Raw genomic sequence first — 57,671 nt, forward strand, 5'->3', positions numbered from 1 at the left:
CCATGTAGGCGCACGGAAATAGCAACAGTCCCGACCACCCGATGAATACAAATCGATCTCTTTTTAGCCAGTCATCAACGACGTCGAACCATCCTCGACTCGTTGCCTGTCCTACTGCTATTGTCATAGCAAAAACTCCAGATCTTATAATTTCGTGTTAGAATCGCGTACCTTTATTCGGTAATTTTACAATTACCGCAAGCAAGATACGAGTTGATTTGTCAACTTACTTTACGATTCTTTACTTATTCTAATCATATTTGTACTACTAAACGTCATTTTGTGACAATATCCTTGACAGAATTTAATCTTTAGTTAAACTTGACAAAAAAAATGCATAATTAAGGAAATTTAGCAACTATCGTTTGATATAGACTAAATTTACCGCGCTGATACTAACCTGGTAGCTAAAATAAAAATGAGATTTACAGCTGCTAAATATATAAATAGTTACGATGTTTAACATTGATTTGACTCTCAAAAATACACCCTTTCCTCTTTCTGTACAACGTAAGGTTACTGAAGATGCAGAAGCTGTTTATCAGCAACTGTTACAAGCTATGCGCTCTAATAGCACCGAAGTTATAGAATTGCACTGTGAGGGTCAGACAGAAAAAAAAATCGCTGTACGAGCGAGTGACATTTCTAGTATTCAGATGTCTCAAAAAACAGGTGCAGCGGCTAGCGGTAGACCTCCTGGCTTCTTTGCACTAGCAGAATAAACTTAAAAGTTGGTGGTTATATGGCTAATTTTGCCATTCAGGTGCGCGACTTATGTTTTAGTTGGTCTAACGGCGCAGATGTCTTAAAATCATGCACCTTGGAAGTTCCACAGGGCGAATTTTGGATGCTGTTAGGCACTAACGGTAGTGGTAAATCAACGCTACTAAAACTTTTAGCGGGTTTATTAACGCCTACGTCTGGCGATCGCAAAATCTTAACACCTGTAGGTTTTGTCTTTCAAAATCCTGACCACCAACTTGTCATGCCAACTGTTGGCGCTGATGTAGCTTTTGGATTAGTAGAAGAAAAGTTATCGCCAACTCAAGTACGTCATCGCGTCGCCGAAGCACTAGCAGCAGTTAATCTTCTAGAGTTACAGCGCAGACCAATTTATGCATTGAGTGGAGGACAAAAACAACGAGTCGCGATCGCCGGTGCGATCGCGCGGCAAAGCGAAGTGCTATTGTTAGATGAACCCACTGCACTCCTCGATCCAGATAGTCAGCTTGATTTAGTTGCACAAGTAAGACGGTTAGTCAAAAGCCGTAATTTAACAGCTTTGTGGGTAACGCACCGTTTAGATGAACTCGATTATTGCGATGGGGCGTTTCTCCTAGAGAAAGGCTGCGTAGTAGACCGTGGCGATCCTCAGCAACTTAAACAGCGTTTGATGCAAGTAGAATTAGCATCCTAGTTGCACAAAGTAAAAGCTCAAAGAATTCTGTGTTGTCAATATTTTGTATTTACAGTCAACACAGTCCAAGCCTTGTACTAGGCTAAAAATTATTCAATTGCGGGATAGCTGAGCATTTCTCTAGCTTTCATAACTAGAAACACACAAGTCTGCAACGCGCTTTCTCTACGTATATCTATCAAAATGTTATAGCATATACCTCGATTACTATTAAGATATGAATAAATAATGTTAACTTTAGCAATACTTGCTGGTCATCATGCCCCGTTCCTTACCACAAGCCGTTCTCTTAGTTGACGGCTATAATATAATTGGCGCTTGGCCCTGTCTCAAAAAAATAAGAGACACCGATGGGCTAGAAGCATCGCGTTGGCAGTTAATCGAAGACTTAACAAATTACAGCGCATATCAAGGCTATATTACTCAAGTTGTCTTTGATGCCCATTATCAAGATACTTGTAGCAACTACGAAGCTGTTACAGAAAATTTGTCCGTCTACTACACGAGCTTTGGTGAAACTGCTGATACATACATTGAAAAAGTGTGTGCAGGGTTTCGACCATATTTACGTGGTGTTGTACCTAATGTAACTACAAGCAAAAATAGTAAACTACCACCAATCTACTCTCGCATTTCACGAATCATTGTCGCTACATCCGATAGAGCGCAGCAGTTGACAGTGGTAGGTTATGGGGCAGAATGCTTGTCAGCAGCACAACTTAAGTTTGAGGTACAAACAACAGCTTGTAGAGTGCGTCGGGGAAAAACATCAGCTAGAAAACCTGCTAGCCGTTTTTTAGCAAACTCAATAGACACTAAGGCACGACAGCGTTTAGCAGAAATGAGAATGGGATTAAAAAAGACCTAAATGCAGCTTAATAGCTCAGCTAGCAGGGAGCTGACGTCATCCAACAGCAGCGAAGATTTTTTTTGCTAAAACACTTGCCAAATACAATCGTTTGCTATTAATATAGTAATTCGCAATCCTCAGTAGCTCAGTGGTAGAGCGGTCGGCTGTTAACCGATTGGTCGTAGGTTCGAATCCTACCTGGGGAGTTGAAAAGAACAAGTTAATACTGAGCATTACAGCGATTCACAAGTATTGCAAGCTAGTCGCAAATACATTAGGTTGTAAGCAAAACCAACAGTTTAACTAGAAAGTCAGATTGGTGGGCGTGTTACCTAAACTTGTACATCCAGGTAAACCGCTGTATAGAACAATAACCTAGATGGCGATCGCATTCACCCAGCGCATGTAAAGCGCAGCAAGTAGAGCAATTAATATATATAGGCACTAGCAGAGCTGATAGTACAAGAAGCATAGCGGCATCTAAATCTACCTAAGGCTCGATACTTTCCTAATAGCGAATGCGTGATAAATATATAAATTTAGTTATTGAGCTAAAAACTGCAACTACAGCATAGACATATAGCCATTCTATAGGTCTTGTGAAGTTTATTTAATGGAAGAACTCCGTACGCAAACCGCGGTCTTGGAAACTCTCCAATGGTGGAGAACATCCTTGTAAAACGATTTCTGCTATCTCTTCTAGCTTTTAATCCCAAGCTCTGACCCCTTCCTGCTATGGTAGCCATAATACGCTCTAAATTAGAAGCTAATCTATTCTCAATGCTTTACTAGGAGTTAAATTTATGCCTCTTAAAAAGATTAAGGATTTTGCTCCAAACTATCTTGAATCTTTTGATGGTAAAAATATCATTGGTTTCAATGTTTATACAGAAACGGGGCAAGAAAAAGTTGGTTACATCAAAGATATTTTAGTAGATGAAAAAGGTTACTTTCGCTACTTTGTCGTCGATTTTGGCTTGTGGATATTTAATAAGCAAGTTATGCTTCCTGTGGGATATTCTCGCATAGATTATGAAGCCGAAAAAGTTTATGTTTTAGGTGTAGAGCGCAAACAAGTAGAAAGCCTTCCTACCTACAACGACCAAGTAGGAGTAGACGACGAATACGAAAAAAAACTGCGAGAAGCATATGCTCAGCTAGCAATCGATATCGAATCTGTAGTATCAGAAGAAGTTCCTCAAATTACGCTTACCGAACCAGAGCAAGCTAACCACGATTATATACAAGTAACAGATTTATACGAACTAAACGATCGCCAGCATCGAGTTATTAAAGAATATCAAGATAGACTGATTGCTAAAAAACAAACGCGGCAAGAAACAGCAATATCTCATCAACGTAATGCAGAAGAAAAAATTAGCGAACAATTCGTAATTGCTTCTACATCTAGTAATCAAATAATCAGTAATCAAAGACCAACTCGTTCAGCTTGCTTGATTTTTAATCCTGTTGCAGGTCAATCTGATGCCGAACAAGACTTAGCAATAATTAAAAGTATGCTAGAGCCAGAATTCGATCTTGATATTCGGATGACGACTCCTGAAAAAGATGCTGACGAAATAGCAAAAGAAGCTGTAGAACAAGGCGCACAAATTATTATTGCATCAGGAGGAGATGGCACGCTATCTGCAGCAGCAGAAGCTGTCGTTGGTACAGGAATTCCACTAGGTGTTATCTCGCGCGGAACAGCAAATGCTTTTGCAACAGCTTTAGGTATTCCAGCAACAATTCCCGCAGCTTGTCAAACAATACTAGATGGTAAAACCCGTGTTGTCGATGCTGCATATTGTAACGGAAGACCAATGGTGTTACTCGCAGGAGTAGGATTTGAAGCAGAAACTGTAGAACGCGCTGACCGCGAAGCAAAAAATCGCTTTGGTATGCTTGCGTATGTATTAGCCGGTTTTCAAGAGTTACGTAATTTAGAGTCTTTTGAAACTCGAATTGAAACCGAAGATAAAATCATTACCTTAAATGCTGCCGCGGTAACAGTGGCAAACGCGGCACCACCTACTTCTGTTTTAGCCCAAGGACCGGCAGAACTACTCATTGATGATGGCTTGCTGGATGTTACAATTGTTGCACCGACAAATACAATGGGGGCGATCGCGGCTGCGTATAACCTCTTGCAATCTGCTTATAGTGGTGAAGTTGCAAATAGACCTGATACTGGATTTTTGCGGGCGAGAAGCATTAAAATTTCTACCAACCCACCCCAGAAAGTCGTTGTCGATGGCGAATTAGTTGGCAGTACACCTATTGAAGTTGAGTGTGTACCTGGGGGTTTAACAATTATTGTTCCCACAGTTCCTGAAGACTGTGCCACAGAGAAATTAGAAGGATTACCTAATCTACGAGTAGAGTCCAAACAACCGCCAGCAACGATTTAAGAGTGAATCTTGGTAAAAACTCAATACGCGATCGCGCCTTTTGCGCATACTGCATACCCAAGTTTCTAAAATATTTGGCGCAAGTAGAAGTCTTGAGTTAGCATGTTTTTCTGTTGCATCAAGAATATGCAGCATGATAGAGACAATAAGCTGTTGTCTGAATGTAATCTATGCTTGGTTCAAATTTACTGAGCCATCAAGGTTGCGTTAACTTTAATTGCAGCTGAGCCAAGTAGAACCAAGCTGAACGCTTTCAAATAACTCGAAGTAATAACCGCGACGAACTAAACACGACAAGTGAGATACTGTTTATGGAATTTGTGTCCGATCCGCCGATATCCGTGAAAATTGAGCAAATGAAGCAACGGGTACGGTGGCAAGACCCACTAATAGTTGAACGACAAATTGACCAAACGCGCTTTGTCCTCGCATCAGAGGACGATAACCCAGAGTTTTCGTTTTTGGTGATTGGCGATAGCGGTTCAGGAAAACACCGCAAACACAATCCGCAACGTCAAATCGCGAAAAAAATGTTAGAGCATAGCGATCTCACCCGCTTTATCCTTCATACGGGTGATGTTGTTTATTTAGTCGGGTCAAGCGAATACTACCCAAAAAACTTTATCGAGCCTTACAAAGAATTTATTGTCGGTGGTGAAAAACCAAAAAAAATTGCCTACGACGAGATGGTGTTTAAGACACCAATTTTACCTGTATTAGGCAACCACGACTACTACGACCTGCCATTAATTTATGGTTTGATGGGAGGCGTAACGCTGCCTTTGCGCCGGATGTTGAAGTTACGCTTGGATTTAGACATTGGTTGGCATGGTTCTTATCAAGGCAAAGCTTACGCAAAAGCTTTTATCGACTACTTAAAGGCATTTGATACAGATGCAGAGTTGCAGCGCCACCTCGATCGGCATTACACAGCAACAACAAATACTGGTCGCTGTTTGATTTATAAACCAGGAGAATTTACCCGACTACCGTACCGATATTACACCTTTCGTAGTGGTGGTATTGATTTTTTCGCTTTAGATTCGAACACCTTCAACGCTCCCGCACCCCTCCCAAAGACAAGCGAAGGCGCAGCTTATCGGCAGACTTTAGAAGATCGTATCTATGAATTAGAGCAAGAAAAGCTGCAAATCATGGAGGAAGCAAGCAAACTGAATGCAAATTCACCCGAAGAAGCTGAAAGACTTGACGATCTAGAAGCAAAGTTAGAACAACTCGAAGAAGTCAAGCTAGACATTGATAAGCAATTAGCAGCAGATGAAACGACTGTCACGGATTTTGAGCAATTGACGTGGCTGCGACAAAGACTTGTTGAATCGTGGAACACGCCAGAAGTGCGGGGTAGAGTTGTCTATTTGCATCATCCACCTTATGTTACTGAGTCAACGAAGTGGTATCAAGCACAAACTTTAGCAGTACGTCGTAACCTTCGTTGGGTACTCGATGAGGTTGCCCAAGAACTAGGCTCAACTTCTTTACAGCGTCCACTTATCGATTTGGTTTTGACAGGTCACGCGCATTGCTTAGAGCATCTTTCTACAGGAGATACCGGACACGCAGATTCTTATATTAATTGGATTATTTGTGGTGGTAGTGGCTACAGCTTAAGACGACAGCGTCAAGAAGGCACGCAGCTATACGAAACCGTTGGTGATACTGAGCGCGAAGTCGCGCGATCGCATCTTTATCTTGGTCGCAGCGGTCGCGGTTCGCACAAACGGCGACCTTATTCTTTCTTACGCATCGATGTTAAAGCCGGTAATCCTGCCAAGTTTGTTGTCAAGCCTGTTGTTGCAGAAAGATATCAACGCGAGTGGGTGGATCGCGAAATTGAGTCATTTGTCATTTGAATACTTGGCTCTAATTTAAGGTTGGCGACAAATAGCAAATACCGAAGTATAACCATGCAAAAAAGTACTTCCACCGACAGGACCAATTTCCCCATTACAGAAAAAACCACCCACGGGAATGTTGGGCATATAGCTACTAAACAACTGAGAATCAAAATTAGGTCTGCCGTAAAGCATTTCACCACGCCCCAAGCAAGAAAACATCAGCGCTGCAGCTGGTGATACATAAGGATGCGTTTGTACATAGCGTTGCAGCAACCATTCTAAATCATCCGCTGAAGTTTCTGCATCTCGCAGGTGGAATTGAATGCGCTGTCCAGGGCGGACTAAATCTGCAACAGCGATCGCCCCTACTTTCGGATCGACGCCTAACAAATTGCGAATCAAAAAGTCTCCTTGCTCTAAATTCTGCTTGAACTCGTCGCGCACGACTCCAATAAATAAAGAGTGTTCAGCTAATTGCCGATCCGCATCGCTTAAACTTGAAATTAAATCGCGCAGCACTTCTAAAGGCGGTTGTTCATTTAGCGCAAGTAGAATGTTACGTTCAGCGGCACTGACGCGGTAAGGTTCGCCAATCGGTCGGCATCCTTGCGCCACAATGGTATCAAGAACGATATTGCCACTCAAGGCAACACCAACAGTTCCTGAACGGTATAGCTTCTCGTTGCAAAACAAACCAATTCGCCCAGGAGTTTGACTACCGCTTGCTAACCCGCCTACTGCGATCGAGCCAGGATAAGCATAATCTATGCCTTGCAATAAATCATTTACGCCTGACGAAAAAGGGTCGGATAGCAAGATAAACTGAGGTTGTGTTGCCGGTGAAACGCCGAATAAATCTACCCACGCTTTCGGCGGACTATCAGGGTCGGGAAGTTGCTCTGCTGCAACATGAAAAGATGTAACTGTAACGCCTGGTAGATACGCCAAACTCAGACTTAATGCTGGTACACCCTCAAATTCTTGTACTTGATTTTGGTTTGTCCCAATAATACCTCCACCGCCACAACCAATCAGAACTTTAACGCTGGGTAGCTGTTCCTGTAATAGTGGAAGCAGGCGGGAATACTCGCTTGTAAACGCAGCAGAAATAAAAACTAACCCAAGATCGGCAGGTGACTGTAACAAAGCAGAAGCTCTATCAACAACTTCTGCAACGGCTGCTTCGAGCGAAGCACGAGTTGAGACGGCGTTTGCCCACTGCATGAGTGCCATAAGTTATATCATCACTCCTCTTTTAGGCTGAGGTTTTTTCTATTTTCGGTGCTAACGGGGACGAAAAGCATCTAACTGAAGTTAATTTAGCGTTAGATTTACCGCAATTCGCAAATACAATGTGTCCCGACTAGCTTTTATCCCTAACTCTGTAAATTAGCTTTACTCTCTGGCATTCTCATTGCAGGTAGTCTGTTACAATTTGCAAGATTCGCTCTGCTGCGTGACCGTCGCCAAAAGGATTAATCGCGGTTGCCATGGCTTGATAAGCATCAGCGTTACTTAAGAGGAGGCTTGCCGCAGTTAAAATTTGTGCTGGATCAGTTCCTACTAATTTAGCAGTCCCTGCCGCAACTGCTTCAGGTCTTTCGGTAGTTTCGCGCAGTACCAGCACTGGTTTTCCTAATGACGGCGCTTCTTCTTGCAATCCTCCAGAGTCAGTAAGCAGCAAGTGCGATCGCCCAATTGCCCCAACTAACTCGGCATAATCTAATGGTTCGGTTAAAAACACGCGCGGATGGTTACCTAACGCGGCTTGCAACGGTTCGCGCACAATCGGGTTGCGATGCAATGGTAAAAGCAAAGCGGTATCGGGAAACTGCTCTAAAATTTGTAAAAATCCTGCAGCGATGTTTATCAGGGGTTTTCCCCAATTTTCGCGCCGATGCACCGTTGCTAATAAAACACGGTATTTTCCCCACTCTAAACCAGGAACATTGCACGCGGGCTGCCTTTGGGCGACTGATAGCAGCGCGTCAATGACTGTATTACCCGTTTGATAGATTTTTCCTAAGACGCCGGAGCGTTGCAAATTTTCCACTGCTAGCTTTGTCGGCGCAAAGTGTAATTGAGTAAGCTGCGATATTAACCGACGATTGGCTTCTTCGGGATAAGGATTAAAAACATCATCGGTACGTAAACCCGCTTCTACATGACCTACAGGAATTTTTTGATAAAACGCTGCCAAAGCGGCGGCAAAAGCTGTTGTCGTGTCGCCTTGGACTAAAACTAATTGTGGCTGAAGTTGCTCAAACAAAGTTTCTAATCCTTGTAAGCTGCGACAAGTAATATCAGTAAGCGATTGCTGCGGTTGCATGATTGCAAGATTTTGGTTGGCTTCGAGGTCAAATAGCTGCATGACTTGTGCAACCATCTCAATGTGTTGACCTGTTAAAATCACTTGCGTATCAAAGCTTGGCGATCGCTGAAAAACTTGAATGACCGGAGCCATTTTAATTGCTTCCGGTCGCGTACCTAAAATAATGCAGATTTTGTTTACCTTTGCCATGTGCTAGGAGTTGTGGAACATAATTTCCCTGATATATGTTCTCCTATCTTTTGTCGCTCTACACCATTTTCTTTCAATGAGGTTGGGTCATCGGTAATTTGTAAGGCGGGTACTGTGATATGTTTAGCATGAAAAAACCCGGCTGCAACCGGGCAGATACCACTGTTATTGCGGATTGTGACTTTACATGCCTTGTCAATATCCGCTTTTGTGATGCTCCTTATTGCTTCAGTTCGCACGTTAGTGGACAAGCTGCGTAAACCGAAGTATGTAGGGTGTCTGCCTCGCCGTGTAGCCAGTTGAGCCAACTCACTTCTTTTGGATGAACGCCTTTAAGAGTAAGTACACCAGCCCCAATTACTACGGCTAATACATTAATGGCAATAATGCTACCTACAACTAATAAAACGGCACTAACTGGTATCACCGATTGCAGCACAATTGATAGTAGCGAACCCACAGTTGCCATTAAAACGACCAGCGGAAATCCTACAACTAACAAGCAAACTGCCAGTGTAAAAGTCCAGATTAAAAAGCTTTTGAGCATGAAGAAATAATAGTTCTTTTTTAGACTGGAGCTTTGAGCTAGAGTCATATTCTTCTCCTCCACAGAGAATCAAAAATTGAATTAAGTAAAATGCCCGTTGGCTAGTTTTAGCTAGCGTTATCTATTGAAAATAAGTATATAAAAGCCAATTGGTAAAATGATCTTTTAGTTATTAAACTTTACACTTGCATAATTGTATTTATGACTACGCAATTTAAGTTATAGGATTTTGGCTATTTGTTTTTGACATCTACCAATAGGTACAAAAGCTATAAAGCTTGCCATTTCGCGATCCCAAGCCTCAGTCTTCAATATACGTCCGTGCAAATTGTGTTGTTTCAACAGTAGTTAGTCATAGCTCGTTGCCTGTTCTTAACATTTCTTATAAATAAATAGGTGTTCTCTCATAATTGCTGCTTTTCTTGTCTAAGCAAATAGGCAATCGAGCACGGCACTTAACTTTGGTTTTGAGTGCATATTTTTTCAATAGTGTTTTAACTCGATTTATTTTGATTAGCTTCTGGCGCTCGACTTAGGCGTTGAGGCGATCGCCAATTGATGTTAGGAAAACATTTGTAAAGGGTATAAATACTTAAATGCTAAAAACAAATAATTATTACGCTTTAATTTTTTAGCGAAACTGTAACAAATTCCATACAAATAGCTAGAGCAAACGACTCTTTTATAAAGAAAAGCAACAACACAGAAAACACTTCAAATACTTGCGACGCCACACCTGATACAAACTAGGGCAGTTAGGGAAAACTATAAACGAATGACACGACTTTATAGTGCAGTCTGCATTTGACGTTCAAATCGATAGCGACTCATTTACAGCCGACCTATGACAGAATCACAGCATCCAGCCATTCCTGTACCCGCAGTTCCTCGCGTACCACCGATGCCTTTGCCAAAAGCGAGAGTTCCCAACCATGCGGAGCGAGATATTACACAACTACAAATGCAAACTGTTGCCCAACGGAATACATCGCCTACTCAATCTGCGCCAAATTCAACAACGATAGCGCCAACTTTAGAGCAACTAGTGCGCGAAGCCTACGACAAAGGTATTTCTGATTTACACTTAGGTGTTGGTGAGGTGCCTCGTTTTCGCGAGCGTGGAGAAATTATTGTTACTGACTATCCCATAACCGACGAAGCAACATTTACTAGCTGGCTGAAAGAAATTCTCACAGAGCAACAAATTCAACAATTTTACGAGCATTTAGAGTATGACGGTGCAACGCAGTACGAAGGAGTAGCGCGCGTCCGGATTAATTTATTTGTGGCGCTAAATGGTCCTGCGATGGTGCTGCGGTTAATTCCATTAAAAATTCTCACTCTAGAACAACTCAATTTACCGCCTGTTTTTCGCGATTTGTGTCACTACCATAAGGGATTAATTCTAGTGACAGGACCAACGGGTTCGGGTAAGTCTACGACGCTAGCAGCGATGGTCGATTACATCAATCAAGAAATGCCCAAACACATTATCTCGATTGAAGATCCCGTAGAATTTGTACATAAAAGTAAAAAATCTTTGATTAAGCAGCGCGAAGTAGGAATTCATACGTTGAAATTTGATAACGCTTTAAAAGCATCGTTGCGCGAAGACCCAGATATTATTCTGATTGGCGAAATGCGCGATCGCGAAACGGTCAACACAGCTTTGAAAGCTGCGCAAACCGGACACCTTGTCTTTGGAACCTTACACACCAATAGTGCTGTAAAAACAATTGAAAGAATTCTCAACCTTTACAACCCTGACGAGCAAGGTCCAATGCGCATTCAGGTAGCAGAATCTCTTGTTGCAGTCATTGCGCAAAGCCTCGTGCGGACAACAGATAACAAACGTGCCGCGATTCACGAAATTATGATTAATACAGACGCGATTAAAGATTACATTATCCGCAATGAAGTTGAAGAAATTGAGGCAATCATTCCGCGCTGCAACTTTGAAGGAATGTGTACGATGAATCAATCGATTTATCGACTCTATGAAGAAGGACGGCTAACCGAAGAAACTGCTTTAGAAGCATCACCCAAGCCAAATGAGATGGCAATGATTCTACGCGGTAGAGTTTAAAGTAGAGGACTAAGGAAAGAGTGATTAGTAGCTAGTGGCTGGTGGCTAGTGATTAGCGTCAAGAGTGCATAATCATCTATTTACTAACTACTAGTAACTTCTTCCTCTCTTCTAGAAGACCTTTGATCCCTTAATCAAACAGTTGCATCAACCTAAATCGAGAGATACAGAAACATTTAAAGGTATTGCGCTATTTACGCCAGGGGGAGATCTCATTTACTGCATCGACCCTAGTAAACAAGGTCACTGGCATTTACATTTGTGTGCAGGTTTACAAGAAATACTCAACTTATCAGAATCACCACACTTTCTCGTGCCTTGCTACACAGCAACAATTGACCGCTGGATAGACCCACAGACACAGCAGATACAAACCTATGCGGAAGCATATCCGCTCGTACTGCGGTATCAAGCTTTATTAAATGCCGTGTTTCAAACTAATGTAGTTTGGCAGGCTGCACCTGTCGCGGAAGGATTGTGCGATCCTCTGCTGCTTGCTTCGTATCGTACTGCATTTCCACAGCTTTGGGAAGAAAACGATCTTGTTGTGCGTTTTGAGCGATCGCGACCTGAAGCATTCAGGGTTCAACACGCACAAGCACCCTACGTTTTACACCTGTTTGTTGCTGAGCATAGTGCAGCAACCGAGCGGATTTTACAAAGTTTACGGCAAGTGCTGGAGCAATTTCACTATCCATACACGCTCAAAATCATTGACGTTACCAAGCATCCTGAGCAAGCCGAAATCGCTCAAGTTGCTGCCACGCCAACACTTATAAAAGTTTCGCCAAAACCAATGCGGCGTTTAGTTGGCGATTTAGAGAACGTAGAAAAATTGTTACAACTGTTAACTGCTTCTGATGCTTAAAAAGGAAGTGACTAGGAGTTAGCTGCTTTTAAGAAGTTCCATCACTCCTAGCCTAAGTTTCTCGACCTCCTACACGAATTAACTAGACCACGCAGGTGTTTTTTGTCTAATTAGCTGCGACTTTAGTCGCTAAGCAACCACATTTCTAGTATTTCCTCTAAGCGTTAGTCGTTGCTGGATCTGCTTGTAATGGCTCTGGTGTTGATGTTTGTATAGACTCTTCATCAAATTTTGTCCATTCGGTATGGAAGACCCCTTCTTTATCCACTCGTTCGTAAGTATGCGCGCCGAAGTAGTCTCGCTGAGCTTGAGTGAGGTTTTGGGGTAGGCGATCGCGCCGATAACTGTCAAAGTAATCTAATGAAGCACTAAAAGCAGGAACTGCAATTCCTAATTTAGCGGCAGCGGCTACCACTTCGCGCCAAGCATGTTGCCGATCCAAAATGGTTTGCTTAAACTCTGGTGCTAGAAGTAAGTTAAGTAAATTTGGTTCTTCTTGATAAGCGTGTTGAATCTTACCTAAGAAACCAGCGCGGATAATACAACCACCCTTCCAAATGCGAGCCATCTCGCTTAGATTTAGGTTGTAGCAATATACTTTTGAGGCAGCTGCTAGCTGTGCCATACCTTGGGCATAAGAGCAGATTTTCGAGCAGTATAGCGCATCACGAATCATATCTATAAAAGCTTCGGTATCGCCTTCATACTTACCCGTAGGACCTGTAAGAACTTGCGAAGCCGCAACGCGTTCCTTTTTAAAGGAAGACATCACGCGAGCATTTACTGCAGCAGTAATTGTAGGAATAGCAATACCTAGTTCTAACGCACTCTGTACTGTCCAACGCCCTGTTCCTTTTTGTCCAGCAGCATCAAGGATTTGCTCCACGAGTGGCTGATTTGTATCGGGATCGATGTACCTAAAAATATCTGCAGTAATTTCAATAAGAAACGAATTCAGTTCTTCAGTGGTATTCCACTCGGCAAAAATCTCGTGTAGTCGATTGTGGTCGAGACCTAAAGCATTTTTGAGTAAATCATAGGCTTCAGCGATCAGTTGCATATCGCCGTACTCGATACCGTTGTGTACCATCTTGACGTAGTGTCCAGCGCCACCAGGACCAACATAGGTAACGCAAGGACCATCTTCTACCTGAGCCGCAATTTTCGTTAAAATTGGTTCTAAGTATTCGTAAGAACTTTTTGTACCGCCTGGCATCAAGCTCGGACCATTCAACGCCCCTTCTTCACCACCGCTAACACCCATACCAATAAATCTAAAACCTAGTGGTTCTAATTCGCGAGTGCGGCGTGCTGTATCTTCATACAAAGAGTTTCCACCATCGATGATGATGTCGCCTTCATCGAGTAATGGTTTAAGCTGTTCAATCACTGCATCCACAGGTGCTCCAGCTTTCACCATAATTAAAATCTTTCGAGGTCGCTCAAGTAAGCCAACGAATTCTTCAAGCGAGTACGCAGCTTTTATGTTCTTACCCTGGGCACGCGTGTGCATGAAAGCATCTGTTTTTTCTGGGGTGCGATTGTATACGGCGACCGGAAAACCGTTGCGTTCGACGTTAAGAGCTAGGTTTTCGCCCATAACGGCTAAGCCGATTACACCAAAGCTTTGCTGTGTCATAAGTGTGCTTTGTTAACTCCGCTATTGAGGTGATTTCCCTTCAGGGTAGCTCGAACTTCAAGATATCTTCTGTAAAAAAGAGATTAAAAGTGTTAAACAAGTAGAACAAAACTACAGCTAAAATACAGGTCTTCTGATGAAATCACGCAAAAGACAGATTTTTGACCTGTGTTTTTAGTCGAACAAAAGTAGATAATACATTGAGAATGCCTTGTCAGAATATTAAAAAAAGCAAAACATTTATCTGCTTAGAGGTTTAAGTTTTTATCTTCCAATAAGTAGATTTCAAGAATGATTTAGCTCATTTGCTTAAATTTGTATCTATTTGAACAATAAAAGCGCAAAATTGAAATATGTAGTCTGATGACACAGTAAGGAGTAACCCACAAATGCTGGCATACATCCTGGCGTTGGCGGTAGGTTTCTTTAGCCTCGCTATCTACATGGCAGCTTTCTTTTTTCCTGAGGTACACCGCAAGGGTGACTTTATTTGGAGCGGGGTAGGATTATTCTACGCCTTAGTTCTATGGGTGTGTTCTGGACGCATCACAGGGGGTGTACTACTCGGTCAAGTAGCTGGCGTTGCTTTATTGGGGTGGTCAGTCACCCAAACGCTCTTACTCCGACGACAGCTCACTCCACGTCTTTCGCAAACTGTAGCACCCACAGCGGAAGAAGTAAAAAGTACTGTTCAGGAGAAGGTTGCCAAGTCTTCGTTCCTATCTAAGCTGTTGCAATTCACTAAGCGTAAAGATAATAGTGCAGCTACTGCAAAAGAGCGGTTGCAACAATTGAGCCAACAAACACCAGTTCCAGAAACTGCGGTAAGCCCTACACCCACAACTAACAACAATACTGCAAACTCAGTTCAAATTATTGACAATCGTACGTCTTTACCAGAGCAAGTAGACGCTACTACGGCAACACAGCAAAATACTTCAGTAGAAGTGGTTCCAGAAGGTATTTCAGAGGAGGCTTTGCCTGAGTCTACCGCTGCGGATGAAGTTGTTCAAGCGGCTGGAGAATCAACACCAGATGTGTCTGAAGATACAAAAGATGCCTCCACTGCAGACGCAGCAGTAACTGAAACTGAAGTCGTACCTGAAGCACCCGAATTGATGCGCCCTAACCCACCTGATCCAGAATTGGTAGAAGCCGCGCTGAAAGATGCTGAGGAAAAACATCAAGAAGCTGCACCACCAGACCCAGAAACGCCTGAAAATCCATCACCGAGTTGATCGAAGTATCAGCCACTTGCTAATTGCCAAATTAAAGCGCGTTATTGAGGTTGAAGCGAAAGGGGATTGTCGTTGATAATAGTTGCAAAACGACTTGATCATCTCTCGGCATCAAACTGTGACAGAACCAGGAAGCTACAAAGATACTGTTAATCTGCCTAAAACCAATTTTGACATGCGAGCAAACGCAACAAAGCGCGAGCCAGAAATTCAAAAGTTTTGGGCAGAAAACCAAATATACGATCGCCTGTCGCAGAACAACCCTGGCGAGTTATTTGTTTTGCACGACGGTCCTCCCTACGCTAACGGTGCGTTGCATCTCGGTCACGCGCTTAACAAAATTCTCAAAGACATTATCAACCGATTTCAGTTATTGCAAGGACGTAAGGTTCGCTACGTTCCGGGTTGGGATTGTCACGGATTGCCGATTGAACTCAAAGTGTTACAAAACATGAAGGCAGCCGAGCGGCAAAACCTGACGCCTCTCGAGTTGCGGCGCAAAGCCAAAGCGTTTGCCTTGGCGACAGTTGAGGAACAAAGCAAAAGTTTCCAACGCTACGGAGTTTGGGGGGATTTTGACAATCCTTATCTAACACTAAATCCTGCATATGAGGCAGCGCAAATCGGTGTATTCGGGCAAATGGTGTTAAAAGGCTACATCTATCGCGGTCTGAAGCCTGTCCATTGGAGTCCTAGTTCAAAAACGGCACTGGCAGAAGCCGAACTAGAGTATCCTGAAGGTCACACCTCACGGAGCCTTTATGCAGCTTTTCCTGTGACGCGTCTTTCTGAAGCTGCTTCAGCATTAGGCGAATTTATGCCGCATCTCAGTGTAGCCATCTGGACAACCACGCCTTGGACAATTCCAGCTAACTTAGCGGTAGCTGTTAATCCAGAGTTAACTTATGCGGTTGTTGAAGTTGCTAACAACGAGCAACCTAAATACATAATCGTAGCCACTGACTTAGTAGAACGCTTGTCACAGATTCTCGCAAGCAATCTCACAATTAAAGCGAAAGTAAGTGGCAAGGATTTAGAACACACAATTTATCGCCATCCCCTCTTTGACCGCGAAAGTCCAGTAGTGATAGGTGGCGATTATGTAACCACCGAGTCAGGAACAGGCTTAGTCCACACCGCACCAGGTCACGGACAAGACGACTACATCGTCGGTCAGCGGTACGGTCTGCCAATTTTAGCACCCGTCGATGCTGATGGAAATTTTACCGCCGAAGCCGGACAATTTGCCGGCATGAATGTCCTCGGCGATGGCAACGCTGCCGTGATTGAGGCACTATCTGCAGCAGGGGCGTTACTCAAAGAAGAACCGTACGTTCACAAATACCCCTACGATTGGCGGACAAAAAAACCAACAATCTTCCGCGCCACTGAACAATGGTTCGCCTCCGTAGACGGATTTCGCGATGCCGCACTCAAGGCGATCGCTGAGGTAAAGTGGATTCCGGCGATTGGTGAAAACCGAATTACTGCGATGGTATCGGAGCGTTCTGATTGGTGCATTTCGCGACAACGCAGTTGGGGCGTCCCAATTCCTGTATTCTACGACGAAGAAACTGGCGAAGCACTACTCAACGCAGAAACGATCGCGCACGTGCAAGCCATCGTCGCCGAAAAGGGTACGGACGCCTGGTGGGAATTATCAACCGAAGAACTCTTACCAGAAAGCTACCGCAACAATGGTCGGTCGTACCGCAAAGGGACAGATACGATGGACGTGTGGTTCGATTCAGGTTCCTCGTGGGCAGCAGTATTGCAACAGCGTCCAGAGTTGCGCTACCCAGCAGATATGTATTTAGAAGGCTCAGATCAACATCGCGGTTGGTTTCAGTCGAGTTTACTCACCAGCGTCGCTGTCAATGGTTGTGCGCCATACAAAACCGTCTTAACGCACGGTTTTACCGTCGACGAGCAAGGTCGCAAAATGAGCAAATCGCTCGGCAATGGCATCGAACCAGAAGTCGTAATTAACGGCGGGAAAAATCAAAAAGAAGAACCTGCCTACGGCGCTGACGTGCTGCGGCTGTGGGTATCATCCGTTGATTACACCGCCGACGCGCCGCTGAGTAAAAATATCCTCAAGCAATTGTCCGAGGCGTATCGCAAGATTCGCAACACAGCAAGGTTCTTATTGGGTAATCTACATGATTTTGACCCGATTAAGCATTCTGTAGCTTACGAACAATTGCCCGAACTCGACCGCTACATGCTCCACAGGATAACAGAAGTCTTTCAAGAGATCGGCGAGGCGTTTGAAAATTACCAATTTTTCCGCTTCTTCCAAACAGTGCAGAATTTCTGCGTGGTGGATTTGTCAAACTTCTACTTAGATATTGCCAAAGACCGACTCTACATTAGCGCGCCCGATGCTTGGCGGCGGCGCAGCTGTCAAACCGTGTTGCACGTCGCGCTGGAAAACTTAGCAAAAGCGATCGCGCCAGTACTGTGTCACATGGCAGAAGATATTTGGCAGCACCTTCCCTATCCGACGCCGTACAAATCCGTCTTTGAAGCCGGTTGGGTGAAGTTAGAAAAACAGTGGTACCAACCACAACTCGCAGATTCCTGGCAAAAACTGCGACAACTGCGCGCCGAGGTGAATAAAGTCCTCGAACAAGCACGCGTCGAGAAAACGATCGGCTCTTCCCTCGAAGCCAAGGTGTTGCTGTACGTTCCTAATGCTGCTTTCAAGGCGCAGTTACAAACATTAAACCCCGGTACGGCGCAAAGCTTAGCGACGGCTCCACAGCCCATAACAGAAACAACAGCACTGGTAACGCAACCGTCCAAAACTTGGCAACAGTACTTAGCAGAACTTGTGCAGCCCTTTAAGCGATCGCCAGCATACTTACGCGACGTGTTAAAGGTATACCGCGAACTTTGGATAATCGCTGTTGTGCTAGCGGCGTTTCCTTTAGTTGTATTACCGCTTGGTTTGTTAAAAGCCGTACTCGTCGGTGTTAATGAGATTCCGCTGCTACCGCGCGTTTTCCAGCTCATCGGCATTTATGCAACGCTGCGCTACTTACTAGTAGCATTTATGCGTATTGCGTTATCGCAAAAATCAAAAGCGCCAACGACTCTAACAGAATCGCTTTCTCAAACGATATCAGTCCCTGAAGAACAGGCGACAACTCCATCGACACGTCAATCTAACGGTGTAGACGAGCTGCGCTATTTGTTCATTGCTTCGCAGGTAGAACTTGTCGATTCGCCAGCAGCAGTACAACAAGCAAAGTACAACTTACAAACCGACGAACTCGCTATTGGCGTAGTTAACGCCGATGGCAAGAAGTGCGATCGCTGTTGGAATTACTCAGTGCATGTCGGCGACTCTGTGGAACATCCGTTGATTTGCGAGCGCTGCGTTTCGGCGTTAGCAGGCAACTTTTAAAAGGTAACAGGTAATTGGTAACTGGTAAATATCTTTTTTCTCATTACCGATTACCCATTACCGATACCGATTGCGTTTGCTGTTGCTCGCTACCAGCAACTTGCAATTTCTGTAAAAACTCTTGCGTTATTTGAGTAAATGCTTTAGCCCCTGCTGATTGTGGATTTGTCATCACAACGGGCATAAAACTATCAACGGCTTTAGCAACATTGACATCAGTAGGTATTTGTGTCTTAAAAATTTGTGTTGCCTCAAAATCCTCGTTAATTCGTTGCATTACTTGTTTGTAGTATCTACCTGTAATTAAATTACCTGACATTGTAAAGACAATACCCAATAATTGAATATTTAGATTTACCTCGGATGCATGACTTTCTTTAAGTTGAGCAATGCGTCTTTCTAGTAACTGAATACCCACTATTGACAAAGGCTCAGATTTGGCAGGTAGGATATAGAAGTTACTTGCCGCAAGCGCACTGCGCGTCATCAAATTGTAACCAGGAGCGCAGTCAAGAATAATAAAATCATAATTTTCGAGAACAGGCTCTAAAATCTGTTTAACTAATCTTCTTTCAAAGCGGTTCCATACAGTTGCAAAATCAAGTCTATCGACCTCAAATGCTTCTTCATGCAGCATTTCAGAAACAACAAATTCATCGTAGAGCTCGATATCACCAGGTAATAAATCGAGATTAGGAAGCTTGCACGCATTGTAGTGAATTGCTTCTTTCACGCTAATCTTAGAGCGTGTTTCTGGTTGAATAGCTTGATTAATTAGATATTTCAAAGTTCGCTTTGTTTTGCGATACTTAGCGAAATCTGTCGGGGACATCATACTCAAGGTAGCACTAATTTGAGTATCTAAATCGAAAACAAGAACTTTTTTACCATGATCTTTGGCGAGTGAAGTCGCTAAATTGACACTTAGTGTCGTTTTTCCTACACCACCTTTCATGTTTGCTGTTGCAATGATATAAGCCATTAGTGAAATCCTGGAATGAAGTTAGTTCTTAATGACATCGATTTTGCGATTTAGCTGTCTTAAGGCAGACAGACATAAAAGTAGAATTAATGCTAAATTTACTCGGTTGATGCTGTTAAATTATATTCAGGAATGATTGTTTTATGGCACATATTCTGCATATTGATTCTAGTCCTCGTGGCGAACGCTCTTTTTCGCGTAAACTTTCTTATGAGTTTGTGACAGCTTGGAAAAATGCCCATCCAGAGGATACACTGACTTATCGCGACTTGGGGAAAAACCCAGTACCTCATGTTGATGAAGGATGGATCGCGGCTGCATTTACACCCCCAGAAGCGCGTACCCCCGAACTTAACGAAGCAATTAAGCTTTCAGATGAACTAGTAGATGAATTTCTCGCAGCCGATCGCTACGTGTTCGGTATCCCAATGTACAACTTTAGCGTACCTTCAACCTTTAAAGCCTATATTGACCAAATTGTTCGCGTCAATCGTACTTTTACGGTTACCGATCAAGGATACGCAGGTTTGGTTCACGGAAAAAAAATGCTGATTGTGGCTGCTAGCGGTGGTAGCTACAGATCGGGAACTCCCGCAGAACAGTATGATTACCTCAAGCCTTTCTTACAGGCTGTGTTTGGCTTAGTTGGTATTACCGACATTACGTTTGTGCAAGCCGATAATCTCAGCAGCGGTGATGACGCACGCCAGGCATCTTTAGACGAAGCTCGTACAATGATTGAAGAGTTAGTCGCTAATTGGTGATGACCAGGGCGATCGCACCAAGTAAGTTAAGTAAGGATAGTGTGCGATCGCGCTTGCTTATCCCAGTTGAATCGTTTTGGCAAATAAGCTTTGTAAGCGATGTAGTTGCGCGCCATTTTGGTAGAGTAAGTCACCTTTACCAAGTAAATAAGCTGCCGAAGTTTGTTTTCCTCCTAAGATAATTGCTGAATCAGCCTCACTAGCAGTTCGTAGCGCAATTCTCCCTGGTAAATTAGAGCGGATGATGGGAGTCACGACTTTGGCTTCAGGACGTTGCGTAGCAATAATCAGATGAATTCCGGCGGCTCTAGCCATAGCACCTAACCTCTTAATACTTTGTTCAAGTGCGTTGCGGCTCTCTTTTTCTGCCATAAAATCGGCATACTCATCAAAAATACAGACAATGCGGAAAAGTCGGGAGTGCGTTTTCTGATTGTAGCTAGTTAAGTCAGCACATCCTACTGCTTCAAACTGTTGATAGCGCTGTTCCATCTCTCCCACAAGTTGCTCCATCAATTCAATTGCCTGCTCGGTATCCTTAACTACAGGAGAATAGAGCGATCGCATCTGTTCAAATTCTGGAAACGTAACTCGCTTAGGATCGACAAGCGCCACTTTGAGGGAATCTGGCGAGTGGCGGACTACGAGACTGAGAAGAAGCGATCGCAAAAACTCGCTTTTACCGCTACCAGTTGTTCCACCAACTAAAAAGTGACAAGTATTCGGGTCGGATAAATCAGCTTCTACGAGTCTTCTCTCTAAATTTACTCCTAGAGCAACTTTTACGGGAGCATCAGCAGGTAAAACTTGCGATTGCACATAATCAGCAAAACTCGCAACTTGTCGATCTTGACGCGGTAAATCGACACTGATATACCCCGCTTGTGGTGTAATTAAAGGCGGATTAGTAATTCCTAACTGTACTTGTAAATCATTTGCTAAGCGTAAAATGGAAACAACTTTTATCCCTGCATGAGGCTTAATTTTTACGCGCACAAATGCAGGTCCAATTGCTGCACCTTGGTAGTCTACGCCAAGACCAAAAGATTGTAGTGTCTCGACTAACTTTTCTCCTGTTCGCTCGATGTTGAAAGTCGCCGCTTCGTGTTGTTCTAAATCTTGATTTAGGCTATCGAGTTGTTGATTGTCTTGAGTATGTGGCGACGGTGCTGGGGACTTAAAGCGTTCTGCTGCGATCGCTTCATCACTATCAAAAAAGATTTGGCATTTCTTCTGTTGCGGACAAATATGACACAAATAGGGCTGACTTGTCGGTGGTGGTGGGTTGAGTTGCGGTGGTTTCCACGCTAACCATTGCTGCATTTGCTGCAGTTTTTGGGGAACAAGTTGATGTATGGTTGTTTCAAGCTGTTCCCATGTAAAACTCAGTTCTTGCAGGTTGGGTAACACGCTATAAACTGCCGAATTAATCTTGACACCTACGGTTTTGCGTAGCATGTAGCTGTAGAGCGCAACTTGCGCAAGCTGGGCTGATTGATCTACTGACTGATACGATTTATACTCCACGACTCGCAATCGCTGAGTAGCAAAATCGTAAACAATGCTGTCGCATCTGCCTTTGACTAACTGCTGCGTGCCATTAGGTAAAGTAAAATAGTGCTGAACGTTGAGTTCTTGTGCTAGAAAAGTTTTAGAAATAACGTCTTTTGCCGTACAATAACGGCGATTACTAACTAATAATTCTGCCCAACGGCGAATCAGTTCAACTAATCCCAACCAAAGCTGGTGTAATGCAGGTGCTTTTCCGGGGTCTTTCTGAATTGATGCTTGCAAGTAAGGAAAGAATACACGCTCATATAATAGTTGTTGCAGTGCAGCAGCGATCGCGTCTACCTCTAACTGTTCAACCACAGGTTCAAACAAAGCAGAAAATCGCGAATCTTGCTTTGCTACATTAATAAATTGATTTGATAGATCGTGAAATGCTGTCCCAATCCCAATCGCTGTATCTACGGGTAAGAAAAGTGTCATTCCCCCAAAGCGATACCCCAAGTAAAATAATCGCGGACACTCAAAGGCTACTCTGACATTAGTTACACTTAAAGAAGAATTTTCAGTTATAGATCCTGACATATTATTCGTAAGCTCAGAGTTACTTCTTGCGATTTCGATTAAACGGCGATGGACATGAGCTAGATACACTGTGTCCATCTTGGCATACTGTAACTGCTTTGGCGTTAAAGGTCGCCGTCCCCAATTACTTCCCTGTTCTTCCCGATCTATATTGACAAAGTGACAAAGTTCTGATGCTAAAGTCTTTAATTTTAAATCGGTAACAGATAAAGATTTTTTAACTAATTTTTTAGCAAGCGTCCAAGTACAGCTAATATTTTTTGCCGATTCTTTTCCAAGAAACCTCAAATCATAATTAGCGTTGTGAAAAACTTTTTCGATTTTGGCATCGGTCACGATCTCATCAATAAAATAGCTAATTAATTCAGGCTTATCTAGTACATCTAAAATAATTGTAGAATTTCCTGTACAATCTTCAGAATTACTTAAAACCTGAATGAGAGATAACCGAGGATGAGCAGTCATATAATCAGCCACCTCGGTATCCAACCAAAGAATATTTTTAGTAGTTAATTCGTCAATGAATGCACGAATTTCATGTTCTTCGGTAAGATAAGATAATTGTCTTAAATTACTATAAGAAACTGAATTCATTTTGAGTTTGGCACTAAGCAAATAAGTTGGGCTTCGGGCTTAGCATTAGGATCGAGAATTTGTAGCTTGTTTTCTTGACAGAGTTTAGCAATCAAATCTGCAACTTGTATTTCATCTACTGGTAACGAAGAAAAGCGATCGAGTGTATTTTGTACTAATGTATTTCGTCCTAAAAAATGCTGTGTTGTAACCAAATTCATTATGAATTCTGTCACAGGTTCCAAGTTTACCTGTTTAGGATTGGGATTTGAAGGTTGTTCAGCAAGAACTCCTATAACCTGTAGTAAAGTACAATATTTTAGTACCTGGGATTTGCGTACGAAAGCTTGTAATTCGTTCAAATTAGGAATTTTATCCCGAATAACTAATTCTCTAGAACTTACTGCATTGACTAAACTGTGATAAGTTGCCAAGTAGTGCACTGACGTAAGGTCTGGTACAATGTGGCAGTGTGGAGCTCCAGCAAAAATTTGTTTATAAGTTTGATAACCTTGAGTCTTATTGCTACCTAACGCTTCTGCACGTATCAAAAACAAGGTTTGACAAAGGTTTTTCTCCACAGCTTTTTGACAGCCTTTCATCACGTGGAAAAAACTGGTCATATTTGGATCTTCCATCCAAACAATTCCACATTTTTTTTGCTGTGGTGACACGTAACTGAGTGAATAACTCGTGTATGTAGGGCTGGGTAAAAATCGCGGTTTAGTTTTTATGTTTAAAGCTTCCAGTGCTTCGCGTAACATTTGAATTAACTCAGGCGAAGATAATTGGCGAATCCGCGTAACTTTTTGTTCAATTTTCTGTAATTCTTTACTCCAAATAAGCTGAAAAGCAGCTAATAGCTCTTGGTTTTCATCTATTTCCTCAATTTTTTTATATTCTGGTTGCAAGATCGTAGAGGAATTGATGATTTTTTGCTTATTAGTTGTAGGATTTGATTTAGGAGTTGATGTCGGCTTTGTATTTTCAGAAATTAATAACTTTGACTTATAAAGCTGAAATAATTGCCTTCCTAGACTTAATACATCACGAGGTAATGTTTTACCACCTGGGTATTTATCTTCTAAAAATTGTCGATTTAAGGGATAAATTGGAGAAGAAGGTAGTTTGTCAGCTTGTTGATGTAGTAGAAAAAGCCGCGATCTCCAAAGTGCTTCTGCTTGCTCTAGATTAATTGATTTTAATTTAATATAAGTATCTATTCTAGCGACATCTGCTCCTTGAATGCCGTCTTTATTGCGTATCCAAGTATTAGTAATAATGCTAATAAGTATCAAAAAGTTAGGAATATACTGGTTATGAAGCATTGAATTAAAATCAAACAATGCTTGAAAGTTACGCAAACCATTTGACGAATAAGGAATATTATCTAAATTATCAAAACATAGGACAATTGGTTGAGTTTGAGATGATATTTTGCCAAGATTAAACAATATATTTTGTGCTGCTTCTTCTGAATCAATGGCTTGTTTAACTTTTAAGACTTTTAATGCATCTTCATCTAAGTTATCTCCGCGTAGCCAATCACAGGCAAGAAAATGCGTTTCTGGATTCAATAAATCATGAAGTACGCCAAAAAACTCGCGAGCATTATAAATATCTGTAGGAAAACTAGCTCTAAGTTTATTGATAAAAGCTTGGCGATCGCCTATTAATCTATCGATTAGACTGCGTTGTTTAAAAATTGATAAACTCTTGAGCCATAAGAGTAACTGTGATTCTTGTTGTCCTTCTGGAACTTTAAGTAAACTATCAACAGTTTGACGTAAAATGTGTCGCCAAATAAAATTACTATCAGCCCAAGGATCTATGTAAACAAAAAATGCTTTAGAGTTCAATGCTTGCTTTAGCCTACCTAAAAGATGGCTTTTACCTGAACCAGAATCACCAGCTAGTAAGACAGTACGCGTCCGGCGATCTTTTGCTACTTGAGCTAGAATGCTCTCGATTATAGTAATTGCTTCTTGGTGAATTGAGTTGACATTTAATGCTGGGTCTTGTTGTTCTTGCCAAAAGTTACCAGGTTTGAACGTTGCGGGATCGAAGGGATTAACCTCGCGTTGGATAACTCGATCTATAGATGCCATCCTGCTACCTTTATGAGAATAAACAGCAAAAAACATTTAATTGTGACTTAGTTCACAGTAATGAAAAATAATGGTCCACCGATATTTTGAGGAATTCCTGCATCAATTTGTTCTGGAGTATAAGCAGTAACTTCCTGTAAAGAACTCAATTCGATTTGATCGTTGCGTTGTAAACGATACAATATTTCATCAAGTTGCTGACGAGAAATTACAGAAGTAAGCTTCTGGCGTAAATGAAAAATTGGTAAGTAGTTTTCTGTACCTAATTCTCGATCTAATTTTTGAATGATTTCGAGAACTTCTAAATCGTTAAGCTGCTGATTTTGTGTTGTTGGTAGTTTAGCTGATAAAGCTTGAGTATCTATATTGGAGTTAAAGCTTCTACGTATAAAGCGTAAATAGTGACTCAGTAAATCTAAACTGATGACAGGTTGAACTCCTTTCTTAGGAATATATTCGTCTCTTAAATGCGCTTTACCTTGTTCAGATAGCCAGACTTCTTTAACTTTAGTCTCTACTTCGATCAAACCGCGTTCAGCTAATCCTTGAATCACTGCTTGGCGTTCGGAAGCGGGAACCCCTGTCTCTCCTGGCGAAATCTTTTTATTTTCACACGCTTTCAAGGCTTTGAGTTCATCTTGAGTAACTGGTACTTGTGTCTGAGTTAATTTCAATAAAGCTTTTCCAGGAGGCGCAATCTTAAGCTTTGTGACTTCGTAGGAACATTCTACTAAACCGCGATCGCATAGTTGACGACAAATTTTTTTTCTTTCTGAGGTCTTGGTTTTATTACCCAAATTTATTTCAGTCAAGGGTGCGCGGTAATTAGCAAAACTGAGTAATCTTAGCAGAAACTTTAGTTCAATTGTTTCCATGTGCCTTTACCTTTACTTTTTGATAAGACATTTCTGGTATATAACTGCTGCAATTAAAATTAGATGTTTGTCCTATATCTTTATAGGTAGCATTTGTAGGTTTGTAAGTTCTTGGTCTACTAGATGAAGTTTAGATAATTTACAAAAAATTTATGCTAAAGTTGATCGTCTATATAAAAACTTCATAAAATTGGTAAAAAGATACTTGCTAATTCTTAATTAAATTGAGTAGGTGAAGACTGGCAGAATGGTTTAACATAATTTTTACAAAGCCTAGTGATTTTACAGATATTTATTGATTAAATCAAATTACAAGCGCAAAAATACGGGATTTTAAACACTTGAATATACTCGTGCTTTACGAACAGTAAATTCAATTTTTAACTTTTATATTTATGCATAAAAACTTGTAATAACCAAGTATATTCGAGTATATTAGTAGCAAAAAGTATACAAGAGCATAGATAAACTTACTCCTAGTTAGCGATCTATGCCAGCTGCTCGATCGCAAATATGTCAAAGCGCAAACGTAAATTAACAACAAGCAACACACTCCACAACATATCTTTTCCCAAGTCAAACTTGAACTATCGGCAAAAAAAAGAGTGGATTGCAGCTCTATTGGTCATTACGTTGTTGTTGAGTGCTGGGGGTTTAGTTGTAAGCAGTACGTGGTTGATTTATGGATTATTTTTTGACCCAAATGCGATCGCATCCTTAAATCAATTCTTACCGCAGTGGGCGCAGCTACCAATAATTCAAGAACCAACGAAAACGCTAGCGCAAATTTCAGCAGAGTTAAGCCGACAAGGAAAAGTTGCTGGAAAACCTCTACCGTTAGAAATTAATTCTGCTAATTCGCAACCAACGTCTGTCATCTTACCCGTGCGATCGCAAAATCAGATTGTTGAGTTGCGCGTGTATCGCATCACAGACGCTAAAACCCTTCTCAATCAGCCAAGTCGTGAAATCCGCTATCAGTTGGTGACTCAAGTTGACGTGACAGGACCTGAAGAGTCATTTGTTGTCGCACCGCTTGTCGATCCAGAAACCGCAGATACAAGTTCAAATCGTCCTTTACCTGTAACCGAATTGCGAAGATTTGACAGTACCACCCCAACTCAAGGAATGTGGTTTTATCTTTGGGGACAACGCCAACGAGGACACGCGATCGCCTACGGTCAAATTGTCCACTACAACCCCGACCGCTCGTACCTTAGTTTGATGTTACCCTGGACAAGCCCGACTCAACCGCAATGGCAACAAGCGATCGCCGGAGGTTCTCCAGAATTAGTTATCGATCAAACTGTAGATTTAGAACCGCGATTACAAGTTTATCAAGTTAAACCCGCGAACTTTATCTTCGATCCACTGCAACTCGAACCTGTTTCCATCGCTGAACCAGCCTTAGACAGTCGCGACTATCAAAATGCGTTACTCATTGCGCGTAGTGGGTTGTGGACACCCGCCGAGAAATGGTTGCAGTTTATTAAACAACAACGCCAAAAACGTCAAGCCTGGTCAAGCGCAGCGCAGGCACAACTCGATTTTATTCGACTACACGCCCAAAAAAGCCAAAAGCAAGCAAATCAAACTTGGGCAAGCCCCAGTCAACAAGTACTCACTTTTATAATTGATGGGCGTTGGGGAGAGGCGCTAAAAGTTTTTCAAGCTTCACCGACGAATACGCAAGAAATTACAACTTTGTTGACAACAGATAATGGACGAATCAAAAATCGCGTCGAAGTTGCTTTACGTGTTAACCCCAAACGAACTGAAGTTAAAGCTTGGGGGGCGCTACTCAAAGGCGCACAAGAAGATCGAAGAAGTGCGATCGCTTGGCTAAAACAGCAACCACAAACAACTGCTGCGGATGTTGCTTATATTCAAAGATTCCTTAAACGTTTAGAAGGTGACTTTTCATCAAATAAAGTAACAACTTCTCACCTTAGTCGTTTTGTTGGTACAGCACAACAAATGACAAAAGTCAATCCAGCGCAATGGCTGCAAATCGATCGAACACCCTTACAAGTCACAGACGAGCAAACGTGGTATCAAATCGAACTCCACGCTTACCACGACGGTGACACTTGGCAACATGCACCATTTAAGTTAACACCATCAAAAACTGCAGCTCAATACTGGCAACAATTAGGTTTAAGCTCAGATGCTGAAGTTCAAATTGTTTCCTGGCTACCTGGCGGACATCAGCAAATCGATCTCGCCGTTGTCAAAGCTGTGCAGTTACAAGGTAATACGCTGAAGCTATTAGCTGTATCGGATACATTTCCATTAGTTGATTCCGCTGCACGACAACTCGCACTTACCAAAACAACTTTACAGTGGTTGCAACCAGAGACGATTGCATTATCCGATCTCACTCAACAACCGCAGCCTGTTGAAGTTGTAGAGATTTTGCCAAAACTCTGGCAGGAGTTGCAACGCCACAACCCAAATCTGCAAAACTCTGTCCCAAATGTCGAGAAAATGCTACAGCAACTCGGAGAATTACCTGTGCAGTTAATCGACCTAACTGGTGATGGAACAGCGGAAGTGATGATGACTATTTCCCCTCAGGAAATTGCGGCTGTTCATAATTTTGAGCCTAACCTACTGCAATCGCACAACCGTGACTCGCGATCGCGCACGATTATTTTTTCAGCTACCGGAAAGTTAATTTACAACGAGTTTAGCGGAGCTTCTGAGCAAACTGCGATCGCGATCGCCGATCTCGAAGACGAACTTCCTGCATTACTAGTTGCTACTGGCAAAAGCTATATTTTTAAGCGCTGGTCTAGTCAATACCAACGCTTTGATTAAAGTCAACAATGACAGTTAGTACTTAAAGCCTGTTTTAAACACACTATCTGCTAACCGAACTACCCTCTCGCCGCTCAAAGTTACTAGGAAAATAGCTTAAAGTTTCCTAATCTTGGGGGATATAGAGGGCATTTTTCTCACTGCTTTACTTCATTGATACTTCTTCAGCAGCAGTACGTTGCTTCTTAATCGCTTGCAACTGCTGCAACAGTGATTCTACTTCAGCTTCTAAGTGTAGAAATTTAACCTGAACGCCCGCTGCGTATAAAGACTTCTGTGACTCATTCCAAGGTAATCGCGCTGTAGCTTTGCTAGAAACGTTAGTCACTGCCTGATTATTATCCGCCAAAGTGGAGGAAGAAGACATAGTAGCTGAACAATTTCCCATTGTTATCTTATATAGTTATTTTTGCCTACTCACACCAACATGTTATTGTAACTCTATCTTGAAGCATAGTTGTATCAAGTGTGTCGATTTTATAACTGGCTATATGCTGTACCCCATGATAGTTGCTTTGTCAGAGTAAACTAAGTAATACAAATATAAAATCTGTTGATGTCGCTTTTAAACACAAAAAGTGAATAAATAGCAGGTAGAATGCTTGCACTCACAGAATCTCTATCTAAATAAAGTTGCTGCAAATACCGTGACTCTGATTGCTAATAAATCTACTAACCGCGAAGTTTGGTCTGGATTAATCAAAACGTACCAGCAATACTTACCTGTAACTGAAAATACACCTGTAGTGACACTATTAGAGGGTAATACTCCATTAATTCCAATTCCCTCTATCGCTCAAATTATCGGTAGACAAGTACAGGTATTCGCCAAGTACGATGGGCTAAACCCTACAGGTAGCTTCAAAGACCGAGGAATGACAATGGCAATTTCCAAAGCAAAAGAAGCAGGAGCGCGGGCAGTCATTTGTGCAAGTACAGGTAATACTTCCGCCGCCGCCGCCGCCTATGCAAAACGTGCGGGAATGAAAGCTTTTGTGCTGATTCCTGATGGCTATGTTGCTTTAGGTAAGTTAGCCCAAGCACTACTTTATGGTGCTGAAGTGTTGTCGATTAAAGGAAACTTTGACCAAGCATTGAAAATAGTCCGCGAGATGGCAAACAGCTATCCGATTACTTTGGTAAACTCAGTCAATCCTTATCGCTTAGAAGGACAAAAAACCGCAGCGTTTGAAGTTGTTGATGCTTTAGGTGAGGCTCCAGACTGGTTGTGTATCCCTGTAGGCAATGCCGGAAATATCACAGCATATTGGATGGGTTTTTGTCAATATCATCAATCCGGTAAATGCGATCGCCTACCGCGAATGATGGGCTTTCAAGCGGCTGGGGCTGCACCACTCATTACTGGACAAGCTGTAACGCATCCTAATACCGTTGCAACCGCAATTCGCATTGGGAATCCAGCAAATTGGGAAAAAGCGATCGCGGTACAATCAGCAAGTAACGGAGAATTTCACGCAGTCACTGATGAAGAAATTCTCGCAGCATACCGTTTATTAGCGTCTTCAGAAGGTATTTTCTGCGAACCTGCAAGTGCAGCTTCGGTTGCAGGTATGTTAAAAGTCAAAGACCAAATTCCCACAGGCGCAACTGTTGTATGCGTGCTTACTGGAAATGGACTCAAAGATCCCAACACGGCAATTGATAACAATCAGAATGCGTTCAAACCAGGAATTGAACCGACACTCGAAGCTGTAGCAGCAGCCATGGGAGTTATCTAAAAATGATGTAGGATTTATACAATTTTTAGATGCAACAGGTATAGTTGGAGAGTTTATGCTGAAATCTACCAATTACGACAAAGATTTTGTTGTTTGGTCTAGTGAGCAGGCGATGCTGTTGGAACAGGAGAGATTCAGTGAATTAGACTTAATCAACTTAATCGAAGCGATACGCAATTTGGGCAGCAACGATAAACACGCCTTAAGAAGTAACTTGAGAATCGCGTTACTCCACCTTGCTCAAATGGCAATTCCAACCTAGTTAGCGCTCTAATAGTTGGCTATCCTCGATTGTTGAGCATCGACAACGAGTTGAGGAGTTGATAGAGAAATAGTCCTAGCCTTAAACCTTATTTAGAAGTAGTATTCGGCGAAGTTTATTTCAAAGCTGTCAGAAAAGCAGCAAGGCAGACAGGTCTATCTACTAGTAGTTTTCCTGATGCGTGCCCTTACACACCTACAGAAGTTCTCGATCTCGACTTTTTTCCAGATTACAGCCAAGCTTTAGGCACAATATCATAACAACACAATTTCTCTTCGAGCTTACCTTACTTTATAATTTCTTTAGCCTCTGACTCCTGATTCGAATGTTCAAAACCCGCTTCATTCGGTTTTTTCGCCACATGACTTGGGCTACATTAAGCGCGACTTTTATCCGTGTAGGTGAAAGAAGGCTGTTAGGTTTATCGTCCGAAATTGCTTATAACTCAATGCTGTCGCTGTTTCCGGCAATTCTTGCCATCCTAACAGCAATTAGCTTATTTCAAGAATCACTGCAATCTACCTTTAGACAACTAGCGCTGCGACTCAGTACAGTTGCTCCAGATGAAGCACTCTCTTTAATTCGTGACTTTGCTCAAGAAATTACTCAGAACCGAAATCGCGGGTTATTTTCAATCAGCTTTGTGGCAGCAATTTGGATTGCATCTGGCGCATTAAATACTGTAATGACAGCCCTCGACCAAATACATCAAATTCCACCACAACAAACGCGTCCTTTTTGGAAAGCAAAGTTAATTTCAATTGGTCTGACTATAGGGTCAATTATACTTTTAGTATTCGCTTCTTTCTTAGTCTTTATTAGCGATTTAATTTTAGAATTTTTTGTTCGTGAAAGTGGTCTGGATTTCTTATTATTCATTTGGCAAATACTGATTTGGCCTTTAGCTTTGGGCGTTATGTCTGCTACTTTTGCTTTTATTTATCGTTATGGACCAAGCCGCTGGGATTCTGGTACGCCAATGATGCCTGGAGCAATTTTAGCAGCAATCTCTTGGGCAATTTTATCGGCTTTATTTCGGTTGTACGTAGCAAATTTTGGTAACTATAATCAAGCTTATGGCGCCGTTGGCGCAGTCATTGTTTTAATGTTATGGCTATACATGAGTGCAGCCGTGCTGTTGGTTGGCAATCAGCTTAATGTTTGTGTAGGCGAAGCGATGCGATCGCACTCCAAAACTGTGATGGAAATTAGTAGTTCCAAAAACTCTAAAACAAACACCCCGTAAACTTACTCATTCTCTGGATTTATCTCTCTAGGAATTCTTCTAGAAAAACTCTACCTTGACAATACATATAAATATTGCTGTAGGTACACTACACATAATATTGAAAAATGTTTGAATTAAATTACCAAAAATTAATGGTTGTGTTTCATCTATGACTCAATCGGTTGCTCAGTTTGCCAATGTTGCAGCTCACCCTAAACTTACATCAGTACAACGCTTGCGTAGGTTTAGTCGTTTACTTGATAATGCTATTGGCATTCCAGGAACTAAATTTCGTATTGGTATCGACCCCCTAATTGGTCTAATTCCAGGTGCAGGAGATATTGTAGGAACAGCGCTTTCAGCTTATATTGTCGTTGAAGCAGCACGGCTAGGTATTCCAAAAGCGCTATTAGGAAAGATGGTGAGAAATATCATTATAGAGAGCGTCTTTGGCTCAGTTCCAGTTATCGGGGATATGTTTGACTTTGCTTGGAAAGCTAACATGAAAAATGTCGATTTGCTAGAAGAGTATCTTAAAAATCCTCAGAACGCTACAAATAAGTAAGAGAAATTACTGTTGTCTATAGGCTGAACTTTCAGCCTATTATTTCTGAATAGGTGATTAAATGAATCTAGCAAGCGTTGTTAATACTCTCAAACTTCATGCAAGACTGGTGGAGAGAAACTTTCCCTCAAGGACGGCAAAATTTAACAATAACAGATGCTAATGGTTATCCGGTTTCGATTGCTTACGGAGAAAAAGGCGACGGTAAACCGCTGATTTTGATTCACGGTATTGGTAGTTGGTCTTATAGCTGGCGTTATTGCATTGAACCATTATCAAAATACTTTCGGGTAATTTGCTTCGATGCTAAAGGCTATGGCTTTTCTGAGAAGCCACCACATCCAGAACAGCCAGGACATCAAATGCTAGAGTTAGAGCAAATTATTCGTGCTTTGTGCGATGAGCCGCCAATAGTTGTCGCGATTTCTTTGGGTGCATTGGTCAGTCTTGCTGTTGTGCAAGAGCATCCTGAGTTATTCGCAAGCTTAGTTTTAATCAACGTTCCCATTTTCCCTGAACGACTACCAAATCGCTGGATGCGATCGCTATCTGATTTACCTATTGAACTCTTAAAAATTGTCGATTCGCTGCGATTAACGTTCTTTTTCTCAACGCTTGTCCGCGCGATCGTGCGCGTCGAACGTCGTGAAGTCTTGGTAGACTGGTCTGCAGTCACACCCGAAGAAGTTTACTGGATTACATATCCCTATATCTATATTCCTGGAACGCTAGCAAAAGTGACTGAAGAATTACAAATCGCCGCGCAGGAAATTAAGCGCTTACAACAAAAGCAACCTAACTTAATCAGTAAAATTCAATCGCGTTTAGGTGAAATTACTTGCCCAACACTCATTATCTGGGGCGATCAAGATCGATGGTTCCCTGCAACCGATGCTGAAAAATTGCGATCGCGCATTCCTCACGCGCAAGTTAAAATTATCGAAAATTGCGGTCACGATGCCCCTGCAAACTCTCCAAAAGAACTCAATGCAGCAATTCTGGAGTTTCTCTGCAATCTTAATGGATTTTAGTACCTCTTGAGGTCATCCTGCAATCTACTAATCTAACGCTCAGTGTTCAGCCAAAACCCGGAAGCTGTTTAACAAGCATCATTACGACAGTAATGTTTTCCTACAGTAATGGAGCGTGCAATAATAATCCAGCTGTTGTGCGATTGCTTCTCATGTCACCTGCTGATATTGATCTTGTTGCTGCTTTAGAGGAACAAACAAACCTTAATTTTGAACTTCCCGATCCTGAAGATGAGCAAATTCCCGAACAGGAATTTCAACGCCAAGTAGATACCGCGTGGCAAGTGTGCGATCGCTTTGACCTTCAAACAGAGATTTGGCGCGGGCGCATTTTACGAGCAGTACGCGATCGCGAAAAGAAATACGGCGATGCACGCGGAAGTGGGTTTCTCAAATGGTTGCAAGAACGCGATATTAGTAAAAGCCAAGCTTATTCGATGATTCAACTTGCAAATAGTGCCGATACACTGATGGAACAAGGACAACTTGACCCCAATACAGTACGCTGTTTTAGTAAACGCGCGTTTATTGAAACTGCCAAAGCCGAACCGGAAATTCAACAACTGATTACTGATGCGGCAAAAAAAGGCGATCGCATTACACGGCGAGAAGTTCGTCAATTAGCCGATGAATTTACCGCCATGTCGTCTGATTTACTTCCTGATACCGTCAAAGCCAAAGCCGCCGATAACTCGCTTCCTAGCCGCTATCTTGCTCCGCTAGTACGCGAAATGGAGAAACTACCAAGATCGCATCAAACTGTTATTCGCGAAGAAGTCGCAGCAAGTCCTGACGTTGATACGCTCAAACAAGCGACATCCGAGGCGCGTTATCTTGCCAAGTATCTTGATGCAGCTACCAATGTTCAAGTCCTTGAAGAAGAATCGGTAGACTTAGAAAAGGCGTTAGAAGAAGCATTAAGAATCGGTTGTATCAATGTTGCTGCAGACCTTGTTAATCAAGCATCGCAGTTAGAGCAAACAATTGCCAAACTCTACAATACTTGGAAAAAGATTGGTAGTCTCGCCGATCGCTTGTACGTTGATACTGGTGCGAGTACGCCAAATTTGCGATCGCTCCTAAATTGCTTAGAACAACTTGGTGGTGAAGTCGTCGAAGTGCAACTTGCGAGTGGAGAACGTACTATCCGCCTGCAAATTCAAGAAGAATAATCAGGTAAGCTAGTGAAAATAAATCTAACCCGCAAGCTGGTCATTGGTAATTGGCGACGACTTTGCACGCTGTTTGTCGTCTTCCAGGCAAAACGCCTGATGTAGCTAACTGTTATCAAAGGTGCAATTTTTCGCAATGAATCTTCTAGCGATCGCTTGCCAGAAAGAAAAAAAGCAGGCGTATAAAGGGGAATTTGTATTAATTTTTAATTCCTGTTGTCGCGATTCCTTGGATAAATTGCCGTTGACCTAACACGAACAGGACAACTACAGGGATAGTAGCGATCGCAACCGCTGCCATCAGTAAAGGCCAATTATTCGTAAACTGTTCTTGAAACTCGGCTAGCGCCAATTGTACTGTCCTCAACTCTGGTCTTGTTGTGAAAACTAGCGGCTTAAACAAGTCGTTCCATTCTCCGATAAAAGTAAATAAAAATAACGTAACCAATGCTGGACGCGATAACGGTAACAGCACCCGCCATAAAATTTGCCAGCGGTTTGCACCATCCAACACCGCCGCTTCCTCTAACTCGATCGGAATTGTCAAAAAGTACTGACGTAGTAAAAAAATGCCAAAACCATTGACTGCTGTTGGCAGAATCAGTGCTCCATAAGTGTTAATGAGATGACCCCACTTAAGCACCAAGAATATGGGAATAACCAGTAATTGAAAAGGAATGACTAGCGTAGCTAACACAATCAGAAGCACGACTTGCCGACCTGGGAATTTTAACCGCGCGAGCGCATAACCTGCTAGAGCTGAAGAAACTAGCTGAAAAGCTGTCACGGCAAGTGCAACAAGCGTTGAGTTGGCAAAGGCTAGCAGGAACTTGCCTCGTTGCCAAGCGTCTCGATAATTAGCTAACGACCAGCCATTTTGTGGTATGAACGTGGGTGTTGCTCCTTCTGGCGCAAAGGAGGTCAGAAAAACTATTCCTAGAGGTAGTAGTACAAGACCCGCACCTAGTAGTAAAACAGCTAAATTGACGACTTCTAATATAGATTGACGGGTGGGGGTGTTATTGTGATTTTTTTTAGGCATTGCTACTAGTTTAGCTTTATGCTTTGATATGCATTGATATTATTTTTTAATTTGAAAAATATTTCATGACCAAACGTAACGTAGCGCAGCGAGATTTGTTAAGTTAAATTTAACCATTTTCAACTTTACACTTGAGTTGCCAGGTTAACCAAGCTCGTATCAGTTGATTTACGTAAATAGGAGATAAAAGACCTATGCAGCAGCTGGCTGCCACCGCCGCAGAACTTGATTTCCACAGCGAAACCTACAAGGACGCTTACAGTCGCATCAATGCGATCGTGATTGAAGGGGAGAAAGAAGCCCATGAAAATTACATCCGATTAGCGGAACTGCTGCCAGAACACAAAGAGGAACTGATTCGCTTATCGAAGATGGAGAACCGCCACAAAAAAGGTTTTGAAGCTTGTGGGCGCAATCTTCAAGTCACGCCAGATATGCAGTTTGCGCAAGAGTTCTTTGCTCAATTGCACCAAAACTTCCAAAAAGCAGCCGAATCAGGCAATGTAGTCACTTGCTTACTCATTCAATCACTGATTATCGAATGCTTTGCGATCGCCGCTTACAATATCTACATTCCAGTAGCAGATGACTTTGCCCGCAAAATTACTGAAGGCGTAGTCAAAGATGAATACAGCCACCTCAACTTTGGGGAAGTTTGGTTAAAAGAACACTTTGAAGAATCAAAAGCTGAAATCGAACAAGCAAATCGTCAAAATCTTCCGATCGTTTGGCAAATGCTCAACGCAGTTGAAAACGACGCGCGTACCTTAGCAATGGAGAAAGAAGCTTTGGTCGAAGATTTCATGATTCAATATGGTGAAGCACTGAGTAACATCGGCTTTACTACCCGCGATATTATGCGAATGTCGGCATACGGACTTACAGCTGCATAAAACTTACTAACAGGGGTGGCAAAACTGCCCCTGTATCAGTTTCACTGCATTGCCTAAACGTATACATCGATCGCCAGCAAACTGAGCCTCAACTCAGTGAATTGGTGTGGTATTTTTGTGGAAATTCTCCTAAATCTCACACTTTACATTTTGTCTCACAGCAGCTACAAGTCTCATACAGCACAATAAATGTTTGGTCTAATCGGTCACCTTACTAGTTTGGAACACGCCCAAGCAGTAGCTAAAGAGTTAGGCTACCCTGAATACGCAGATCAAGGGCTTGATTTTTGGTGCAGCGCTCCGCCCCAAATCGTCGATACTATCAAAGTTACAAGCATTACTGGTCAAATAATCGAAGGTCGGTACGTCGAGTCATGCTTTCTTCCTGAGATGCTAGCTTCCCGCCGCATCAAGGCAGCAACGCGAAAAGTCCTCAACGCGATGGCTCACGCACAAAAACATGGAATTAATATTACGGCGTTGGGCGGTTTTTCATCGATTATTTTTGAAAATTTTAATCTTCACCAAAATCGCCAAGTGCGCAACGTACGGCTGGAATTTGAACGATTTACAACAGGTAACACGCACACAGCTTATATTATCTGCCGTCAAGTTGAACAAGCCTCTAAAAATCTAGGTATTGAACTCTCGAAGGCAACTGTTGCTGTGTGTGGTGCGACAGGTGACATTGGCAGTGCTGTCTGCCGTTGGTTAGATGCGAGAACAGATGTAGCTGAGTTGCTATTAATCGCGCGCAATCAAGAGCGACTACAGCATCTCCAATCCGAACTCGGTCGCGGTAAGATTATGAGTCTAGAGGAAGCTTTACCGCAAGCAGACGTTATCGTCTGGGTTGCTAGTATGCCTAAAGGTGTGGAAATCGATCCGACGACGTTAAAGCAACCTTGTTTGTTAATTGATGGTGGATATCCTAAAAATTTAGCGACCAAAGTACAGTACCCCGGCGTGTATGTCCTCAATGGCGGCATCGTCGAGCATTCGCTTGACATTGATTGGCGAATTATGAGTATTGTCAATATGGATGTTCCGGCGCGCCAATTGTTTGCCTGCTTTGCCGAGTCGATGCTACTCGAATTTGAAAAGCTGTACACTAATTTTTCGTGGGGACGCAACCAAATTACAGTCGAAAAAATGGAACACATTGGTCAAGTATCTGTCAAACATGGTTTTCGTCCTCTGCTAGTCTAAGGGTTAGGAACGAGGAGCGAGGCGCGAGAAACGAAATTAATTGTTAGTGATAGCTGAAAGAGCAGTTGATGTATTGCGTTTCTCCCCTACTCCCCTGACCTCTGACCCCCGACCCCCGACCTCTCCCTATGGCAACTACTGAGCGCAAACCACTACTTTTAGACTTTGAGAAGCCGCTGATTGAACTTGAATCGCGAATCGATCAAATTCGCGAACTTGCGGCAGAAAATGGCGTCGATGTTTCCGAAGATATTCGCCAGTTGGAAACCCGCGCCATGCAACTAAGACAAGAAATTTTTAGTAGTCTTTCACCTGCACAAAAGTTGCAACTGGCACGTCATCCCCGCCGTCCGAGTACGCTCGATTACATTCAAGCAATTAGCGATGAATGGATGGAATTGCACGGCGATCGCCGAGGTACTGACGATCCGGCTTTAGTGGGTGGAGTCGCAAAATTTGCAGGGCGTGCGGTAGTGATGCTGGGACATCAAAAAGGACGCGACACAAAAGATAACATTGCGCGCAATTTTGGTATGGCATCGCCTGGAGGGTATCGTAAAGCGATTCGGCTGATGGACCATGCGAATCGTTTTGGAATGCCGATCTTGACCTTTATTGATACGCCTGGTGCTTTACCAACAGCAGAAGCAGAGTACAAGGGTGCAGGTGAAGCGATCGCCTATAATCTCCGCGAAATGTTTCGCTTTGAAGTGCCGATTATTTGTACTGTCATCGGTGAAGGTGGTTCGGGTGGTGCTTTAGGAATCGGTGTTGGCGATCGCTTACTGATGTTTGAACACTCAGTTTACACTGTGGCTACTCCAGAAGCATGTGCGGCAATTCTCTGGAAAGATGCGGCTAAAGCATCGCAAGCTGCGGTAGCGTTAAAAATTACAGCTTCCGATTTAAAAAATCTTGGTATTCTCGACCAAATTTTACCAGAACCAAACGGCGGCGCGCATTCAGATCCACTTGGTGCAGCAACGATTCTCAAACAGGCGCTAATTGAGAATTTAGAAGCTCTATCGCCAATGAGCGGTCAAGAACGTCGTAAAATGCGCTACCAAAAATTCCGTAGATTAGGTGTTTTCACTGATAAATCCTGAGTTGGGCGCTAGTATAGTAGCGATCGCGAACGCTAGTGATATAATGACTCTGAACGTGTAAAGAAACTTTACATATCGTCTAATCTATCCCACTACAGTTATGTAGATAGGGAAGATTGTTACTGAATCCCTGCTTTTGAGCAGCTTGTCAATTTAAGAAGACATTATCCGTAACCGAGTAATTACGTTGGGTTATACTATGCCAAAAAAACGTTAATTTAGGTCTTGAAACTGATTAATCTATCTGTGGTAGGAAGTTGAGATAATAGTGAAGAAGCAATGCCACTTCTTCAAGGAAACAGGAATTCATGAATTTGGCGAAAAATAAAAGCGCCATGATTACTGGTGCAAGTAGTGGAATTGGGAAAGCAACCGCTTTAGCCTTTGCTAAGGTAGGAATCGATGTAGTATTAGTAAGCCGGAATCAAGAAAAACTAGCATCTGTAGCTAGTGCAGTCGAACAAACTGGGGCAAAAGCAACTACCTATGCGCTCGATTTAGCTGATATTGAACAAGTGCGAGAGAAAATCAGCGCGATCGCGGCAGAATCCCCAGTCAATATTTTAATTAATAGCGCTGGCATGGGATATACCGGAAATTTGAGTGACACACCATTGAGCGACTGGCAAGCAGTGATGAATTTAAATCTCACAAGTGTCTTTCAATGCATTTTGGGCGTGTTACCAACAATGCGCGATCGCGGCGCAGGGACAATCGTCAATGTTGCGTCAGTTGCAGGCTTGCAACCTTTTCCTAGTTGGGGCGCTTACTCGGTGAGTAAAGCAGGACTAATTGCGCTTTCTAAGACCTTAGCAGCAGAAGAACGCCAACATGGAATTCGGGTCACAACGATTTGCCCAGGTGCTGTCGATACTGAACTATGGAACAGCGATACTGTCGGAATTAAACTTGAGCGAGCGGCAATGTTAACGCCAGAAAGCGTTGCCCAATCAATACTCCATGCTGTACTCCTTCCAGAACAAGCTGTTATTGAGGAATTAACCTTAATGCCAAGCGCTGGCGTTTTGTAACTCTATCAACAACGACCAACATCGATATCGGTTCAATCCGCTGAAGCTCATTGCAGGATTGATAATTTGCGGCTGAATAGGTTGACAACTTAACACCAACAATAACTACGAAAACCTTAATTGAGACTTGAGACCATGACTATTGGATTCCCCAACGGTTCACCTCGCTCTAATTCACCTTTGATGCCAGACAGTATAGAAGACACCATCAACCGCATTACAACGCGACCAGACCGCAATACTCAAAATGGCAAAGAGGCACAATTGCAACCTCCTTCCGAAGAACTCGATGAAGCGATGGTAGAAGCAGTTCGCACGATTTTATTAGGTGTAGGAGAAGATCCAAATCGCGAAGGGCTTTTAAAAACTCCTAAGCGCGTCGTTGAAGCAATGCGCTTTTTGACTAGCGGCTACAACCAATCATTAGAAGAAATCGTCAACAACGCTATTTTTGACGAAGGTCATAACGAGATGGTGCTTGTGCGAGATATTAACTTTTTTAGCTTGTGCGAACATCATATGCTGCCATTTATGGGTAGAGCACACGTTGCATATATCCCTAACGAGAAAGTAGTGGGATTAAGTAAATTAGCGCGGATTGTGGAAATGTATTCGCGCCGCTTGCAGGTACAAGAGCGCCTCACGCGGCAAATTGCCGAAGCTGTACAGAAGATTTTAGAACCTCAAGGAGTTGCGGTTGTCATGGAAGCAACGCACATGTGTATGGTGATGCGTGGAGTGCAAAAACCAGGCTCTTGGACGGTGACTAGTGCGATGGTTGGCGTGTTTCACGACGATCAAAAAACGCGCGAGGAGTTTTTGAATCTGATTCGACATCAACCAGCTTTTTTCTAGCTGCTAATTGCTGAAATAGCTGAGCAACTTTTGCTAAATCTTTGTCACCAGGGGCGCGCTCTACACCACTTGATAAATCGATACCGTGAGGTTTTAACTGATTAAGCGCGTCACTTACGTTTTCTGGAGTTAATCCGCCTGCGAGTAACCACGGACAACTTGGGCAAAACTGCTGTAGGGTTGTCCAATTTAGCGTTTTTCCAGTACCTCCCAACATGTGGGGGTGATAAGCATCAAGTAAGAGCGTATCTACGCAGTCAGTATAAAGATTGGCTTGCGCTAAGGCTTGTGAATCGCGCACTCGTAGGGCTTTGATGATTTCTACACCAGCAGGTAATACTTGGCGGAGTTCTGTACAAAATTCTGGAGATTCATCACCGTGCAATTGGATACCTGTGAGATCTCCGGTTACCGCCACCTGATAGATTTCTTCACTACTTGTATTTGCAAAAACACCAATACGCTCAACGTGGCGGGGAATTTGTGACACGATCGCTTGAATTTGAGTTGTGCTGATATAGCGCGGTGAGGCTGGGACGCAAATAAATCCGAGCGCAGTTGCTCCTAGTTGGGCGATCGCTTGTGCTTGTTCTGGTTTTGTAATTCCGCAAATTTTAACTCGCATTAAGTTTTGTGTCGAAAATACGTCGTAACTGTTAACTCTTAAAACAGAGACTATGTTTGACCTAACAAAATTTGATAATCCTTAATTATTAATATCTTTTTGTTTAGGAGAGAGAAACTTGACTGACTTAATTTTACTAGCAGCCGTGCAATCGACCGTTCCCGACACGGTCAGATGGAGTTGGACAGGATCGGCAATTATTATTGGTGCTTCTCTTGTGATTCTGTTTATTGCTAGCCGGACAATTCGCTTTCCTCAAGTTGGTCCAAAAATGCCTTTACCATTCCCCGCACTATTTAACAATCCAAGTGTGGGTACAGTCCTGGGATCTGTGAGCTTAGGTCATATTGTCGGTATAGGTATTATCCTAGGACTCAACAATCTTGGCATTCTTAAGTAAACTATAACTGCATTTATCCTTTAACAAGGCAGTAGCGGTGAGGATTTCCTCCCGCTTTATTTATCTATCTCCCTCCCATTTCCCCATTCTGACTGCTGCCTTCTACCGCTTAAATGTACGGATTCCTCGAATATCTTCGAGTAGTGCTGAGTTAAAGTGATTGTCTATTCTAGAAATAAGGTGAATCACAAATCTATAATTGCTGGATAACTCACATCTGAGCAGGAACATTGACAAAATCTAGCAACTGTGCATGGATTGTCTGCCTTAAAGTGCTGAGTTTTAGGAAAATTTCATGCAAACAAGTTGGCGAATTGGATCTTTATTTGGCATCCCACTGTTACTCGATCCTTTGTGGTTCGTAATTTTGGCAGTAGTCACACTCAACTTTGGTTTAGCTTACCAACCGTGGGGAGTAGCATTAGGCTGGAGTGCGGGAATTGTTACAGCGTTGCTGTTGTTTGGTTCAGTATTGTTACACGAACTCGGTCACAGTTTAGCGGCGCGAGCGCAAGGCATTAATGTAAAATCGATTACATTATTTCTCTTTGGCGGCATTGCCGCAATTGAGGAAGAATCAAAAACACCAGGACAAGCGTTTCAAGTCGCGATCGCAGGTCCAACTGTAAGTGTAACTTTATTTGTCTTACTGACGGCGATTGCCTATATTCTACCGACAGGTAGCTTGTCGAGTGCCCTAATTGGCGATTTGGCAAAAATTAACTTGGTGTTAGCACTGTTTAATTTAATTCCTGGCTTACCTTTAGATGGCGGACAAGTTTTAAAAGCTGCTGTGTGGAAAGTCACCGGTAATCGCTTTCAAGCAGTGCGCACTGCGGCTAGCGCTGGGCAAATTTTGGGTTGGAGTGCAATCGCCTTAGGGTTTGCGATTGATTTGTTGACTGGCGAGTTAGTATCTGGGTTGTGGTTTGTCTTGCTAGGCTGGTTTGGCGTTCGGAATGCGACAGCCTATAAAAACGTCACGTCGTTGCAAGAAGCGTTACTCACGCTTAAAGTCAGCGATGCGATGAATAAAGATTTCCGAGTCGTCGACGCAGATTCAACACTACGTCAGTTTGCAGACTTGTTTCTTCTCGAATCCAAGCCAACACAAGTTTATTTTGCGGCTTCAGACGGACGCTATCGCGGTATGGTTTCAGTAGACGATCTGCGGCTGATTGAACGCAGTCAGTGGGAAACCCAAACCTTGCATAGCATTGTGCGTCCTTTAACGGAAATTCCCACAGTGACAGAAACGACTTCACTTGCAGATGTCATTAATCAACTAGAAAATCAACACCTGCAACAAATCACTGTGCTTTCTCCTGCTGGGGCGGTTGCGGGTTTAGTTGATAAAGGCGATATTCTTCGGACACTCGCACAAAAGCTAAAATTACGGATTACCGACGCCGAAATTAAGCGCGTCAAAGAAGAAGGTACGTATCCACCAGGATTACAACTTGGCGCGATCGCTAAAGCCGCTAGTAAATGAGTTTACCTAAGAGGTTAGAGGATATTCCTTTAACCTCAAATTTGATTATTTGGTACTAATACATTCAAGCTATTAGGAATACACTCAATCTCTACAGGTGTTGTTCCCTTCAAATTCCCATCCAAAACGACAGGCTGCGGAGGTTCTGTGGTAATTTTGATGTGCTTAGCGCGGAGATGATGCACATTATCAAGTTCTACAGCACGATCGTTAAAGCCTGACTTGAGAAGATGGTACAGTGCGATCGCCCCTTCGAGGCGAGATTGTGGAGAAGTTATCGTCACATCTAAAAGCCCATCATCGACGTAAACTCCTGTTGTACCGTGTGCTAGTACAGATGTTGGTGGCGCTGAGTTGGCGACTGTGATAGCTGTTGCTTGTTGAATCGTTGCTGTTTGGGATTCAGTTTCGACATTAGTTTCAAAAGGTTTTACACCTTGCCAAAATTGCTTGATTCCAGCCAAAATATATGCGAAAGCACCGAAACGATTTTTTGCTTCCTTGTCGGCTTGTTCAACAGTTTTTGCTTCAAAACCAATTCCAGCAAGTAGTACCATTGGCTTGCCGTTACACAAAGCCGTATCTACCAAGCGAGTGTTTCCTGCTAAAATCACTTGACACGCAGCTTTAAGATCGCTGGGAATATCAAGATAAGTTGCAAAAGCGTTCGCTGTTCCTCGCGGGATAACACCAAAAGGAATATCTGTATTGATTAAAGCCTCAGCCGCCGCCGAAACTGTACCATCACCTCCAGCAGCAATAACGACTTCAGCGCCATTTTCTACAGCTTGGTGCGCTAGTTGACCAGCACTCACTTCTGGAGTTGTAGAATAAACACTTAAGTTAAACTCCGGCTCTAACATCGCACGGATTTCCATCAACTCTTGTTCAGTTTCACGTTGCTCTGAAGCAGGTTTAAAAATGAGATAAGCTGAGCGAGACATAAGCAGTAAGTTTTGAACGTTATCAGATAGACTAAAAGTAGGAAAGAAATTGGCAAAAAACTTTACTCATAAATCCAAAGCTTATTCATTTATAGGCAGCAACATCGTAATTCCTTGCAGCAATCCTACACATTTATATTTATTACCTGGCTTCCTGCTTCTGTTGAATCAAACACGCGTGTTGCAACTTGGTTGCGTTCTTAACTCAATAATTGATTTAGAACTATCCTCAACAAGATGCAGGTCTTCTTTAAGAAGTAAACAAAAAAATCGTAAAAAAAATCTAGCTATAGGCGGGTGAAGCTAGCAAAAGAAGTAGGGTTCTGATATGACTTAACCCTTAATCAAGCCATTTTAAAAGCCTTCGCTAAAGTCTCAAAAAGTCGATCGATCTGTTGTTTTTCAATAATAAGTGGTGGAGATAACGCGATATTATCTCCCGCAGCGCGTACCAGCGCCCCTAACTCGTAACAACGCAAGAAAGTCTCGAAGCCACGCGCGCCTGGTTTATCGGGAATTGGTTCTAACTCTATCGCTGCGAGTAAACCGAGATTACGGATATCAATGACGTGCGGTAAACCTCGTAAACTATGCGCAGCATCTTGCCAATAAGTTGCCAACTCTTGAACGCGCGATAGTAGTTTTTCTTGAAGATAAATATCTAATGTCGCCATACCTGCGGCGCAGGAAACCGGATGTCCAGAGTATGTGTATCCGTGAAAAAATTCGATACCTTGTTGCGTTTTTTGCACAAAAGTATCATAAATTCCTTGACGGACAAACACTGCACCCATTGGCACTGTCCCGTTTGTGATTCCTTTGGCAACAGTAATTATATCTGGTACGACACCGAAATAATTTGCGGCAAACGGTTCGCCAAGTCGCCCAAAACCTGTAATTACTTCATCAAAAATCAGCAAAATGCCGTATTTATCACAAATTTCGCGCAAGCGTTGCAAGTAGCCGACAGGAGGAATTAATACGCCAGTAGCACCCGCGACAGGTTCCACGATCGCTGCGGCGATTGTTGAAGCATCGTGTAAAGCAATTATTCGTTCAAGTTCATCAGCAAGGTGCATTCCCCATTCGGGTTGTCCTTGACTAAAGGCATTTTTTTCTAAGTTATGCGTATGCGGTAAGTGATCGACACCTGCGAGTAAGTTACCAAAAAACTTGCGATTTGCCCCAATTCCACCAACTGCGACACCACCAAAATTCACACCATGATAAGCGCGTTCTCTACCAATTAACCGCTGACGGGAAGCTTCGCCACGTATCCAATGGTAGGCGATCGCCATCTTTAATGCCGTATCTACCGCTTCTGAACCTGAATTCGTGAAAAAAACATGATTCAAATCTCCAGGAAGCAATTCTGTCAGTCGATTGGCAAATTCAAACGCCACTGGGTGTCCCATTTGAAACGCGGGTGCAAAATCTAACCGCGTGATTTGATCGGCGACAGCTGCTGCAATTTCTTTCCGACTGTGTCCAGCATTGACACACCACAGCCCACCTGTACCATCCAAAATTTGCCGACCATCATCAGAAGTATAGTACATTCCCTCAGCTGCTACTAAGAACCGAGGTTGCGCTTTAAACTGGCGATTAGCGGTAAAAGGCATCCAGAAAGCTTCTAGATTGCTGGGTATGTTGCTCACAGGTTTAGGCTCGATGGATTTATTACATATAGCAATTTTAGATGACTTGTAATATACAGTTGCGCTTGGTAATGGGTGATGGGTAATAGAAATATGATGCAAGTTCCGTTCTAGGTTCAAAAAAAATCTACAATGCCTGATGAAGAATCAACGTAGAAAGAACAGTGGTGTTAGAACCTGGTAAATTGTGGATAAGGGTCATTGAGCAAACAAAGTTCGCTTTACGCACTGGCGCACTTCAGTCGATTCCTACTGATTACGAATTTATCGAGCAAAACGGTATTAGTTTTCTTGTCCGCACGTTATCCAACTTGGTGCGTAAGGATGAAGCGCAAAAGCAGGATAAGATTACTGCTATTGGTAATTTTAATCCGTTTCTACCTTACGAAGAAGACTTGTTTGTTGCAGATATCTCTGAGACGCATTTGTGTTTATTGAATAAATTTAACGTTGTCGATCATCACTTGTTGATAATCACTCGTGCGTTTGAAGAGCAGGAAAATTGGCTCAATTGGCGCGATTTTCAAGCAATGTGGGTCACTTTAGCTGAAATAGATGGTTTAGCGTTTTATAACGGCGGAAAGATGGCGGGTGCAAGTCAAAAACACAAACATTTACAACTTGTTCCCTTACCACTGACACCTCAAGGAGTTAAACTGCCAATCGAAAAAGCGATCGCTGCTACTCAATTTACAGGTTCTATCGGTAGATCCCCGCTATTTCCGTTTGTGCACGCGATCGCCCAACTCGATCCCAACTGGGTAACATCTCCCGATACCGCTGCCACTGCAACGCTAAAATGCTATCAAAATCTACTTCATGCTGTTGGAATTGAGACAAACGATTTTAAAAGCGACAAGCAATCAAGTGCGTATAATTTACTGGCAACACGTCAATGGATGTTAGTTGTACCGCGATCGCAAGAAAGTTTTAAGTCAATATCCGTCAATTCCTTAGGGTTCGCCGGATCGCTATTTGTCCGCAACGACGAGCAAATGCAGATTCTTAAATCATATGGTCCGATGACGGTTTTGCAGCAAGTTACGAGTGGCTAGTTGCTACTGGCTAGCAGTGGCTTGACATTTTGGCGATTATATGCATTACAAGTGAGTGCATCCTCGGTTAAAATGCGAATGTTATTTAGTGGTAATTTGATTTTTACGCTGTCGCCAGGCGTGAATTTGTGAAGGTCGCTAGGGTGGAGATTTTGCGATCGCACGGTAATGCAGCTTTGTTCTGTTAGGCGCACAATATAACGTGTATCAGTGCCAATATACACAGTTTCTTCGACCTTACCTTGCAAAGATTCATCGCTGTTAGCGGGGAGAATTGCGACTTTTTCAGGACGTACAACTAAAGTGACAATGCTATCTATCGCAATTTCATCGTTACAACTGACGCGTATGGGTATTTGTTCGTCAACCAAAACTGTAACTGTACCTAACTGACGTTTAATAACGCGTCCGATTAAGAAATTTGTTTCACCAATAAAATCAGCGACAAAGCGCGAAGTAGGTTTTTCGTAAATTTCAATCGGTGTCCCTACTTGCAATACTTGTCCTTGGTGCATAACAGCGATGCGATCGGACATGGTGAGGGCTTCTTCTTGATCGTGCGTGACGTAGATAAATGTAATACCTAAACGTTGTTGCATCCGTTTGAGTTCGAGTTGCATTTCTTTACGCAACTTCAAATCTAAAGCCCCTAAAGGTTCGTCAAACAATAACACAGCAGGCTGTTTGATCAAAGCCCGCGCTAAGGCGACGCGTTGCTGCTGTCCCCCAGAAAGTTGACGCGGGTAGCGTTTTTCCATTCCAGTCAGTTGTACTTGGGCTAATACTTCCGCGACTCGATTTTGAATTTCTCGACGGGGGCGATTTTCCATTTCGAGTCCAAAGGCGACGTTTTGGGCGACGGTGAGATGTGGAAATAATGCGTAGTTTTGAAATACTGTGTTGACTGGGCGGTGAAATGGTAAGCGATGCGACATGGGTTCGCCGTGGATGAAAATTTCTCCTGAGGTGGGAGTTTCAAATCCGGCGATCATTCGTAGTGTTGTTGTTTTACCACATCCTGATGGTCCAAGGAGGGAGAAGAATTCGCCGGCGGTTATTTGGAGGTTGATATGATTAACGGCGAGGAAGTCTTTGTTTTCGGTGAATCTTTTGGAGAGTTGTTGGAGTTCGACTGCTGGTATCATTTTGGTAGTAGGGGTATTTGGGGATACAAACCACAAAGAAAGGACTCAAAGAATACAAAATTATTTGCCTACTGCGACTTTGACTTCGTTCCAGGCTTCGTCGTACAGTGGTGTTGCTTGTCCGACGTCGTTGATGTACTTGAGTTTGGCAAAAACTTCGGGCGGGGGATAAATGGCGGGGTTTTTTAAGTCGGCTTCGTTGATGAGTCCTTTGTCTCTAGCGGTTTTGTTGGGGGAACCGTAGTGAATGAAGTTGGAGATTTTTGCCCCGACTTCGGGTTCCAGGATAAAGTTAATAAATCTTTCGGCGAGTTCTTTGTTAGGGGCGCCCTTGAGAACTACCATGTTATCTGTCCAGACGATTGTTCCTTCTTTGGGAATGGCGTAGCGGATTTGATCGTTTTCTTCCATCACTTGAAAAATATCGCCACTCCACTCGTAAGTGAGGTCAACTTCACCTTGATCGAGTAAGATTTGACCAGTGTCAGGAACAAAGGCAGCGATCGCATCTTGATGCTTGACTAAAAAATCTCGTGCTTGTTGAATTTCTGCGGGGTTAGTCGTGTTTGGATCGAAACCGAGATACATCAAAACTGCACCAGTGGTATAGCGCATTTCATCCAGCCAAGCGACTCTTCCTGCATACTTAGGATCGAACATCGCCGCCCAGCTATCGATTTCTTGATTATTTGTTGCTGTAATGTTGTAACCAATTCCTAAAGTTCCCCATTGATAAGGCAAACTATATCTATTTTCAGGATCGTATGGTGCATTTACAAATGTTGAATCTAAATGTTTTCGATTAGGAATATTCTCTAAATTCAATTCTTCTAATAGACCTTCATTAGCCATAATTTCAACCATGTAATCTCCAGGAAAGGCAACGTCATAACCTGGATTTCCTGGCTGAATTTTGGCGTACAGTGCTTCATTATTCTCGTACGTGTCGTATTTAACTTTAGCGTTAAATTCTTTTTCAAACTGAGTAATAACCTCAGGAGCAATATAAGTAGACCAGTTATAAACACTTAACACATTCGACGGCGTACTACCATCAGTAACGTTTGTTTGGTTACTTCCACTACATCCAAGTGGCAATAGTAAAGCAACAAAAAATAACAATACATAACTCAAAAATTTTCTCATCATAGAACCCAAATCCTATTCATTACTTGATGAGTGAATCTATAAATTTTTCTCCCCTGCTTCTCTAAAGTGGTTCGTTCATCTCAAATCTTTCGTCCCAACCATTAACGCGGGTATAACTAACAATAAAGAAGCCAACAACATTAAAGTAGAAATTGCATTAATTGCCGGTGTTACCGAAAACTTAATCATTCCATACACAAAAAGTGGCAAAGTTGTTGCACCAACTCCTGCTGTAAAGAAAGTGACAACAAAATCATCTAAAGAAAGCGTAAAAGCAAGCAAAGCCCCACTAAAAATCGCCGGAGCAATTAGCGGTAAAATAACTTTCGATAATGTTTTCCATTCATTAGCTCCTAAATCTAAAGCAGCTTCTTCTAGTGCTGGATCGAGTTCAGCTAAACGCGCCCTGACAGTAATTGCCACAAAAGAAATATTAAACGCTACGTGACCGATGATGATTGTTGGTAAACCGAAAGTAATGCGAATTCCTGTAATATTTTCGATTAACCGAAAAACTAAACTGAAGAAAACTAATAAAGAAATACCCATTGTAATTTCGGGAATCACAATCGGCAGAAATAACAAAGTATCAATTAAAACGCGTCCAGGAAAGCGAAAACGTTCCAAAGCAAGGGCGATCGCAGTTCCAAAAATTGTTGCTAAAAGAGTCGAAATCACAGCAACAAGTAAACTATTCTGCAACGCATCCCAAATTCGAGCATCAGTGACATTCGCTGTTAATTGCGAATCAACTTGCAGTAAACCGCGATACCAATCGAAAGTAAAACCGCGCCAAACCGCATTAAATCGCGATGCATTAAACGAATAAATGACTAATATGAGAATTGGCAAATAAATAAAAGCAAAACTTAAAGCTGCATGAACTACTAACCATTTTCTTCCGAGCGATCGCACTAACGTATCAAACTTTATCGAGGCATTATCTGACGCAGAAATTGTCATGATGTTTCCTCAGATATACGAAAATATATCAGCACCGGAACCAAAACCACCGCCATCAGCAACATCGAAAGTGCCGAACCAAAAGGCCAATTACGCGCTTTTAAAAACTGATTTTGAATTAAATTTCCCACCATTAAAGTTTTCGCGCCACCCAGAATATCAGGAGTGACAAACGCCCCCACAGCCGGAACAAAAACAAGAATTGTCCCTGCAATAATTCCCCGCATCGTTAATGGCAAAATTACCCGAATAAAGCTACGAATATCATTTGCACCTAAATCGTGTGCAGCTTCAACTAGCGAAAAATTAAAACGCTCCATTGTGGCGTACAATGGCAAAATCATAAACGGCAAATAGCCATAAATTAACCCCACAGTCACCGCAAACGGCGTAAATAATAAATTCAGCGGGGCGTCAACAATTTGAAAGTTTTGTAGTGCGACATTAAATACCCCTTCCTGACGCAAAAGCACAATCCAAGCATAAGTTCGCACCAAAAAATTAGTCCAAAAAGGAATAATTACCAGCAGCACCAAAACATTTCGCCAGCGCCCCGAACAAGTAGCAATAAAAAACGCCAACGGATAGCCAATAATTAAACAAGCCACCGTCGTAATTAAAGCCAACCAAATTGAACGCCAAATGACACCTAGATACAGTTCACTTGCTAGCCGTTGATAACTCTCTAAACTAAAACTCCAAACAACTCCGCCATACGTTCCCCGCTGCAAAAAACTGTACAGCAACACCATCAATAACGGCACAATAAAAAACAGCAACAACCAAAAAGTCGCCGGAAACAACAAAAACGCCAAACTTCTACGCTTACGCGACTCAACCGTTGACTTAACCATCAAAAAATCAACTCAATAAAAAAATCCCTCTCCAACTCCTTTGCGACCTTTGTATCCTTGGTGGTTCGTTTCAAGAACAACACTTATGCTTCGCCACTGAGGGAGGAACGTCAATCGCCGGACTTGCATCAAAAAAGCCCACAGGTTTCAACATAAAACCGATGTAAGATACAGGCATCACAGGCCAATCTTCAGGACGAGTTACGTGATTGTGTCCAAACGTATACCAAACCACAACATCCGTATTCTCAATTTTGCGATTAGCCTTTGTCCAAGCCGGAAGTCCTGCATCACCTGGATGCTGATTAGGATAATCACCCGCAGCATAAAGTTCATCAGGGTTGTACGGAGTCACCCATAAATGCTTTGTCATAAATCCCGCGCGCTTAATCACGCTCGATTCAGGATGCGCAAACGGTAAAATATTCTCTCCTGGCATGAGCTTATAACTCACAGGTTGACCAAGGCTATTGCGTACCGCAGGATTGACAATTTTCCAATAACGTCCTGTGAATGGATCGATGATACGTTGCGCTTCTGACTCGGTTGCTAAAAGCGTAGACTCTGCATAGAAAGCATTACCGTATGGATTATCAGGTCCCATTGGTTCTGCTTGGGTATTCACTTCATAAACCGAGTTATTTTCCCCATCAACGCACATATCTAGACGCACATTAAAGAAATGTTGGTGAATCGGGGCGTTTAACTGCGGTGCAATCAGCGTCCCGTACTTGGGTACTTCATCGGGCATTGCCGCAGCAGTGTTGACAATACCAGTGAGTTTCACTTCGTACTGAATTGTCCCATCTTGGTAAAAATACCAGAAAAATCCGTATTCGTAGTTACCAACAGTTGCGATAAACGATACGACTAAACGACGCGATCGCCTGACTTCAGTATGTTCTGTTCGCCAGTCAACGTGTTTCCAGAGTATGCCATAATCTTCTTCGTGCATACACACTGCATTCTCAATCTTCACCACTTGTCCGCGACTATTCGTCATGTACGCATCAAAGTAGCGAATTTCGCCCAAGCAATCGCAACCTAAAGTTAAAGAATTCGCCAAAGTTCCGACGCCATACTCGCCAACGTCAAACGCATTTTTACGATAATGTTGCGGTCGCGGATCGCCATACGGTACAACCATATCAGCTAACGAGGCGCGGTATATAATCGGACGCACGCGCCCTTGGTCTTCGTAACCTACAGTGTATAAAACTAAACCTTCTCTTGGAGTAAACCCGATGCGAAACTGCCACTTTTGCCACTTGATAAAATGACCTTGCACCTCAAAACTAGGACCTTCCGGCTGGATAATTTCTAGAGGTTTAATGTCACTGCGTAAATTTTTAACAAACTCTGTCGAGTAATTTCCTGGATTTGGTGGTAAAGGAACAACTCCGTAATCTTCCACCCGAATTACTTCCATTTTGTTCAAGTCAACAACTGGAATGACGCCTTCAATTGGACGTGCATAGCCATTATCGGTCGGACTCGAACGTACCCAGCACAAAGCCCTTGACAGTCGCAATCCCTTTTCGTCTTCAATGGCATAGTAGCCTGCTGACCACGGGTCAACCATCACTAAACTTGGATCGGTAATTCCTCGTTTTTTAATTGCTTCCTGAAACTCAGGACTTGCTTTTACCGCCGCCTCGCACTCAATAAACTCATCAAGCATAATCGACGGTTGGACATCAGGAATCTGCTTCCATGACTTGACGGTTTTCGTATTCAGCGACACAACCGCCTCATAGGTCAATCCATCTTCATTATTAAGGATGCAAATAAAAGCCTCGCGCTCAATATCGTCACCTTCTTTAAAGTTAAGCACAACACTCTTCGGTGGTTCCTTCAGAACAACCATCGGAAACCTAACTTTTTCTCCCAAGTTGTACTCTGCTTTAACCGTTGCGACAGCAATTGTGATTTCTTCAGGTGTGAGTGGATCGAGTGGGTGCTGTCCTGTAGTTGGTTTTGTCGAGGTATGCGGTAAATGTGCAGTAGTCATAGTGGCTGTTGTATTACTATGTCTTGATTGCGAAGCGAAAAAATGCTTTTTACATGAAGCGATCGCACTTTGACCTACACTACGTCGCTTGTCATAACAGGTTTGTAGCTAAAGTTACTAACTTCTGCTCACAAACTCCACTATCTCCTACCCTCCAACTTTCTTGTAGCCCTCGCTTAAAACCCGACAAAAATAGTCGGATATAATTGACGCGAAAAAAAGCACCATGCTACTATCAGGCGACAGTTGACGGAAGACGAAGTAGAGAGCGATCCATGACCCAGGCAAAAACCCTCAACCCAACAGCAGCAACCTTTAAAGCCCTCAAGTGTAAAGAGTGTGGTGCTGAATACGAACTTGCAGCAAGCCATGTTTGTGAAGCTTGTTTTGGTCCATTAGAAGTCACCTACGATTACAACACTCTCCGCCGCACTGTAACGCGCGAAAGTATTCAATCAGGTCCCAACTCAATTTGGCGCTATCGTTCTTTCTTACCCGTCGCAACTGAAAATGTCATTGATGTCGGTACAGGGATGACTCCCTTAGTACAAGCAAATCGCTTAGCTCGTCGCCTGGGATTGAAAAAGCTCTACATCAAAAATGATGCGGTCAATATGCCCACCCTCAGCTTCAAAGATCGGGTAGTATCTGTTGCTTTATCCCGCGCCCGCGAACTTGGTTTTTCGACCGTATCGTGTGCCAGTACCGGAAATTTAGCAAACTCTACAGCTGCGATCGCCGCCCATGCTGGATTAGACTGTTGCGTATTCATCCCTGCGGATTTAGAAGCAGGTAAAGTTTTAGGTACGTTAATTTACAGTCCTACTGTTATGGCAGTGCAAGGCAACTACGACCAAGTCAACCGCTTGTGTTGCGAAGTTGCTAATACATACGGATGGGGATTTGTCAATATCAATTTACGTCCGTATTACTCAGAAGGTTCCAAAACTCTTGGTTATGAAGTTGCCGAACAACTCGGCTGGCAATTACCCGATCATATCGTTGCGCCTTTAGCGTCGGGTTCTTTATTCACCAAGATCTACAAAGGCTTCCAAGAGTTCATTCAAGTCGGCTTAGTCGCAGATAAAAGCGTACGGTTTAGCGGTGCGCAAGCCGAAGGGTGTTCGCCAATCGCGCAAGCTTATCAAGAAGGACGCGAGTTTGTTAAACCTGTTAAACCAAATACAATCGCTAAATCAATTGCGATCGGAAATCCCGCTGATGGTATCTATGCACTAGAAATTGCACGCAAAACCAACGGTAACATTGCATCCGTCACCGATCCTGAGATCATAGAAGGCATCAAGTTACTTGCCGAAACCGAAGGCATCTTCACTGAAACCGCAGGCGGAACGACGATCGCAGTTCTCAAAAAACTGGTAGAAGCCGGTAAAATTGATCCAGACGAAACGACAGTTGCTTACATCACCGGAAACGGACTTAAAACCCAAGAAGCTGTACAAGGCTACATTGGCGAACCGTTGACGATTGAAGCGAAGCTTGATAGCTTTGAACGCGCATTAGAGCGATCGCGTACTTTAGAGCGTCTCGACTGGCAGCAAGTTTTGGTATAAGTTTTTCGCCTAAGATAAATTGCGTCAACTGTTAAAATTTCCCCTTGAAGGGCATCTTTACGATATAAGTGCGTTTAGATGCGCTTCCACTCAATCTTAATTTGCGATCTCAACTATGGCTGTTAAAGTATTAATTCCCACACCATTACAGAAATTCACGAACAATCAAGCTACGCTCGAATGCAACGGTAGCAACATCGCCGAATTACTCGAATCGCTAGAGCAAAGCTGTCCTGGTATCAAATCGCGGCTTTGTGACGAACAAGGACAACCTCGGCGCTTCTTAAATTTGTACGTTAACAGTGAGGATATCCGCTTTTTAGATGGAACCGAAACACCACTCAAAGAAGGCGATGAAGTAAGCATTGTTCCAGCAGTTGCTGGTGGTTAAATCTTGTCGTTGAAATCAAGATGAGTAAATTACAACTCAACGCGTAATCAATTCATAAATAATCTTTTGTCGTAGAGTCGTACTATTTGCTGTGGCTCTACTTTTTACTGTGAGATTCACCTTACCACTCTTCCTGAAACTATTTGTCTTGGAAGTGATTGTGGTGATTCTGTGTCAATATTTAAAGTAGTAAATCAACAAGCGTGCGTGAAGCGAAGCGATCGCGCTTAAAGCTAGACAAAGGATTAACCTGAGCAATGGCAGACGAACAAACTCCAACGACAAATGGAGAAGAAAAACCTAACGTTGCTAAAGCCCCTGAAGGAAAAACGGCGGGAAAGGAAGCTCCCCCTAGTACTGTAGAGGAACAAGCGCCTAGCGTTGTATCAGAAAATCTTCACAGTACGGATGAACCTGAAACCACAGACATCCCCTCTGCAAATGCTCCCGATCCGCAAGCAGCAAATCCTGAAGTCAACCCAAATGCTGCTAAAGCCGAATCAGCAGACAAAGCATCAACTGCTGAACAATCAGAAGAAACTCCTGCTGCTAAACCAGCAGCGAAAAAAGCTCCTCCTGCTGCAAAAGCTGCTGGCGATAAACCCGCCCCTAAAGCAAAAAAAGAAAAACCCCCCGCGGTTGAAGATAAGCCTTTTGCCGAATTCATCCAACAGGACTACCTTCCGGCTCTGCAAAAAGCACTTGCTAAAGAAGGCGTTCAAGACTTGGATCTGAAGTTTACTAAAGAAAAGATCAATGTGGCTGGAATAACCGATGAATGCTGGCAGGTGAAAGGTTCTTGGCTAGAAGGACGACGACAGTTTAATATCTATTTTCCGGAAGAAAGTATCCAAGGACAACGCGCGTTTTCTTGCTACGAAGGTTCTAAACCTAGCGCGATTGAGCCATTTTTGATTGACGAGCGCCGGATAACGCTTGACTTAATGGTATTTGGCGTGATGCAGCGCTTAAATGGTCAAAAGTGGTTATCTCGAAATTGAACTCAGGGAGTTAAGAATAAGGAGGAGGGACAACTAACCCATCGCAACTCTCAGAAAAACAGATCGATATATCCAGAACAAGAAACTATTACGTCAACGCAAAGCATTGATTGCTTTACTCTCAGATCTCTGTCCCTATTTCCACCTACATTTCTAGAAATATGTAAATAATAACACCTGTGTCGGGGTCATTATCGATTCCGACATATCCTGTTTTGAGCATTTCTTTAAGCGTTGATTCTACTTCGATAAAGCTAGCCCCAGTATCCATCACGCCCTGCGTTACTGAGATCTTCCCACCACGTTTTGCCGCTGCGCGCACCAGCTGAACCATCAACTGCTCGCGGGACGGTCTCACAACATTAGTAACAAATGTCGGTTGAGCCAATGGCACGCCATACGGAGATAAGCCCATTTTTGTTCTAAGTTTTGTATTATACTCGTCAACCATGCGGGGAATTAAAAATAAGTCAATGACTTGCCCGACACCAAATAAACCAAAAGTACCGAGCCAGATTAATCCTGTGATGATTTTGCCGTTGTAAAGACGGTGTAGTCCATTTAGCTGTAATAGACAGCCTAGCCATAATAGATAAGCACTACTTACTTTATTTGGTGGCTTTACTGGTAGTTGGGAATCTCCTGTTTTCATACGTATCTAGAATATAGGTTTATGGTAAAAGTCGCTGGAGGTGAATAAGGCAGGAGGCTGAGGAGTTAGACTTTTACTTACTTGTGAATAGAGGAATTTCTGGTTCTTTGCCAGAAGATAGACATAAACTGCTTTCTGTCCTCAGTACTTCTAACCTTTCTGTTAAATAAGTTGCATACTTCTCTTTTTATTACCTTAGCTTTAACTTTCAACTTCTGGTATGGCTGCTACGTCGCGCAGTTATTTGCTGTAGCAAGCGATCGCAAATTTGTTAAAAAAATTGACAGCGTGTTGCAACTCTTAACTAAATTAGTGTTTTTCCTACCCCTAAGCCTTGGTAGACTAAGCTTTATCAATTGTTATTTAGTCATTCACTCAACAGCCCCAGGCACAAAACCACAGCAGAAAAGGGCAAATAAAAACTATGGTTGATTCGCTTAAAAAACCAGCAGAATTTGAAGAAATGCGCCCAGGGGTGAAAGTACCCGCAAAGGAAACCCTGCTGACGCCGCGATTTTATACAACAGATTTCGACGAGATGGCGCGGATGGATCTCTCAGTGA

48 protein-coding genes, 1 tRNA gene and 3 pseudogenes (1 of these 52 running past the window's edge) are annotated in these 57,671 nt (G+C 42.8%); 32 read left to right on the plus strand and 20 right to left on the minus strand.

What is annotated here, in order from left to right:
* Positions 1–127 (minus strand): annotated as a pseudogene (locus tag B1A85_RS19960) (photosystem II D2 protein (photosystem q(a) protein)); the annotation flags it as partial.
* 328 nt (positions 128–455) lie between these two features.
* Here B1A85_RS19960 and B1A85_RS19965 point away from each other — a divergent pair.
* The 7 genes and pseudogenes from B1A85_RS19965 to B1A85_RS19990 all read left to right on the plus strand — a co-directional run bounded on the left by B1A85_RS19965 (position 456) and on the right by B1A85_RS19990 (position 6,549).
* The gene (locus B1A85_RS19965; protein ID WP_104548488.1) at positions 456–722 is read left to right on the plus strand and encodes a hypothetical protein; all 267 of its coding nucleotides are present in this window, start codon (positions 456–458) and stop codon (positions 720–722) included.
* A gap of 20 nt (positions 723–742) precedes the next feature.
* A complete protein-coding gene (locus tag B1A85_RS19970) occupies positions 743–1,417 on the plus strand; it encodes an energy-coupling factor ABC transporter ATP-binding protein (RefSeq protein WP_104548489.1) in 675 nt (224 codons plus the stop codon).
* 259 nt (positions 1,418–1,676) lie between these two features.
* Entirely contained in the window at positions 1,677–2,285 is a 609-nt protein-coding gene (locus B1A85_RS19975) for an NYN domain-containing protein (protein WP_104548490.1), read from the plus strand.
* Positions 2,286–2,401: 116 nt separating this feature from the next.
* Positions 2,402–2,473: transfer RNA gene (locus B1A85_RS19980), tRNA-Asn, on the plus strand.
* 597 nt (positions 2,474–3,070) lie between these two features.
* A pseudogene (locus tag B1A85_RS26310) lies at positions 3,071–3,319 on the plus strand (PRC-barrel domain-containing protein); the annotation flags it as partial.
* Positions 3,320–3,688: 369 nt separating this feature from the next.
* Entirely contained in the window at positions 3,689–4,678 is a 990-nt protein-coding gene (locus tag B1A85_RS26315; protein WP_371681696.1) for a YegS/Rv2252/BmrU family lipid kinase, read from the plus strand.
* Between the two features lie 311 nt (positions 4,679–4,989).
* Positions 4,990–6,549, plus strand: a complete 1,560-nt coding sequence (locus B1A85_RS19990) for a metallophosphoesterase (protein ID WP_104548492.1) — start codon at positions 4,990–4,992, stop codon at positions 6,547–6,549.
* A gap of 15 nt (positions 6,550–6,564) precedes the next feature.
* Here the strand turns inward: B1A85_RS19990 and B1A85_RS19995 are convergent, their stop codons facing one another.
* From B1A85_RS19995 to B1A85_RS20005, 3 genes are all read right to left on the minus strand, one after another.
* A complete protein-coding gene (locus tag B1A85_RS19995) occupies positions 6,565–7,767 on the minus strand; it encodes an FIST N-terminal domain-containing protein (RefSeq protein ID WP_104548493.1) in 1,203 nt (400 codons plus the stop codon).
* A 178-nt stretch (positions 7,768–7,945) separates the two neighbouring features.
* Positions 7,946–9,055: a non-hydrolyzing UDP-N-acetylglucosamine 2-epimerase gene (gene wecB / locus B1A85_RS20000; RefSeq protein WP_104548494.1), complete on the minus strand. Its 1,110-nt coding sequence runs from the start codon at positions 9,053–9,055 to the stop codon at positions 7,946–7,948.
* A gap of 220 nt (positions 9,056–9,275) precedes the next feature.
* Positions 9,276–9,650, minus strand: coding sequence for a hypothetical protein (locus B1A85_RS20005; RefSeq protein WP_104548495.1), 375 nt, complete (start codon positions 9,648–9,650; stop codon positions 9,276–9,278).
* Positions 9,651–10,446: 796 nt separating this feature from the next.
* On the opposite strand from B1A85_RS20005, the gene B1A85_RS20010 reads away from it, so the two are divergent.
* Both B1A85_RS20010 and B1A85_RS20015 read left to right on the plus strand, forming a co-directional pair.
* Entirely contained in the window at positions 10,447–11,688 is a 1,242-nt protein-coding gene (locus B1A85_RS20010) for a type IV pilus twitching motility protein PilT (protein ID WP_104548496.1), read from the plus strand.
* A 142-nt stretch (positions 11,689–11,830) separates the two neighbouring features.
* Complete coding sequence (locus B1A85_RS20015; RefSeq protein ID WP_104548497.1) at positions 11,831–12,556, plus strand: circadian clock KaiB family protein; 726 nt, start codon at positions 11,831–11,833, stop codon at positions 12,554–12,556.
* Positions 12,557–12,713: 157 nt separating this feature from the next.
* On the opposite strand, the gene gndA is transcribed toward B1A85_RS20015, so the two are convergent.
* Positions 12,714–14,195, minus strand: a complete 1,482-nt coding sequence (gene gndA, locus B1A85_RS20020) for an NADP-dependent phosphogluconate dehydrogenase (RefSeq protein ID WP_104548498.1) — start codon at positions 14,193–14,195, stop codon at positions 12,714–12,716.
* Positions 14,196–14,584: 389 nt separating this feature from the next.
* On the opposite strand from gndA, the gene B1A85_RS20025 reads away from it, so the two are divergent.
* Complete coding sequence (locus tag B1A85_RS20025) at positions 14,585–15,433, plus strand: Ycf66 family protein (RefSeq protein ID WP_104548499.1); 849 nt, start codon at positions 14,585–14,587, stop codon at positions 15,431–15,433.
* A gap of 118 nt (positions 15,434–15,551) precedes the next feature.
* A complete protein-coding gene (gene ileS / locus B1A85_RS20030; RefSeq protein WP_104548500.1) occupies positions 15,552–18,845 on the plus strand; it encodes an isoleucine--tRNA ligase in 3,294 nt (1,097 codons plus the stop codon).
* Between the two features lie 43 nt (positions 18,846–18,888).
* Here ileS and B1A85_RS20035 read toward each other — a convergent pair whose 3' ends face one another.
* The gene (locus tag B1A85_RS20035; RefSeq protein WP_104548501.1) at positions 18,889–19,827 is read right to left on the minus strand and encodes a ParA family protein; all 939 of its coding nucleotides are present in this window, start codon (positions 19,825–19,827) and stop codon (positions 18,889–18,891) included.
* 143 nt (positions 19,828–19,970) lie between these two features.
* On the opposite strand from B1A85_RS20035, the gene B1A85_RS20040 reads away from it, so the two are divergent.
* The gene (locus B1A85_RS20040) at positions 19,971–20,591 is read left to right on the plus strand and encodes an FMN-dependent NADH-azoreductase (RefSeq protein ID WP_104548502.1); all 621 of its coding nucleotides are present in this window, start codon (positions 19,971–19,973) and stop codon (positions 20,589–20,591) included.
* A gap of 57 nt (positions 20,592–20,648) precedes the next feature.
* Here B1A85_RS20040 and B1A85_RS20045 read toward each other — a convergent pair whose 3' ends face one another.
* From B1A85_RS20045 to B1A85_RS20055, 3 genes are read right to left on the minus strand one after another with little or no spacing between them, the layout of a single operon-like run.
* The gene (locus tag B1A85_RS20045; RefSeq protein WP_104548503.1) at positions 20,649–23,279 is read right to left on the minus strand and encodes a DNA translocase FtsK; all 2,631 of its coding nucleotides are present in this window, start codon (positions 23,277–23,279) and stop codon (positions 20,649–20,651) included.
* Positions 23,276–25,366, minus strand: coding sequence for an ATP-binding protein (locus B1A85_RS20050; RefSeq protein WP_104548504.1), 2,091 nt, complete (start codon positions 25,364–25,366; stop codon positions 23,276–23,278). The genes B1A85_RS20045 and B1A85_RS20050 overlap by 4 nt, the downstream gene beginning before the upstream one ends.
* Positions 25,367–25,413: 47 nt before the next feature.
* A complete protein-coding gene (locus B1A85_RS20055; protein ID WP_104548505.1) occupies positions 25,414–26,241 on the minus strand; it encodes a transcription factor RcaD in 828 nt (275 codons plus the stop codon).
* A 513-nt stretch (positions 26,242–26,754) separates the two neighbouring features.
* Between B1A85_RS20055 and B1A85_RS20060 the strand changes: the two genes are divergently transcribed.
* Positions 26,755–29,061 carry a hypothetical protein gene (locus B1A85_RS20060; RefSeq protein ID WP_104548506.1) on the plus strand — a complete coding sequence of 769 codons (2,307 nt, stop codon included), beginning with the start codon at positions 26,755–26,757 and terminating at the stop codon, positions 29,059–29,061.
* Between the two features lie 145 nt (positions 29,062–29,206).
* Here B1A85_RS20060 and B1A85_RS20065 read toward each other — a convergent pair whose 3' ends face one another.
* Positions 29,207–29,428 (minus strand): hypothetical protein, encoded by a 222-nt coding sequence (locus tag B1A85_RS20065; protein WP_104548507.1) that lies wholly within the window; start codon positions 29,426–29,428, stop codon positions 29,207–29,209.
* Positions 29,429–29,708: 280 nt separating this feature from the next.
* Between B1A85_RS20065 and thrC (B1A85_RS20070) the strand changes: the two genes are divergently transcribed.
* From thrC (B1A85_RS20070) to B1A85_RS20100, 7 genes and pseudogenes are all read left to right on the plus strand, one after another.
* Complete coding sequence (gene thrC, locus B1A85_RS20070; protein WP_246841482.1) at positions 29,709–30,800, plus strand: threonine synthase; 1,092 nt, start codon at positions 29,709–29,711, stop codon at positions 30,798–30,800.
* A 55-nt stretch (positions 30,801–30,855) separates the two neighbouring features.
* Positions 30,856–31,062 (plus strand): DUF29 family protein, encoded by a 207-nt coding sequence (locus B1A85_RS25710; RefSeq protein WP_104548509.1) that lies wholly within the window; start codon positions 30,856–30,858, stop codon positions 31,060–31,062.
* 128 nt (positions 31,063–31,190) lie between these two features.
* Positions 31,191–31,322 (plus strand): annotated as a pseudogene (locus tag B1A85_RS26320) (DUF29 family protein); the annotation flags it as partial.
* A gap of 65 nt (positions 31,323–31,387) precedes the next feature.
* On the plus strand, positions 31,388–32,308 hold the full coding sequence (locus tag B1A85_RS20085; RefSeq protein ID WP_104548510.1) for a YihY/virulence factor BrkB family protein: 921 nt from the start codon (positions 31,388–31,390) through the stop codon (positions 32,306–32,308).
* Between the two features lie 151 nt (positions 32,309–32,459).
* Entirely contained in the window at positions 32,460–32,855 is a 396-nt protein-coding gene (locus B1A85_RS20090; protein WP_104548511.1) for a DUF4112 domain-containing protein, read from the plus strand.
* A gap of 98 nt (positions 32,856–32,953) precedes the next feature.
* Positions 32,954–33,886 carry an alpha/beta fold hydrolase gene (locus B1A85_RS20095; RefSeq protein WP_104548512.1) on the plus strand — a complete coding sequence of 311 codons (933 nt, stop codon included), beginning with the start codon at positions 32,954–32,956 and terminating at the stop codon, positions 33,884–33,886.
* A 152-nt stretch (positions 33,887–34,038) separates the two neighbouring features.
* Positions 34,039–35,058, plus strand: a complete 1,020-nt coding sequence (locus B1A85_RS20100) for a hypothetical protein (protein WP_104548590.1) — start codon at positions 34,039–34,041, stop codon at positions 35,056–35,058.
* Between the two features lie 199 nt (positions 35,059–35,257).
* Here the strand turns inward: B1A85_RS20100 and B1A85_RS20105 are convergent, their stop codons facing one another.
* Positions 35,258–36,100, minus strand: a complete 843-nt coding sequence (locus B1A85_RS20105; protein ID WP_104548513.1) for a carbohydrate ABC transporter permease — start codon at positions 36,098–36,100, stop codon at positions 35,258–35,260.
* Positions 36,101–36,294: 194 nt separating this feature from the next.
* Between B1A85_RS20105 and B1A85_RS20110 the strand changes: the two genes are divergently transcribed.
* The 5 genes from B1A85_RS20110 (at position 36,295) to folE (ending at position 41,194) form a co-directional block, all read left to right on the plus strand.
* Positions 36,295–36,993 (plus strand): aldehyde oxygenase (deformylating), encoded by a 699-nt coding sequence (locus B1A85_RS20110; protein ID WP_104548514.1) that lies wholly within the window; start codon positions 36,295–36,297, stop codon positions 36,991–36,993.
* 189 nt (positions 36,994–37,182) lie between these two features.
* Positions 37,183–38,202: a long-chain acyl-[acyl-carrier-protein] reductase gene (locus B1A85_RS20115; RefSeq protein WP_104548515.1), complete on the plus strand. Its 1,020-nt coding sequence runs from the start codon at positions 37,183–37,185 to the stop codon at positions 38,200–38,202.
* 128 nt (positions 38,203–38,330) lie between these two features.
* Positions 38,331–39,308, plus strand: a complete 978-nt coding sequence (locus B1A85_RS20120; protein WP_104548516.1) for an acetyl-CoA carboxylase carboxyltransferase subunit alpha — start codon at positions 38,331–38,333, stop codon at positions 39,306–39,308.
* Positions 39,309–39,616: 308 nt separating this feature from the next.
* Positions 39,617–40,339 (plus strand): SDR family oxidoreductase, encoded by a 723-nt coding sequence (locus B1A85_RS20125; RefSeq protein ID WP_104548517.1) that lies wholly within the window; start codon positions 39,617–39,619, stop codon positions 40,337–40,339.
* A 135-nt stretch (positions 40,340–40,474) separates the two neighbouring features.
* Entirely contained in the window at positions 40,475–41,194 is a 720-nt protein-coding gene (gene folE / locus B1A85_RS20130; RefSeq protein ID WP_104548518.1) for a GTP cyclohydrolase I FolE, read from the plus strand.
* Here folE and B1A85_RS20135 read toward each other — a convergent pair.
* Entirely contained in the window at positions 41,106–41,819 is a 714-nt protein-coding gene (locus B1A85_RS20135; RefSeq protein ID WP_104548519.1) for a phosphoribosylanthranilate isomerase, read from the minus strand. The genes folE and B1A85_RS20135 overlap by 89 nt on opposite strands.
* A 118-nt stretch (positions 41,820–41,937) precedes the next feature.
* Here B1A85_RS20135 and psaK point away from each other — a divergent pair, with 118 nt between their 5' ends.
* Complete coding sequence (gene psaK, locus B1A85_RS20140) at positions 41,938–42,219, plus strand: photosystem I reaction center subunit PsaK (protein WP_104548520.1); 282 nt, start codon at positions 41,938–41,940, stop codon at positions 42,217–42,219.
* Positions 42,220–42,514: 295 nt separating this feature from the next.
* On the plus strand, positions 42,515–43,711 hold the full coding sequence (locus B1A85_RS20145; protein WP_104548521.1) for a site-2 protease family protein: 1,197 nt from the start codon (positions 42,515–42,517) through the stop codon (positions 43,709–43,711).
* 35 nt (positions 43,712–43,746) lie between these two features.
* Here B1A85_RS20145 and B1A85_RS20150 read toward each other — a convergent pair whose 3' ends face one another.
* Both B1A85_RS20150 and B1A85_RS20155 read right to left on the minus strand, forming a co-directional pair.
* The gene (locus tag B1A85_RS20150; protein WP_104548522.1) at positions 43,747–44,655 is read right to left on the minus strand and encodes a YegS/Rv2252/BmrU family lipid kinase; all 909 of its coding nucleotides are present in this window, start codon (positions 44,653–44,655) and stop codon (positions 43,747–43,749) included.
* A 344-nt stretch (positions 44,656–44,999) separates the two neighbouring features.
* Positions 45,000–46,277: an aspartate aminotransferase family protein gene (locus tag B1A85_RS20155; protein ID WP_210404625.1), complete on the minus strand. Its 1,278-nt coding sequence runs from the start codon at positions 46,275–46,277 to the stop codon at positions 45,000–45,002.
* A 200-nt stretch (positions 46,278–46,477) separates the two neighbouring features.
* On the opposite strand from B1A85_RS20155, the gene B1A85_RS20160 reads away from it, so the two are divergent.
* Complete coding sequence (locus B1A85_RS20160) at positions 46,478–47,368, plus strand: phosphorylase (protein WP_104548523.1); 891 nt, start codon at positions 46,478–46,480, stop codon at positions 47,366–47,368.
* Here B1A85_RS20160 and B1A85_RS20165 read toward each other — a convergent pair.
* From B1A85_RS20165 to B1A85_RS20185, 5 genes are all read right to left on the minus strand, one after another.
* Positions 47,365–48,513: an ABC transporter ATP-binding protein gene (locus tag B1A85_RS20165; RefSeq protein WP_168192446.1), complete on the minus strand. Its 1,149-nt coding sequence runs from the start codon at positions 48,511–48,513 to the stop codon at positions 47,365–47,367. The two genes, B1A85_RS20160 and B1A85_RS20165, sit on opposite strands and share 4 nt — an antisense overlap.
* Positions 48,514–48,573: 60 nt before the next feature.
* Positions 48,574–49,659 (minus strand): PotD/PotF family extracellular solute-binding protein, encoded by a 1,086-nt coding sequence (locus B1A85_RS20170; protein WP_104548524.1) that lies wholly within the window; start codon positions 49,657–49,659, stop codon positions 48,574–48,576.
* Positions 49,660–49,737: 78 nt separating this feature from the next.
* Entirely contained in the window at positions 49,738–50,625 is an 888-nt protein-coding gene (locus B1A85_RS20175; protein WP_104548525.1) for an ABC transporter permease, read from the minus strand.
* Positions 50,622–51,479, minus strand: a complete 858-nt coding sequence (locus B1A85_RS20180; RefSeq protein ID WP_104548526.1) for an ABC transporter permease — start codon at positions 51,477–51,479, stop codon at positions 50,622–50,624. Before B1A85_RS20180 ends, B1A85_RS20175 begins: the two co-directional genes overlap by 4 nt.
* 70 nt (positions 51,480–51,549) lie before the next feature.
* Positions 51,550–53,490: a primary-amine oxidase gene (locus tag B1A85_RS20185; protein WP_104548527.1), complete on the minus strand. Its 1,941-nt coding sequence runs from the start codon at positions 53,488–53,490 to the stop codon at positions 51,550–51,552.
* Between the two features lie 275 nt (positions 53,491–53,765).
* Between B1A85_RS20185 and thrC (B1A85_RS20190) the strand changes: the two genes are divergently transcribed.
* From thrC (B1A85_RS20190) to B1A85_RS20200, 3 genes are all read left to right on the plus strand, one after another.
* Positions 53,766–55,064 carry a threonine synthase gene (gene thrC / locus B1A85_RS20190; RefSeq protein WP_104548528.1) on the plus strand — a complete coding sequence of 433 codons (1,299 nt, stop codon included), beginning with the start codon at positions 53,766–53,768 and terminating at the stop codon, positions 55,062–55,064.
* Between the two features lie 115 nt (positions 55,065–55,179).
* Positions 55,180–55,455 (plus strand): MoaD/ThiS family protein, encoded by a 276-nt coding sequence (locus tag B1A85_RS20195; RefSeq protein WP_104548529.1) that lies wholly within the window; start codon positions 55,180–55,182, stop codon positions 55,453–55,455.
* Positions 55,456–55,712: 257 nt separating this feature from the next.
* Positions 55,713–56,456 (plus strand): DUF2996 domain-containing protein, encoded by a 744-nt coding sequence (locus B1A85_RS20200; RefSeq protein WP_104548530.1) that lies wholly within the window; start codon positions 55,713–55,715, stop codon positions 56,454–56,456.
* Between the two features lie 145 nt (positions 56,457–56,601).
* On the opposite strand, the gene B1A85_RS20205 is transcribed toward B1A85_RS20200, so the two are convergent.
* Positions 56,602–57,108 carry a TM2 domain-containing protein gene (locus tag B1A85_RS20205; protein WP_104548531.1) on the minus strand — a complete coding sequence of 169 codons (507 nt, stop codon included), beginning with the start codon at positions 57,106–57,108 and terminating at the stop codon, positions 56,602–56,604.
* A 424-nt stretch (positions 57,109–57,532) separates the two neighbouring features.
* Between B1A85_RS20205 and acsF the strand changes: the two genes are divergently transcribed.
* Positions 57,533–57,671 carry the start of a magnesium-protoporphyrin IX monomethyl ester (oxidative) cyclase gene (gene acsF / locus B1A85_RS20215; protein ID WP_104548533.1) on the plus strand. 941 nt of this gene lie beyond the right edge of the window, so 139 of the gene's 1,080 nt are visible here — the first part of the coding sequence; the start codon lies at positions 57,533–57,535; the stop codon falls past the right edge of the window.

This window comes from Chroococcidiopsis sp. TS-821 (assembly GCF_002939305.1).
Taxonomy (GTDB): domain Bacteria; phylum Cyanobacteriota; class Cyanobacteriia; order Cyanobacteriales; family Chroococcidiopsidaceae; genus Chroogloeocystis.

Excerpts from the sequence above, each read along its gene's own strand:
- B1A85_RS20060 (WP_104548506.1), top strand. The coding sequence starts at position 26,755 with ATGTCAAAGCGCAAACGTAAATTAACAACAAGCAACACACTCCACAAC.
- B1A85_RS20145 (WP_104548521.1), top strand. The coding sequence starts at position 42,515 with ATGCAAACAAGTTGGCGAATTGGATCTTTATTTGGCATCCCACTGTTA.
- B1A85_RS20010 (WP_104548496.1), top strand. The coding sequence starts at position 10,447 with ATGACAGAATCACAGCATCCAGCCATTCCTGTACCCGCAGTTCCTCGC.
- B1A85_RS20050 (WP_104548504.1), bottom strand. The coding sequence starts at position 25,366 with ATGGCATCTATAGATCGAGTTATCCAACGCGAGGTTAATCCCTTCGAT.
- B1A85_RS20005 (WP_104548495.1), bottom strand. The coding sequence starts at position 9,650 with ATGACTCTAGCTCAAAGCTCCAGTCTAAAAAAGAACTATTATTTCTTC.
- B1A85_RS19990 (WP_104548492.1), top strand. The coding sequence starts at position 4,990 with ATGGAATTTGTGTCCGATCCGCCGATATCCGTGAAAATTGAGCAAATG.
- thrC (WP_104548528.1), top strand. The coding sequence starts at position 53,766 with ATGACCCAGGCAAAAACCCTCAACCCAACAGCAGCAACCTTTAAAGCC.
- B1A85_RS20095 (WP_104548512.1), top strand. The coding sequence starts at position 32,954 with ATGCAAGACTGGTGGAGAGAAACTTTCCCTCAAGGACGGCAAAATTTA.
- B1A85_RS20205 (WP_104548531.1), bottom strand. The coding sequence starts at position 57,108 with ATGAAAACAGGAGATTCCCAACTACCAGTAAAGCCACCAAATAAAGTA.
- B1A85_RS20115 (WP_104548515.1), top strand. The coding sequence starts at position 37,183 with ATGTTTGGTCTAATCGGTCACCTTACTAGTTTGGAACACGCCCAAGCA.
- wecB (WP_104548494.1), bottom strand. The coding sequence starts at position 9,055 with ATGGCAAAGGTAAACAAAATCTGCATTATTTTAGGTACGCGACCGGAA.
- B1A85_RS20085 (WP_104548510.1), top strand. The coding sequence starts at position 31,388 with ATGTTCAAAACCCGCTTCATTCGGTTTTTTCGCCACATGACTTGGGCT.
- B1A85_RS20090 (WP_104548511.1), top strand. The coding sequence starts at position 32,460 with ATGACTCAATCGGTTGCTCAGTTTGCCAATGTTGCAGCTCACCCTAAA.
- B1A85_RS25710 (WP_104548509.1), top strand. The coding sequence starts at position 30,856 with ATGCTGAAATCTACCAATTACGACAAAGATTTTGTTGTTTGGTCTAGT.
- B1A85_RS20065 (WP_104548507.1), bottom strand. The coding sequence starts at position 29,428 with ATGTCTTCTTCCTCCACTTTGGCGGATAATAATCAGGCAGTGACTAAC.
- B1A85_RS20045 (WP_104548503.1), bottom strand. The coding sequence starts at position 23,279 with ATGAATTCAGTTTCTTATAGTAATTTAAGACAATTATCTTATCTTACC.
- B1A85_RS20195 (WP_104548529.1), top strand. The coding sequence starts at position 55,180 with ATGGCTGTTAAAGTATTAATTCCCACACCATTACAGAAATTCACGAAC.
- gndA (WP_104548498.1), bottom strand. The coding sequence starts at position 14,195 with ATGACACAGCAAAGCTTTGGTGTAATCGGCTTAGCCGTTATGGGCGAA.
- B1A85_RS20180 (WP_104548526.1), bottom strand. The coding sequence starts at position 51,479 with ATGGTTAAGTCAACGGTTGAGTCGCGTAAGCGTAGAAGTTTGGCGTTT.
- B1A85_RS20110 (WP_104548514.1), top strand. The coding sequence starts at position 36,295 with ATGCAGCAGCTGGCTGCCACCGCCGCAGAACTTGATTTCCACAGCGAA.
- B1A85_RS20170 (WP_104548524.1), bottom strand. The coding sequence starts at position 49,659 with ATGAGAAAATTTTTGAGTTATGTATTGTTATTTTTTGTTGCTTTACTA.
- B1A85_RS19970 (WP_104548489.1), top strand. The coding sequence starts at position 743 with ATGGCTAATTTTGCCATTCAGGTGCGCGACTTATGTTTTAGTTGGTCT.
- B1A85_RS20035 (WP_104548501.1), bottom strand. The coding sequence starts at position 19,827 with ATGGCTTATATCATTGCAACAGCAAACATGAAAGGTGGTGTAGGAAAA.
- B1A85_RS20105 (WP_104548513.1), bottom strand. The coding sequence starts at position 36,100 with ATGCCTAAAAAAAATCACAATAACACCCCCACCCGTCAATCTATATTA.
- B1A85_RS20055 (WP_104548505.1), bottom strand. The coding sequence starts at position 26,241 with ATGGAAACAATTGAACTAAAGTTTCTGCTAAGATTACTCAGTTTTGCT.
- B1A85_RS20155 (WP_210404625.1), bottom strand. The coding sequence starts at position 46,277 with ATGCCTTTTACCGCTAATCGCCAGTTTAAAGCGCAACCTCGGTTCTTA.
- B1A85_RS19975 (WP_104548490.1), top strand. The coding sequence starts at position 1,677 with ATGCCCCGTTCCTTACCACAAGCCGTTCTCTTAGTTGACGGCTATAAT.
- B1A85_RS20040 (WP_104548502.1), top strand. The coding sequence starts at position 19,971 with ATGGCACATATTCTGCATATTGATTCTAGTCCTCGTGGCGAACGCTCT.
- folE (WP_104548518.1), top strand. The coding sequence starts at position 40,475 with ATGACTATTGGATTCCCCAACGGTTCACCTCGCTCTAATTCACCTTTG.
- B1A85_RS19965 (WP_104548488.1), top strand. The coding sequence starts at position 456 with ATGTTTAACATTGATTTGACTCTCAAAAATACACCCTTTCCTCTTTCT.
- B1A85_RS20025 (WP_104548499.1), top strand. The coding sequence starts at position 14,585 with ATGCTGGCATACATCCTGGCGTTGGCGGTAGGTTTCTTTAGCCTCGCT.
- B1A85_RS20100 (WP_104548590.1), top strand. The coding sequence starts at position 34,039 with ATGTCACCTGCTGATATTGATCTTGTTGCTGCTTTAGAGGAACAAACA.
- B1A85_RS20135 (WP_104548519.1), bottom strand. The coding sequence starts at position 41,819 with ATGCGAGTTAAAATTTGCGGAATTACAAAACCAGAACAAGCACAAGCG.
- B1A85_RS20125 (WP_104548517.1), top strand. The coding sequence starts at position 39,617 with ATGAATTTGGCGAAAAATAAAAGCGCCATGATTACTGGTGCAAGTAGT.
- B1A85_RS20120 (WP_104548516.1), top strand. The coding sequence starts at position 38,331 with ATGGCAACTACTGAGCGCAAACCACTACTTTTAGACTTTGAGAAGCCG.
- B1A85_RS20200 (WP_104548530.1), top strand. The coding sequence starts at position 55,713 with ATGGCAGACGAACAAACTCCAACGACAAATGGAGAAGAAAAACCTAAC.
- B1A85_RS20185 (WP_104548527.1), bottom strand. The coding sequence starts at position 53,490 with ATGACTACTGCACATTTACCGCATACCTCGACAAAACCAACTACAGGA.
- B1A85_RS19995 (WP_104548493.1), bottom strand. The coding sequence starts at position 7,767 with ATGGCACTCATGCAGTGGGCAAACGCCGTCTCAACTCGTGCTTCGCTC.
- B1A85_RS20150 (WP_104548522.1), bottom strand. The coding sequence starts at position 44,655 with ATGTCTCGCTCAGCTTATCTCATTTTTAAACCTGCTTCAGAGCAACGT.
- B1A85_RS20165 (WP_168192446.1), bottom strand. The coding sequence starts at position 48,513 with ATGATACCAGCAGTCGAACTCCAACAACTCTCCAAAAGATTCACCGAA.
- B1A85_RS20175 (WP_104548525.1), bottom strand. The coding sequence starts at position 50,625 with ATGACAATTTCTGCGTCAGATAATGCCTCGATAAAGTTTGATACGTTA.